Source organism: Psychrobacter sp. PL19 (assembly GCF_017875835.1).
Classification (GTDB): Bacteria; Pseudomonadota; Gammaproteobacteria; order Pseudomonadales; family Moraxellaceae; genus Psychrobacter.
This window is the reverse complement of the sequence record NZ_JAGING010000001.1, coordinates 1326439-1384109: the sequence shown is the minus strand read 5'-3', so window position 1 is coordinate 1384109 and position 57671 is coordinate 1326439. Positions and strand designations below refer to the sequence as shown.

Sequence of the window (57671 nt, the reverse complement as noted above, 5' to 3'; positions counted from 1 at the left end):
TTGCCTGACAGAGTTGACTATAAAATAAGTGTTATTAGTTACTATTAACTGACATAGAGCTTCAACATCCTAATAGATACCCTTAATGCCAATTATAGCTAAGGTTAATAAAACTCATGCTAGCTATAGCAATAGTCTTATTAATATTCTAATATGCTTAACAGATACCTGCTTGAATAATGCACACAATGTTGCTGTAGTACTCGCTTTAACTTCAGAAAAACGTCAAAACATATATAAGGATAATATATGATAACGCCTCATCAGGATATGATTACACTGCCCAAAATGCTTGCTAAAGCGCCAAGCATGATAAAAAAAATACCAAAACTATATCGAGGAATAAAGTTTATTACGGATAATCGCACTGATGTCCATACTGGTCTCGGTTTTACCTTTGCAAAGGCTGTAAAAGCCAACCCCAATGCGACTGCGATTAAGTTCGAGGATATGCAGCTCACCTATAAACAATTCGATGAATGGTCTAACCAGTTTGCCAACTATTTACTAAATAAAGGCCTTAAGAAAGGTAACGTCTTTAGTGTGGCGCTTGAGAATCGGCCAGAATTATTATGTGCGTGCATGGCCGCTGCCAAAACAGGCACGATTGCTGCGCTCATCAACACCTCACAAAGTGGAAAAGTGCTTATTCATAGTATTAATTTGGTAAAACCAAAGCTGGTCATCGTTGGCGCTGAAATGACTGATGCCTTTCAACAAATTAGAGCAGAGATAGATATCCCTGAAGGTAGCTATTTATGGTGGGAAGATAAAGACACTTATCATAACCAGCAAGACACTGATCAAGCACCCCAAGGTCTAAATTCATTAGGACCTTTGATTCATGAGCAGTCAAAAGTGATTCCAGCCACTAGCAAAAATGCCTATGCTAAAGACGGTTTGTTGTATATCTTTACCTCTGGCACGACCGGACTACCTAAAGCAGTGGTCTTCAATCACAGTCGCTGGATGAAGGCCTACGGAGTATTCGGACACACCCTAAACCTCACTGACCAAGATACGATTTATGTTCCTTTACCTTTATATCACGGGACAGGAATTATTGTATGTTGGAGCAGCGCCATAGCGGGTAATAGCGCCATTGCGCTGCGACGTAAATTCTCTGCCACTAACTTTTGGCAAGACATACACAAGTTTAATGCCACCAGCTTTGGTTACGTGGGCGAGCTATGCCGGTATCTGCTCGATACCCCACCAGATCAATTTGAAAAAGACAATCCAGTGACTAAGATGATTGGTAATGGACTGCGCACCAGTATTTGGAAAGAATTCAAAGACCGTTTTGGTATCGAAGAAGTACTTGAAGTCTATGCTGCCAGTGAAGGTAATATTGGCTTCAGTAATATTTTTAACTTTGATAACACTGTTGGATTCTGTCCACTGCCGTATAAGCTAGTCGCTTACGATCAAGAAGCAGACGAACCAGTCCGTAACAAAGACGGTTTTATGCAACAGGTTAAGCTCGGTGAAGTCGGTCTGCTATTAGGCGAAATTACGCCCAAAGCACCGTTTGAGGGCTACACTGATCCAGAAAAAACCAAGTCTAAAATCTTCGATGATGTACTGGTCAAGGGCGATTCATATTTTAATACCGGTGACCTAATGCGCGATATTGGCTTTAGGCATTGCCAATTTGTCGACCGAGTCGGAGATACGTTCCGCTGGCGCGGTGAGAATGTATCTACCACTGAAGTTGAAAACATCATTGCCGAATGTGAGGGTGTCGGTGAAGCCATTGTCTATGGCGTTGAAATCAAAGGAACCAACGGCCGCGCAGGTATGGCAGCTATTACGCTTCATGATGGCATTAACTTCGATGATACCTATCAAAAATCCTTATTAACGGAATTGACCAGACACCTACCTACTTATGCTATTCCGGTATTTATTCGATTACAAGATAGCCTTGAGACCACAGGTACCTTTAAATACTCAAAGAATAAGTTAAAAGAGGTTGGATTTGATTCGTCTAAAACCGATGACAAACTCTGGGTGCTCCTACCAAAAGATGAGCAATTTACACTAGTCGACGACGCCGAGTACCATAGAATCCAAAGTAATGAGTATCGTTTTTAAACTGTAAAATTTATTGATAATTAATGAGAACAACGCCACTCTACAGCTAAAGTGGCGTTGTTCTTTGCTACTAAGTATGTTTTACACTCAACTTATTTGAGATAAAACTTATTATATAGCAGCATATTTTGTTAAATTTTCAGCTCTATACCGATTCACATTCTTCATGTGGCTAGAACCTTAATATAGTCAGTTCAAAATAAAACAGCGTCGTTTATGGCAACGCGCTACTGGGATAACTTTTTGCTTGAGCGTCACGAGCATGTAGTAAGACTTGGGCTTATTCAGTACTTAAATCTAGTGAGTTGGTACCGTAAAATAGAGGATATGAGTCGTAGCTGCATTTTGTCATGTGCGATTCCTTGACACCATAGTCTGCCGAATAATGCAAATCACCAGTTTGTGATAGCGCCGAATCCGTGCTTATGCTCCTGCTACCCGCTCTAAAATAAGTGCTGTAGATCTAGCTCACTTGAATAATTCATGCACACTAATTCCTTATATCAGTTGCTCACGTTATTTATATGAGTCATTATGTATATAAGACACGCATTCTGCAGCACGCCTTACCAGCTAACTCTTTTATTTCGTTAGCTTCTGTTGAGCTTTTTGTTAAAATATTCTCTTTATATGTTATCAGTGACTTACATATATTAACGCTTTGTTGCGCTTCTAATGAATATCTGAGTTCAAGGCTTAGCTATACTAACTGCAAGTTTAATAAAAGTTACAGCAGGTTTCGAGACAACTGTCGCTAAAAAAGTTAAATATAAATGTTAAATACAAATGTTAAGTATGATAATTGACTATAAATGGAGAGATCAATGAAAAAGCTTATGCTTGCAAGTGCCCTATTATGTGGTTCTGCCTTAGCAATAACCGGTTGCCAGAGTACAGAAGGACAGCTAAAAACAGGTAATCCGCTTAACCAGCCTGTGCTGAAATCAACCCTCAATACTACAGATGCAGACCAACGTGAAGTCGGCCAAGTCTATTTACGTCCTGTTGATGGCGGCGTACAGGTCTACGGCAAACTGACGAATATGACGCCCGGTCAAACGGTCGCCTTGCATATTCATGAGACTGGCAGCTGTGATGTAATGGGTAAATCAGCAGGCGGTCATTTCAATCCTGATAACCAGCCACACTCTAATCCCGATGATATGAATGGCCACGCTGGCGACTTGCCAAACTTAACAGCAAATGATAACGGTGTTGCTACTATTAACTATGTGAATAAGAAGATTTCTGCTGCCGAAGCTGGAAAATATAGCGTCAACCGCCTTGCTTTTATCGTTCATGCTGGCGCTGATGACTATACCAGCCAGCCATCAGGCGCTTCAGGTGATCGTATTGCTTGTGGTATCATCGAAAAAAACTAATGGCTTATTCAGTACAAGCTAAAGTTAATATAATCTAAGTGTGGATTTTATTGCTGATATAAAAAAACCTCTTAGCTATTCTAAGAGGTTTTTTTACGCTTGGTTTAAACAGGATATTTATTCCTCTATCCACTCGCCCTTGCGCCAGTAAACACCCCAACGTGAGGCCTTACCGTTTTTTTCAGAGCCGATATACTGCTCTTTTTTCTTCCGTGACCAGCGCAAAATAGTTGGGTTACCATCCGGATCTTCATCTGGACCCTCAAACAGATACTGGAATTTATCTTCCATCTTATCTTTGATAGTCCGCATCTCAGCCAGCTTAGGCGCACGGGTTTCGCGTACCTTGGGAAACTGAGACGCTGCTAAGAACATGCCAGCCGCCCCTTCACGTAAGATAAAGTAATCCTCGTGCTTAACCGACTTTAGCTCCGGCATATGGATGGGATCCATACGTGGCGGTGCAGCCTCACCAGTTTTGAGCACTTTACGAGTATTATCACATTGCTGACAGGCAAAGTAAGGACCAAAGCGTCCAGTCTTTAGCTCCATTTGTCCATCACACTTATTACAATCAATCGTAGGAGAATCAGAACCTGGGACTTCAAACTTACCTTCTTCTAGGATATAGCCCTCACAATCAGGGTTATTACCACAGATGTGGAGCTTAAGACCACCATCTACGATATAGCCGTCCATAGCTGTTGCACACTTCGGACAGCGCTTTTTCTCCATCAAGTCTTTGACTTCAGCCGCTTCATCATCGCCTTCTGCATCATCAAGATTGGCAAAAGCTTCGACCGGCATTAAGTTTTTGGTGCCTTTGCAACGCTCTTTGGGTGGTAGATTATAGCCAGTACAACCTAAGAACACACCGGTTGAACCAGTACGTAACTGCATCGGACGATCACATAAATCGCAGTGTACGTCAGGCACGTCGGTAGGGTCATTAGGACGCATACCATCTTTGTCTTTGGCATGTTCAAGCTTAATCTTGAAGTCACCATAAAAATTATCTAAGACATCTTTCCAATCTTTTTCACCTTCAGCGACACCATCAAGTTTATTCTCTAACGCGGCAGTAAAAGTATAATCCATCAAGTCTGGGAAGCTGGCTGTTAATCTGTCAGTGACGATGTCACCCATTTTTTCAGCAAATAAACGTTTATTCTCCAGCTTTACATAACCACGATCTTGAATAGTTGAAATAATAGAGGCGTAGGTTGATGGACGACCAATACCTTTTTTCTCCATTTCCTTAACCAAACTGGCTTCAGTATAGCGCGGTGCTGGTTTGGTAAAGTGTTGGCTGGGATCTAGGTTGTCTAAGATCAGCTCATCACCTTTTTTGACATCAGGCAGTAAGCTATCGTCGGTTTTTGCTGGCGCTTGTATCCTAGTATAACCATCGAAAGTCATGGTACGACCACGGGCTTTTAGCTCAACGTCGCCCGCCTCTACGAATAAATTTACTGATAAATACTTTGCAGGTGGCATCTGACAAGCGACAAACTGACGCCAAATTAGCTCGTAGAGGCGGATAGCATCGCGCTCCACCCCTTTAAGCTGAGTAGATTTCATATTGACGTTTGATGGACGTATGGCCTCATGTGCCTCTTGCGCGTTTTGTTTATTACCATAAAAGTTGGGTTTTTCTGGCACATATTTAGCGCCAAAACTGTCTTCCAGATAACCACGAACCGCAGCTAGGGCATCACCCGATAAAAAGGTAGAGTCAGTACGCATATAAGTAATATGACCCGCTTCATAGAGACGCTGTGCCAAAATCATGGTCTTTTTCACGGAAAAGCCCAAACGGGTACTGGCTGCCTGCTGCAAGGTCGAGGTGATAAATGGCGCGCTCGGTTTCGACTGAGTTGGTTTCTCTTCGCGCTCTTTGACCAGATAGCTTGCTGGTTTTAGGACGTCGAGTACTTTATCAGTCTGCTCTTTATTAACAAGCTTGAGGGTTTTGCCACCTTGTTTGGTGGCCTCTAGGCGAATACCGACTTGCTCAGCATCCTTCTTACTCTCCACAATATGAGTATCTGCAAAAATTTGCCAATACTCTTCAGGGATAAAGGCGCGAATTTCGTGTTCACGCTCGACCACCAACCGCATGGCTACTGACTGCACCCGACCTGCAGATAAACCGCGGGCGACCTTTTGCCATAGTAGCGGCGACACCATAAAGCCAACCACCCGATCTAAAAATCGGCGCGCTTGCTGAGCATTGACCCGGTCAATATCAAGTTTAGAGGGTTGCTTAAAGGCATTTTGGATGGCGGTTTTGGTAATTTCGTTAAACACCACCCGCTCATACTTGCTATCCGCGCCGCCGATGACTTCTTTGAGATGCCAGGCGATGGCTTCCCCTTCTCTATCCATATCCGTTGCTAGATAAATTTTATCAGCGTCTTTGGCTAAGGCTTTTAACTCTTTAATGACTTTGGTTTTATTAGGCAGCACTTCATAGACTGCCGCCCAGCCGTGCTCTGGATCAACACCCATGCGCCGTACCAGCGCTTGCTGGGTTTTTTCTTCTTTGGTCAGGCTCTCATCTTTTTTGGTAGTGGCTGGTTTTTTAGCACCTTTATTGGCACCCACCGGTAAATCTCGCACATGCCCAATACTGGAGCGTACGATGAAATCATTACCAAGGTATTTATTAATCGTTTTTGCCTTGGCAGGTGATTCGACAATCACCAAAGATTTGCCTTTGGAATTAGTGCTAGTGGTAGAAGATTCCGCAGCAGGAGTTGACGTTTTTTTACTTGGGGTTTTTGCCATGTGTTACGACACCATAATAAATGGATTAAATTCGAATAAAAGATTAGTAGCGTAGCGATTTATGATAACTAAGCGATTTGTTGTAGCGAATCAAGTTGTTAGAAGCCCAGCTATCAATGAAAATGGTCACAATATATACGATAAACACAATATAGACGTAAACTTATAAGGACGTTACACTGCTAAGAGTTGAGCTGTCAACTGTAAAAAATAAGCAATGACGCAAAATGACTTAAACCTCGTGCGTAATTTACCTATTAATATGAGCTAAAAAGATGCCTAGCACCTTTATGCTTAGTCTCGGAATTAAGTCTCGGAATTAAGTCTCTGAATTAGACCTCTGAATTAAATTTCTTGATTTAACATTTTACTGAGAGCGATGCCGCCATTTAAATTAACCGTGCTGCGCGGACTTGCCTGCATTTGTAGCGCCCACTGTTCCATCTGTGCCTTAAGAGCCAATAAATCAGGTTCAATGATACTCGACTTATAATTTGGATTGGTCAATGGACGCACATAATCAATATCTTCCCAATAAATAACAATACTATTGGCTTTAATTAATAATGCTTTTACAAAGGGCTCAATAGATGCCGGCAATGCTAGCGGTACTTTGTCTAAATTAAAGCTAGCAGGCGATTTGGTCATGTTGGCGGTAGCATTCGTATTGGCAGAATCACTATCGGGTCGCCATTGCCCATCAATGACCTGATAACGAGTATGAGGCATCTGTACATTATCTAGCACTAGACCATATTGACCAATCATCCCACGCCCATGTTCATTGTTTTTACCCCTGACCCAATCGGGACAAGCGACTAGCTTTGGGTTCATTTGTAAACAGCGCGCAGTCATACGCAGCTTATCCAAACGCTGATCGACACCGTTAGGTTTGAGTGCCATCATACTTCCTAATACGAATAGTACAATGGCAATGGTAATCCATACACCCATGACAATCTAACCTTGTAGCTGGATTAAAAAATGATAAAGCATACTCATAATGAGCACGAATGATTAAAAATCAAGCTTGGTGGCGCTATGAACGGCAAACTTGCTAGTAGTAGATTGACTATTTATAGTGTTATATCAAAAGCTTAATGCCAGCTAAAATAAAAATGATAACAAGATGTAAAAAATAGCTGATCCTAAAAAATGCTATGATAAACCATAATTTTAAACGCGCGCAGGTTTATTATGACTTATATTACAAAAGCCACCACCATAACCTTTACTTCGGCAGTTAAAACCACTTCTGCTTTATCACTCATGACTGCTGCATTATTTGCCCTATCAGGCTGTGCAACCACTCAAAGTCTGACCCCGCAGCAATGTCAAACCAATAACTGGCAAGAGGTTGGTTATGCAGACGGAATGCTTGGTCGCTCAGGTGACCACTTTGGTCAGTATACCAATAACTGCGCTAGCGTGGTCGGTGCGACCCCCAATCGTATACAGTGGGAACAAGGTCGACAGCAAGGACTCAGAAAATATTGTACCGAGCTCAATGCTTATAAGCTTGGCCGTGAAGGCTATGATTGGCAGACAGTCTGTCCACTGGAAGGCATTGAAAAATTAGAGGAAGCTTACTCTCAAGGGCGTTACTATTACATACGCCAACGTGATCTTAATTACCTAAGCTCACCATACTTCTCACCCTCTCCGTTTGGTTATGGCAGATATGGGCGTTATAGTTACGGCCCATTTGGTTATCTACGCTAATATACCGATATTTACACCCTAAAGAAAACCTCGCAGGGTTGCCTCTGCGAGGTTGGAGATAAGCGTTATTATTTTATTTATTTTTCTTATTATCTTGGCGGTTTTTTTGCTGATATGGCTGCTGGTTTATGTTGGCAGCCTATTGTTATAGATATCGTTAATACCCAATAAAACAATTAAGCTATAAGTAAAATCGTTGTGCTACAAGTAAAATTGTTAAGCGGATAGTCAGATGCGGCTGATAAAAACTTTCTTGCTTGCTGTACAGCGATGCCCCTCCAGAAGCTGTAACAAACTCTCCCAACCATACGGTAGTCGTTTTAAAGTAAATCAACTATCGCTTATATACCACATCATTCATTTACAAAGGCTATCTTACTCAGTCCTGCTTGGCTGGCAGCGGCCAATACTTGCGCGACGGTATCGTACTTACTGTCTTTATCCGCACGCAATTGTACTAAAGGATCTTTGCCAGTAGCGCTCTGTTGTTGCAAGAGTCCTTCTAACTCTTCCATACTAATCGGATTACTGTCCCAAAAAATACCAGCCTCCTTATCAATACTGATTTGAATGACTTCTGGTGGTTGCTCGTTAATAATGGCACTGGTTTTGGGGAGATCTAACGGCACTGTGGGATTCAAGACCGTCGCTGTCAATAAAAAGATAATCATCAATACCAACATCACATCAATAAGCGGAATGAGATTCATCTCATTCATACCTTGGACGTCATCATCACCTAACTGAAATGCCATATTACTCTCAATAGTATGCTTAAATTACTCTTAATCGTATTGTTATTGGTCTATGGAATGATCAATATCAATATCAATATCAATAGGTTAATAGACAGTCGTCGTAACCTATTAACAAACAACTAATTTAGCCTTTTTTTGGCTCTTCTATACTTGATTTATAAACCAGAAGTAGAGGTGCTCTGCTGGTAAATATCTGGTTTGTCAGCACCAGTATTACTATTACTATTACTATTACTATGGGCACTTTTATTGTCATAACTGGTAGCAGTCGTGTGGGTCTGTGCATCTATAGCATGTGGTTCAAATGAATTCTTTGCAGTGATTAAAGCCGCAGATTGCTCTAATAAGTCATGCGCTCTGTCATTAGCATGGTACATAATCTGTCGATTGATACGTACTACAACGTTATAAAAAACCACAGCTGGGATGGCCACTGCAATACCCAGTCCCGTCATGATCAGCGCTTCACCAACGGGTCCTGCCACTTGTCCCAGTCCTGCTTGACCACTGATACCAATATTATGTAGCGCATGAAAGATACCCCACACTGTTCCAAACAATCCAATAAATGGCGAAATTGCCGCAGTGGTGCCTAGGATAGGTAGCCCGCGTTCACTAGCAAAGCGATAGCGGCCAATATGCTTTAATAACGTTTGCTCAGTAATTAAACGACGAGTAGCCGCATCAGAATCAGTCAGCACAGGGTGTTTGACTTGCACTTGCCGACTTAAATCATCCGCAACGCCGGCCGCTAGTTTGCGACTTTGTAGGACGCGAATAATACCCGTCATCCAAGAAACTATAGATAAGGCCAGTAGTATAAAAAACAGGCTTTTAGTCACCATGTCGCTATATTGCCAGTAGCTTATAAAGTCCATTTCAGACTCCTTAATATTTTATGCAATCATATAAACCCGCTGCGACTGGCGCATCTGGTTTATATGAAAAGATTATGGTTAGCGGTTCTTTCATAGCAGATTGATTTTTAAGGTACGGCATAACTGATTGGCAAGGTGACATTGCCCACCACTGGCACATCATTTTTCATAAATGGTCTGAATTTACCAGAACGTACTTGCCGCTGTGCCTCTCTGTCTAGAGTCGCATTACCAGAAGATTGCGCCAAACGCACACTATCAATGCTACCTTGCTTGTTGACTTGTAACATCAAGACCAGGTTAAAGGTATCTCCTGATTTGGTACCGCGCTTGGCACGATCAGGAAAATTAAAGTTGGGTTTAGCTGTCCAATTGGCATTGCTGGCATTAAAGCTGACGGGCGTATTACTTGCAGCTGCAGCCGCTTTGGCAGTAGCGGCGGCTTTGGCATCACTAGCAGTTTTTGCGCGCGCAGCGGCTTGCGATGCTTCTTTTGCAGCGTTAACTTGTTGCACAGCTTTAGCATCGGCTATCTGTTGGGCATCATCACGAAGCACTTTAGCATTCGCTGCTGCCTGAGCGTCTCGCATGATTTTGGCATGGGCTTCTTGGGCGGATTTTTCAGCCTGTGCTGCCAACATTTTACCTTCATTAATAGCGGTTAAACTGTCTGCTTGAGCGGTTGTCATTGAGTTTTGTTGTATGTATTGGCTAAAAGGCTCATTTTTTGCAACGTTAGAGGTATTGGCCTGGGTCTCCAGCTTAGGCGTTATATTTTTTTGCTCTGATTTGACTGATGCTTTGACCACTGGTTTAGTAGCCGTCACAGGCTTGGAGGTTTTGGCTGTTTTAGGAATCGATTTTGCTTTAGATTTTAAGACAGCAGCAGGTTTTGACAGTGGCTTAAGCGCTTTTGTAGGCTTAACAGCATCGGTCGTAATTTCTGACCCTTCAGTCTCAACAGCAAGGGTAACCAATTGTATTTCTATAGCTGGTTCAGCTTTAGCTGGCTGTATGACAGGCGTCAACGGTCTGATGAACACTAATGCCATCGCTGTGAGCACATGTAATGCAACCACGGTGCCAACGACAATTAGTATCAATTTAAGTGACGGCGCGTTAAAACTCGTTGAACCCATAACACCCTAACAATTGGCTGGAATCGAAGTGGCCTAATAATAATACAAACGATAACGATTATCAATAATAAATAAAGACTTATTGTTTCCAACAGTTATTATGCCTTTTACTTAGGGCGTGCTTATTTATGAATGTTCAACACGCCCTAGCCTATTATAAAATAAATTCGACAGTATGATACCGCTATAAAAGCTACTGGCTAGTAGTAATAATTAAGGTGTAAAGTCAGTTTTTTTATCTCATTTTGGTCATTGAATAATCCTTATTGCTTAACTTATTTTTCTTATCATACCTATTATTTTGCGCCTATTAGTTATTGACTGATTGAGTAGACAGTCATATTGACTTTGATATGCCTCATTGATTCAGATTATGTGAATGTAGGTAACCTTTAATTTTTTACGCTTCTGTACTGTTAAGTAATTTTATTTCGCTAATCAAAGCAAAATAACCTCAAAAAAATGTTGCAATAGTTGCCACTTTCACTATACCCTAGGGAATAGCTGACTAAGTAGTCAAGTTTTAATCTGCGATGATTGATAAAAAGAATTAATATTAATCGATTGTTTTTAGTGATCAGCACAAGGACAAGTGCGTATCTGTATTGGATGGATAGATAATACGGCAGGCTAAATATTAAAACGGAACTTAATATTTACCTGCCTATTCACCTCGTTATCTACGATTCCTAGCACAGATAAGACTTAGAAATTACTCTAGGAGGAAGTCATCATGAGTGAAAACACTCAAGGAAACCCTGATTTATTATATGGACTGAACGACCGTCCTGCCCCTGCAAAAGCATTCTTAGGGGCAATTCAGCACGTACTCGCCGCTTTTGTCGGCATCATTACCCCCTCATTAATCATTGGCGGTGCTTTAGGCTTAGGGGAACATATTCCCTACCTCATCAGCATGTCTTTGATGGTATCTGGGGTAGCGACCTTCATTCAAACCCGTAAAGTTGGTCCAGTGGGATCCGGCCTTATGGCACTCCAAGGAACCAGCTTTGGGTTCTTAGCTGCCGTACTTGCCGCAGGTTTTGTGGTAAAAAATAAAGGTGGTAGCCCAGAAGAAATTCTCTCTGTCATCTTTGGGGTCTCGTTTCTCGGGGCATTCATTGAGATATTCTTAAGTCAGTTCATTACTAAGCTCAAATCCTTGATGAGCCCTATCGTTACTGGTTGCGTCATTGTCACCATCGGTCTGTCATTGACCAAAACCGGTCTGACCGATTTGGCAGGCGGCGTTGGTGCTGAGAACTTCGGTAGTATGGAAAACCTATTACTAGGTGGTGGAGTGCTGGTGAGTGTGGTGCTGATCAGTATCATCAATAACAAGGTAATTCGCTCTAGTGCCATCTTTATTGGTCTGATGCTGGGTTTAATTGCCGCCATGTTTATGGGACGTGTTGACTTCTCATTAGTCTCTGAAGCCCCTGTATTTACAGTGCCAATCCCTTTTAAATTTGGCTTTGGTTTTGATTGGCAAGCTTTTATTCCTATCGCCTTTATGTATGTTATTACCAGTATTGAGACTTCAGGTGACTTAACTGCGACTTCAATGATCTCAGGAGAACCGATCAAAGGGCCTGTATACGAAAAACGCATTAAAGGCGGTGTCTTAGGGGATGGTGTCAACTCATTGATTGCCAGTATCTTTAACACCTTCCCAGTAACCACCTTTAGCCAGAACAACGGCGTGATCCAAATGACCGGTATCGCCAGTCGCTATGTCGGCCTTTATGTGGCTGCTATCATATTCACCATGGGTCTGTTCCCTATCCTTGGGGCTATCTTTACTCAGTTACCTAAACCGGTTGTTGGCGGTGTGACGCTATTGATGTTTGCAACGGTAGCGACCGCTGGTATCCGTATTCTATCCACGGTGAACTTTACCCATCGTAATATTTTGATTATTGCGACCACGCTAGGTCTGTCAATGGGTATTGCCTTTGTCCCTGATGTACTAGCACAAACGCCGCAGCTGTTCCGTAATATCTTTGGCTCAGCCGTAACCATGGCAGGTGTGGTCGCTATTACGCTTGATATGATTTTGCCGAAGAATTATGGTGCTGAATATGATACGCCAGAGCAAAATGCGGAAGAAGGCGTAGTACTGATCAAAAAAGCGTCTTAAGCTGATTTGAGAAGGGTAAATCAAAAAAAAGCCCGTTCAGGCTTATTAGGTTTCGTTATGGCCAATATCGTAAGCTCAATATAATAAGTATATTGAGCTTAACGGGCGGTCTTAGTGGTTCAGACTATTATTACTCGAGTCCACAACCCCGTAAAATAAAGGGTACTAAGAAGTCAGCAGCACGGGCTTCATCATGCTCATCATAAGCGTCTTTTTCCATGAGTCCGATAATTTCAGTCTCAAACTCCGCATAACGCTGGGTCGTCGCCCAAATCAAAATTAGCAACTGTAATGGATCAGCGATTCCTATCTTACCTTGCTCATGCCAGGTCTTCATAACATGGGCCTTATCGATCGCCCAGTCTTTCATCGTTGTTGACATAAAGTCATGTAAGTGAGGCGCACCGCCAATGATCTCGACTGCAAATAGTTTATGGCGATTAGGATGAGCAAAAGCTTGATGTAGCTTAGTACGGACGAATTTTTCAATAACTGTCTTGGGATCGCTGTCCACGGTCATGGTGATTAAACCTTCGTTCCACTCTTGAATAATAGAACGCAGCACTACCTTATATAGATTCTTTTTGTTTTTAAAGTAGTAATGCACGTTAGCTTTGGGCAGTCCGGCGCGATCAGCAATACCCTGCATAGTAGCGCCGCGATAGCTTTGCAGCACAAACTCTTCTTCAGCAGCCGCTAAAATAAGCGCCTGATTATGGGCTCGAATATCGGGTTGAGTGCGATGAATTATTAATTCATCACTGGACAAATCAATTTTTTTCTTATTTTGAATTATAGCAGTCATAATTTAAGCCATTGGCAAGTTTAATAAAAATACGCTAATTTCCAGCTATAGTCTGCTCATTATAAAACCATTACATTTTTATCGACGCAAACTTATGCATGGTATGGCTTGCGCTCGAATTTACTGTATAAGCATTAGGTTGATCTGACTATAAAAATTGTAATAAATAATTCTTTTTATGGAACATAGCACGACAAATGAAAATATTTTGTATAAAATAGTTGACCATATGGTCAGGTTTTAGCACAATAGACAATATAAACCAAATACAATTTAATTAACATCACTTTAACACATCATTTGTTCAGCCAACAACTGGCAGACTAAACCACACGGATATTGTTAGAAGGTCATTGCCTGATAGGCTAATTAGGCTTTCATACCAAAAGAAAAGGATGTCATCATGAGCTTAACGTTACCGCAATTTAACGAACTTTCCGCAGCGGATGCAGCCTCACAATTATTAACCTGTTGCACCAGTAGCAATTGGGCACATAAGCTGGCTAACACACGCCCCATCAAAGATCTTGATGGCTTATTAGCCAAAAGCGATGGCATCTGGGAACAAGTGCAAACCAACGATATCGATTTGTTGGAAGCATTTGACGGTCATCCACAAATTGGTAATGTGGATTCTCTAAAAGAGAAGTACCGCAATACTCAAGACAACGCTGCCCATGAGCAATCAGGTGCGAATGATGCCGAAGACCAAGTGTTAGAAGCGCTAGCACAAGGCAATCAAGATTATCTCGATAAATTTGGCTTTATCTTCATTGTCTTTGCCACCGGTAAAAGCGCACAGCAAATGCTGGATTTATTACTTGCACGTTTGCCCAATAATCGTGCAACTGAGTTTGCCAATGCAGCAACTGAGCAAAATAAAATTACTCGTTTACGTTTGAATAAACTGTTCGGTAACGCCTAGCTGTTTGGCAACAATTAGATACTGTAGTTGAGGTAGAGTCAATAAGATTACCACAGTGACTTTATCCTACCGTTCCTACATTGCAAGAGAATTACCATTTATTATTAATTTTAGCCACTTTATATCATACAAAGGAAGCCTTATGTCCGCCACCTTATCGTCACATATTCTAGATACTCACCTTGGCAAGCCTGCCGCTAATATCGCTGTCACCCTACATCGTGTTCAAAGCGGCGGTGAAGCAACCTTATTAGCCAATGGTGCCACCAACAATGATGGCCGCGTCACACCTGATAGCTGGCAGTTCGATGCCGCTGTCGCTGATTCTGAATGTAATTTAAGCGTCGGTCGCTATACTTTAACCTTTGATACTCAGTCTTATTTTGACGCTCAGCAACTGACCGCTTTTTATCCGCAAGTTGTGATTGACTTTGTGGTGGGCGATACCAGTCATTATCATGTGCCGCTATTATTAAGCGCCCATGGCTATGGCACCTATCGTGGATCATGATTTCACAGTTCCCGTTTCATAGCTCCATATCAAACTAAAAAAGTGTTTTAAATCCTAAGTAGCAGACCGTTAAACCCGCTATTTAAGACCGAAAATATAACGCTGGTATCACTATCTTGTACCTCCATTTTATACGACAGTCTTGTATAACAACGAAGGTGAGCAAAAGTCGTTACGAGTTAACAAGTCATAGTAATATAAAAGGACATTAACAGCATGGGTGCATATCTTCTCGATTGGTTAGGTTTATTCTTCCGCTGGTTTCACGTCATCGCTGGGGTGGCATGGATTGGCGCCTCATTTTACTTCGTATGGTTAGACATGAGCCTACAGAAGCCGCCAAAATGGAAAGCTGATAAAGGTATTTCAGGCGATCTTTGGGCAGTACATGGTGGTGGTTTCTACGAGATTGCTAAATACAAGCTCGAACCAGAAGAGATGCCAAAAACGCTACATTGGTTCAAATGGGAAGCTTATACTACATGGCTGACCGGTATGGCGATGATGTCCATTGTCTATTACGCCAATGCCACTGCCTACCTGATGGATCCAAGCAAAATTGACTTTGGCAGTAATATCGGTGCCATTTCGACCAGCTTATTGTTCTTATTTGGTAGCTATTTTATTTATGAAGTCATTGTACGCAGCCGTATCGGCAAAAATAAAATGGTTTTTAGTATCACTATCTTTATACTAATAATTATTGCGACATGGGGCTCTTATCAGTTATTTAGCGATCGTGCGTCCTTTATCCACGTCGGTGCCATTTTAGGTACTATCATGGCGGGTAACGTATTCTTTGGTATTATGCCTGCTCAGCGTGCACTAGTAGATTGCGTACGCCGCGGTGTCAAACCGGGTAAAGAAGTGTCAGATTTGGCGCTAATGGCCAGAAACCGCTCAGTGATGAATAATTACTTTACCCTACCACTAATCTTTACCATGATTAGTAATCACTATCCAATGATGTATTCATTTGGAGATGGTCAGGGTTGGTTGGTACTAGTATTCGTGGGTATCATCACCGCAACTGCTCGTCATTACTTTAACCAAAAGCACTTGGGTCATCATCAGCCAAAATACTTAGTGATTCCTGCACTAGCTACGGTACTATTGATTGTCTGGATGCGCCCTGCACCCATTGAGCCGTTGCAAATTTCTCCAGTAGCCGCTGCTGTGCCAGCAAGTCCGACTACCGATGCAACACCACCAGCTGCTGCCGCCGGTAGCACCGCTGCTGCTGCCGTACCCGTTACCGCCTCAGCTGACGACGCTATCATGGGAATTGTACAAGCAAAATGTAGCGTTTGCCATATGGCACAACCAACACAAGCAGGCTTTAATGCGCCGCCAGCAGGCATTATCATACAAACACCTGAAGACATGAAAACTTACAAAGCTAAAATTATTACTGCAGTACAGACTGGCTATATGCCACTAGGTAACATCACTCAGTTAACGGATGAAGAACGTCAGCAACTGGTTGCTTATACCGCAGGCTTATAGTCTTGTAGAACTTATAGTCTTGTAGAACTAAAGCTTTCATCTTTCAGTATTTTTTGTAGCGCCAAGCCGATTATTAATTTAAATTTAATAATAGGCTTGACCAGGTAGTCATATAACGATTAAAGTAAAAGCGTTTCAAAATATGACTATCATCTGCTACAAGGAAGAACGGATGTCTAATAATGCCGAGCGTACACCTAGCCAAACTGTGTACGATCACAGCAAAATCAACCCTGACATCAAGCACTCAAGATTGTACAACGAAGATTTAGCACCACTCAGTCCAGAAGATCGTACTTGGGGCTGGTTTGCTATATTTAACGTTTGGTCCAACGACATTCAAAGTTTATTCGGCTATACCCTCGCCGCCTCGTTATTCTTAAGCTATGGCCTGAGTGGCTGGTGGGTCATGGCAGCCATTATTTGTTCCGGCTTCATTGTAATGGTTATGGTTAACCTGACTGGCAAGCCCAGTGTTAAATACGGTATCCCCTTTCCCGTACTGATACGTGCCAGTCTAGGCATTAATGGCGCCAACCTACCGGCGATCCTACGCGCTATTATTGGAATTTTTTGGTACGGGGTACAGACTTACTTCGCCTCGACCGCAGTCGCTATTTTATTGACTATTATCATGGGCAGCTCGGATGCGACTTTCTTAGGTCTCAACAGTACTGCTTGGATCGCCTTTATTATCGTTTGGCTGTTTCAAATCATGCTGTTTTGGGCGGGTATTGAAACTATTAAGCACTTTTTAAATTGGGCAGGTCCATTAGTATATGTGGTCATGATTATTCTCATGGCGGTGATATGGTATCAATCCGGTGCTGAATTACTACCAGCAATTAACTCTATTTTTAGCAGCAACAATAGTTATGATGGCAATCAAATACAAGCATTTACCGCTATTGTAGGGACCATGGTCGCCTACTTTGCTGCGGTAGTCATCAACTTTGGGGACTTTTCGCGCTTTTTACGGAGTGAACGAGACATGCGCTTGGGCAACCTACTGGGTCTACCTATTAACATGTTATTTTTCTCTTTTATTGCGCTAGTCATCACAGCGGGTACGTTAGTTATATTTGGCGAAGCATTAACCAATCCCTCAGATATCGTTGAGCGAGTGGATTCGCTACCATTAACTATCATTGCTGCGCTGACCTTCTTTGCTGCTACCGTTGGTATTAATATGGTCGCAAACTTTATACCACCCGCTTATGATTTGGCTAACTTATTCCCTAAGCATATTAACTTTCGTATGGGTGGTTTGATTACTGCCGTTATTGCATTTTTTGTGGGCGCATTGTGGTTATCCTTCATCAGTCAGATTGGTATTGTCGGTTTTGTTAATGCAGTTGGTGCCGTAATTGCGCCGTTCTTTGGTATTTTAGTGATTGATTATTATCTTATCAAACGGCAACATATTAGTATGGATGACTTATTCTCTGATCAGCCCGATGGTGCTTACTACTATTATAAAGGTTGGAACATTCGTGGTCTGATTGCCTTTGCGATAGGGTCTATATTCTCTATATCTACGATCTTAGTGCCCGTGCTAACGACACTTGAAGGTTATGGCTTTTTATTAGGAGCCGCATTGGGTGGTATCGTTTATTGGCTGTTGATGCGCCAATTTGCCGTAAAGCCAAATGAAATTTTAGAGTAAAAAAGATCAGTAAAGTACATGGCTTTATCAAAGTCGGCAACCTTAAATTGAGCCTCTTAATCGATCTTTGGTACTCGTTAAAAATCGTGAACACTTAGACCAGTCAGTATGAATTTATCATGCTGACTGGCACTATTCTGACTGACGCTGTTCTGATTGGCGCTATTCTTATTAGCGCTATAGCGACATCTTTATACCCTCGGTTAAGAACGTCAGCAGTACCCATCTAAAAAATTTATTCAATAAGTCTTGAGCATTACTATTGCTCGATTTTCATAAAGGAATGTGTACAATGACCCAAAAAATCACTAGCGACTTTGACCAGGCCGCCTACCCTCGCGACCTAAAAGGCTATGGCGATAACCCACCCAAAGCAAACTGGCCAGGCGGTGCAAAAATCGCCGTCCAGTTCGTACTGAACATTGAAGAAGGCGCAGAAAATAGTGTGCTGCATGGTGATGGCCAATCGGAGCGCTTTTTATCTGACGTGCTAGGTACGCCTGAATTTAACAATCGCCATCAGTCTATCGAGTCTGCCTTTGAATACGGTAGCCGTGTCGGTGTTTGGCGGGTCCTCGATGTCTTTAAAGAATATGGGTTACCAATCACCACCTTTACTTGTGCAGCCGCGGCTGAAAAGACACCGCATATCGTTGAGCGTATTTTAGAAGATGGCCATGAAATAGCGAGCCACGGACTGCGCTGGATTACTTATCAAGATATGTATCGTGAGACTGAACGCGAACATGTCCGTGCTGCCACTAAAATATTTGAGCGGATGCTTGGCGGACAGCCATTAGGTTGGTATACTGGCCGTGACAGTCCTAATACTCGTGAGTTAGTCGCTGAGCAAGGCGGTTATATTTATGACTCCGACTCCTACGCTGATGAGCTCCCCTACTGGCTCGATGTCAAAGTACAAGACGGCAGCAGTATTACTCGCACGCCGCATCTGGTTATACCTTATACCCTTGAAACTAACGACATGCGTTTTGCTTCAAGCCCTGGATTTACCCACGCAGAACCCTTTTATCAATATCTAAAAGACAGCTTTGATACCCTATATGAAGAAGGCGAACATACGCCAAAAATGCTAACTATAGGGCTACACTGCCGAATGATTGGCCGTGCAGGTCGTATCAAAGCGCTCAAGCAATTTTTACAATATATCACCAACAAGCCCGACGTTTGGGTATGCCGCCGCGATGAAATCGCTAAGCATTGGTATGAAAACCATCCAGCCACTGCAGACAACACCTCAGACTGGATGTAATCCTAGACAGTTCACTGCCTCAGTGATCCAATTGCTCAAAAACCACATCTTGTGTCCCTACTTGTTTGGCTCAAATAGGCAAGTATGGGCGACACTTGGTCTGATCGTTTAATAATATCTGCAGTAAACTGCCTAACTGTAACGATCGTGAAGCGCTAGAAAAAGCTCACGAATAAAAAAAAGCAAGACAGTTATTGACCACTGACGGTCTATCACTTAATAAGTTGCTAAAACAACTGAATAAATGACCTTGCTAACTAACCTAAAGGGGAACTTATGACCACCACAATCATTGCCAAGCCTCTAACTAAAGCTGCGTTTGCTCCTTATGGCTCAGTGATTGAGCCTTATGATGATCAAGAAAAATGTCCTGAAAACAGTTGGGATATCAATCGCGGCTACGCCTGTCGTCATAATGCCATCTCAAAAGTTGGTCTAGACGGTGGCGAAGTTGGTTTTAGTATTTTTCGTACTAAAAGACGTGATTGCCCAATTACGCTATCGGTTATGGAATATCATCCGTTTGGCACGCAAGCCTTCTTTTCTATGAATTCCACAGACTATCTAGTCGTTGTGGCCAAAGCTGGCGATGCGCCTAAATCAGCTGACGATTTAGAAGTGTTTTATGCTCATTCGCATCAAGGCGTGCAGTATGACGCTAACGTTTGGCATCATCCGCTACTCGCACTAAACGCTGATTGTGACTTTTTAGTGGTCGATCGCATCAATGGTGAAGGCAATAATTGCCATGAATTCGAGATTGATGATTGGGAAGTTTGCATCGATGTATCTGCTGAGCAGGCTAAAGCTCAGGCTTAGTTGCTATAGTCAGATGATTAATAATTTTGGTAGTGTTCTAAAAAGTATGCTGGCAGCAATTGTCGATACACAAAATAAAAACCATCCAAACCATCCAAACCATCCAAACTACCGGGCTATGTCTAACGTCTCACGATTTTGACAATAGCTTAGCCTTTCAAGCTGCGTTTGATTTAGTGTTTAAAGGGAAATCCCAGCCAAGCGCTTTAAGATAATTACCGAACCTTTGCTCCACGATTCAAACTCAAAGGTTCAGACACAAATTTATCGCGGCACAAAACCACTAAGGAGCATTAACAATGTCTACAAAAAGTACTTATTACGCACCAACTGGCGGCTTGCCTCCGCAAACACAGTTACTCTCCGATCGCGCTATCTTCACCGAAGGTTATGCGATTATTCCCAAACGTGTACTAACCGACATTGTTATTAGCTATTTACCTTTTTGGGAAGGAATGCGGATGTGGGTGCTTGCACGTCCACTTTCAGGTTTCTCTGAAACCTTCTCACAGTATATCGTTGAAGTTGAGCCTAATGGTGGCTCAGAAAAGCCTGAGTTAGATGCAAATGCCGAAGGTGTTATATTCATCGTTGAAGGTGAAATGGACATGACTATTGAAGGTGAGTCGCATCATCTTGAATCGGGTGGTTATGCATTTTTACCACCTGGCTGCAAATGGACACTGAAAAACAATAGCGAAAAGCATGTTAAATTTCATTGGATCCGCAAAGCTTATCAATTTGTAGACGGTATTGATGCGCCCGAAGCCTTTGTTACAAGCGATCACGATGTTGAAGCTATTGAGATGCCGAACACAGGGGGCGTATGGACAACCACTCGATTTACAGAGCAGTCTGATATGCGTCACGACATGCATGTGAATATCGTCACTTTCCAGCCAGGTGGCGTGATTCCATTTGATGAAACTCATGTTATGGAACATGGTTTGTATGTACTAGAAGGCAAAGCCGTCTATCACTTAAACGGTGAATGGGTAGAAGTTGAAGCGGGCGACTTTATGTGGCTGCGTGCATTCTGCCCGCAATCTTGTTACGCTGGCGGACCTGGTCCGTTTAGATACTTACTATATAAAGACGTGAATAGACATATGCCGTTTATTCGCCCAGTACGATAATTAATCTAGAATAATGACCAAAACAATAATAAATAGTATAGAGGCATAATCGTTAATTCGAATAGGTCATTCATTACTTGTAATAAAAAAGCCAGCTAATTGCGATTAGCTGGCTTTTTTAGCAACTACTACGAGAATGCATGGTTCAACTACTACTTTTCAGTTATTGCTGTTAAGTTACTGCTCAATACGCTGTAAGAACGCCTGTGTACGCGGATGGGTTGATAACTCAAACATCTGCTCAGCGCTGCCTTCCTCAACTATGTGCCCATCCTCAATCAGTACCACATGGTCAGCCACATCACGAGCAAAGTTAATCTCATGAGTAACCACCACCATCGTCCAGCCTTCAGATGCCAGCTGCTTCATAGTCGCTAAGACATATTGCACCAACTCGGGATCAAGAGCGGAAGTGGGTTCATCAAACAATAGTAAAGAAGGTTCAATAGCGAGCGCACGGGCAATGCCAATTCGCTGCTGCTGACCGCCAGATAACTGAAAAGGATATAAATCAGCTTTGTCCAACAGGCCCACTTTTTCGAGTAGTGCCAATGCTTGTTTGCGACCTTCTGCTTTACTTCTACCTTGTACCACTACCGGCCCTAAAGTTAAATTCTCAAGAGCGGTCTTATGCGGAAATAAATTATAAGACTGAAATACCATACCTGACTTACGTTGTAACGCTAATAAGGTTTTCTTCTTAGGCTTAGTGACGAAGTCTACTGTTAAGCTGCCATCATCAAAGGCAATGACCCCTTGATCAGGAATTTCGAGCGCATTTAGACAACGTAGAAATGTCGTTTTGCCTGAACCCGATGGCCCAAGTATCACCACCACCTTACCTTTGTGAATGGTCAAATCAATGCCTTTAAGCACTTGGTTGCTGCCAAAGGCTTTGTGAATATTATTGACTTGAATCATAAAAATTCCTGTTACGCATCTCTTAATTGTTGTGCTGGTTTTAACTATAGCGAAGGTATTAATAGCCATACGGTGGGACTGGTAAACAGTTTATTTGGCGACATAGCGATCAAGTCTGGTCTCGAGCCTACCTTGGATAAAGGTTAGGAACAAACAAATACCCCAATATATAACCGCCGCTTCAGTATAAACCAACATAAACTCATAATTACGCGCGGTGATAATTTGCGCCTGCTTAAACAGCTCGGTGACTAGCACTAAGGACGCTAAAGACGTGTCTTTTACCAGACTAATGAAAGTATTGGATAACGGCGGTACCGACACTCTAAGCGCTTGTGGCAAAATCACATGTCTAAAAGTTTGTAGATAAGTCAGCCCAACTGTCGAACCAGCCTCCCACTGTCCTTTTGGAATGGACAAAATGGACGCGCGCACGGTCTCTGACGCATAAGCACCAATATTGAGCGAAAAGGCAATAATTGCTGATGGAAATGGATCGAGCTTAAGTCCTATGCTAGGCAGACCATAAAAGATAATAAACAGCTGCACTAACATCGGTGTGCCGCGAATAGCAGAGACGTAAATGCGCGCAATGCGATAAATAATCTCATGCCACCAGCTAGCGCGTGGCACGATACGAATCAGCGCCACGCTCAAGGCAATACACATACCTATCGCAAATGAAATCAATGCCAACGGTATCGAGTAATAAATACCACCTTTGAGCATCGGCCAAAACGAAGTGATGACAATATGCGCCCGATCAGGGCTCATAAATGGCAATAATGCCAATAGTTCAGCTAACCATGCCATTATTTTTGTTGACTTATATCATCACCAAAGAAGGTATCACTAAGCTTGGCAAGCGTGCCATCAGCTTGCAGCGCAGCCATGGCCTCATCTAATTTTGCTACCACGGCATCATCGCCTTTAAGCAGTACTAAGCCTGAACCACGCTGCTCACTTGGCGGCGCTACCAGTTTAATCTCAAGGCTACTGTCTGGGAACTTTTTAAGATAATCCAACACCGCAAGATTATCGTTCATGGTGAAGTCAGCGCGATCCTGTTTGACCAATTGTATCGCCTGCGCCATCCCATCAACAGGAACGATTTCTGCACCGTAGCGTTCTGCCAACTCACCATAATTGCTACTGAGCGACTGGGCTGAACGCAGACCTTTTAATGCCTCCCATGAGCTATAACGGTTGTCATCGGTTGGTGCAAGCGCGACCGCCCCTGACCAGCTATAGGCGGTCGCTTTATCGTACTTCGCCAAGCGCTCAGGCGTGGTCAAGCTGACTTGGTTGGCTACCATATCAAAGCGCTTCGAATCCAGACCCGCCAGCATGGCATCCCACTGAGTTTCTTTGAAATCAACCGTTACGCCTAATTTATCAGCAACGGCACGCGTCACCTCGACGTCATAACCGGTAAGCTCACCGGACACATCATGATAGGTAAACGGCGGATAAGTGCCTTCGGTACCGACGTTAATAGTACCGCCATTATTGATACGCTGAAGCAAATCTGAGCCACCAGCGGTATTATCAGCATTAGTATTGGCATCGTCAGTATTAGACTGACTACAAGCCGTAAGCAAAAGAGCGCTAACAGCTAGGGTTAACAGGGCGCGACGTTTCATAAGATGTCCTTATTCGAGTGTATCCAGATGAATAATATAAGTCGTTAGCTATAATAAATAGATAACAATAATGTGTAGATATGGCAGCAAAATATGAGCTGCCCAGCTTATTTTATGGCAATTTATTATATATGCTTATAACTCGCCGATTTGAGGATGCAGCACCTATTTTTCAATACATATTCAACATTATTAATACGCTTGTTAGGACTATAGGTTGAGATAGCTTTAGGTTGAGATAGCTTTTTTTAAAATTGATAATGATGGTCTACTTCTATACTAGCGCAACTGGGTTAGAAGAAACGTACAAAAATAGTGAGCATGGGTAAGACTACTACAGCTCACCTGCAAACTGGTAGCGATCACCCGCATGCCACATTTTGACAAAGGTTAATACTTGACCTGATGAATAAGTCTGCCGGCTGAGCACTAAGGTGGGTGACTGCTCCTCAACCTGCAACGCGTGAGCCACCTCTTTTGGTGCCGCTAGCGCTCGGATAGTATAGCTGCCTCGCTCGAGTGGACTCTTAGCAATCAAATAATCACTGGTATTAACGATACTAAAGTCTTGTTCAATAAATCTCGGAACTTTTATCGCATCTACCCAACGTTCTTCAAACTGAATAGGCTGTCCATCAGCGAAGTGAATAATCTTTACTTCGTATAACACAGCCACCTCATCGTCATTTAAGTCGTTTTTGACCACTTGCTGAGTAAGCAACACTTGCGGTGCCTCAATATCGAACTTACGGCGCAAATACTCATTGAGCATACCAGCTGTGATGCTGCGTTTACTCACCACCTGCGCTTGATAATCGCGATTAGCCGACTTTAAGTCTTGCGCAATGTTACGTACTTCAACGAAGGTATGATTAAACTGTTGCTGTGCTACGAAAGTTCCTGATCCTTGTCGACGCTCTAATACTCGTTCTTCGCTTAACTCTTTTAAGGCTCGATTCACGGTCATTCTCGAGACTCCAAACTGCTCAGCTAACGCCATTTCTGTAGAGATGGCCTCGCCTGCTTGCCACTTGCCGCGATGAATATTATCTAATATTGCATTTTTAATGCGTTGATACGCAGGAACTGTCTTTTTTGTGCTCAGTTTGGTCATGCCCATCGTCACCTTTGTCATTTTTACTTTTGTTGTGCCCACTATCGATTATCAATTCTAACTATCAGATTTAGCCTTCAACTTTAACCAGCAATATCAATCACACTAATGCCGCCATAATATCATGGCATCGTCAAAATCATGGTGCTATTCATCGTTCTATAAAAACCACATTGCAAATAATTAAACTCTTGGCTAAAAAAAACTTGCAAGATAAAACAGTCTCTGATAATTTGTATATACAAATTATAAATAATCTTAATATACTAATGCTGTTATTAATCATGCTTCATCAACACCCCCTAAGCAGGTTATTTTAAATAATTCATATTAATAGCCTTTTTGGGCACGAATAGACGACCCCAAGGAACGACGATGATTACTAGTAATAGAACTAATAATGGAACTAATAATGAAACGACCAACAATAATGAATTTACCCGCCGCGATGAGACTCGTAATATTGCCGCCCCTACTGGTAGCACCTTGCATTGCAAAAGCTGGCTGACCGAAGCACCTTATCGCATGCTACAAAACAATCTGCATCCTGATGTGGCTGAAAATCCTAAAAGCTTGGTGGTTTACGGTGGTATTGGTCGCGCGGCGCGGAATTGGGAAAGCTATGATCAGATTCTAGAGTCTTTAAAAGTCTTAGAAGATGACGAGACGCTACTAGTCCAATCAGGTAAACCAGTGGGTGTCTTTCAGACTCACGAAAATGCACCGCGTGTATTGATTGCCAATTCCAATCTGGTACCGCGCTGGGCGACATGGGAGCATTTCAACGAGCTCGATCGCAAGGACTTGATGATGTATGGCCAGATGACCGCTGGTAGCTGGATATATATTGGTACCCAAGGTATCATTCAAGGCACCTATGAGACCTTTGTCGAAGCAGGCCGCCAACATTATGATGGCAGTTGGGCAGGACGCTGGATCTTAACCGCAGGTCTTGGTGGTATGGGCGGCGCGCAGCCATTAGCCGCGACTTTTTCTGGTGCGACTTCGCTAAATATTGAATGCCAACAGTCCAGTATCGATTTTCGTCTGCGCACCGGCTATGTCAATAAGCAAGCTAATGATTTAGATCACGCTTACGAACTAATCAAACAGCATACAGATGCTGGTGAAGCAGTTTCTATTGCCCTACTTGGTAACGCCGCCGACATATTATCCGAAATGGTAAAACGTGCGAATGCAGGTGGTATGAAACCAGACTTAGTAACAGACCAAACTTCAGCTCATGACTTAATCAACGGCTATCTCCCTAGTGGTTGGAGTGTGGAAGAGTGGAAAGCGGCGCAAGAAGATCATAATCAACATGCAGAACTAACCAAAGCAGCGGCTGCGTCTTGCGCTGTACACGTACAAGCTATTTTAGACTTGCAGGCTATGAATATCCCAGCGACCGACTATGGTAATAATATTCGCCAAGTGGCGTTTGATGAAGGGGTTAAAGATGCCTTTAACTTTCCAGGCTTTGTGCCCGCTTATATTCGTCCGCTATTTTGCCAAGGTAAAGGCCCGTTTCGCTGGGTCGCGCTATCTGGCGATCCGGAAGATATCTACAAAACCGATCAAAAAATCAAAGAGCTTTTCCCTGAAAATACTCACATCCATCGCTGGCTTGATATGGCTAAAGAGCATATTCAGTTTCAAGGATTGCCTGCACGTATTTGCTGGTTAGGTTTAGGTGAGCGTGATAAGGCAGGACTTGCCTTTAATGAAATGGTCAAAAGTGGCGAGCTAAAAGGCCCTATCGTCATCGGCCGTGATCATCTAGATACCGGTTCAGTTGCCAGTCCTAACCGCGAGACGGAAAGTATGAAAGATGGCTCAGATGCGGTATCTGATTGGGCATTATTAAATGGTCTACTAAATGTCGCAGGCGGCGCAACTTGGGTGTCACTGCATCATGGCGGCGGCGTTGGCATGGGCTACTCACAGCATTCGGGTATGGTTATCGTCGCTGACGGTACGGATGCCGCCGCCAAACGCTTAGCTCGAGTGTTGGTCAATGATTGTGGTTCAGGCGTGATGCGTCATGCGGATGCTGGCTATGAGCTGGCGATTAAAACGGCTAAGGAATATGGTCTAAATTTACCGATGATTAAGTAGCGGCTTTTGAACATTTAACCACGTACTTTGGTTGGACTACTTAACTGTCTTGAAACAGGTGTTTGAAACATATTTTCAATTCGTTAAGTATGTCCAATAATATAACCCATATAAACAGGAGCACTGTTATGACCATTATACAGAACCTAATTCTAAACCCACGCCAATTAAGTTTTGAGATGTTACGCGGTATTTATGATCAACCCGTTACCTTCTCGCTACCCGATAGCGCCTACGACGCAATAGACGCTTCACACGAAGATGTACGAACCATCATTGCTCATGATAAAAGTGCCTATGGTATTAATACTGGTTTTGGCTTATTGGCCAAGACTCGAATTAACGATGATCAGCTTGAGTTGCTACAGCGCAATCTTATCGTATCGCACTCTGTTGGTACTGGTGAACCCTTACCAGACGGCGTGGTTCGGCTGATAATGGTCATGAAGGTTGCAAGCCTAGCACAAGGTGTTTCTGGGGTACGCCGAGTAGTAGTCGATGGTTTATTGGCATTAATCAACCATCAAATTACCCCGCATATTCCGGTTAAAGGGTCAGTCGGTGCGTCTGGCGATTTAGCGCCTTTGTCCCATATGACCCTAGCGCTAATGGGTGAAGGAGAGGTCTATGTCGATGGTCAATGCGTGCCAGCCGCTGACGCTCTAGCACAGCATGGCCTTGAGCCCATTACCCTTGCCGCCAAAGAAGGCCTAGCCTTAATTAATGGTACCCAAGTCTCAACCGCTCTAGCGCTACGGGGCTATTTCTTAGCACGTGACTTATTAGAATCGGCAACTATCGTCGGCTCAATGTCTATCGATGCCGCAAAAGGCTCAGATGCGCCATTCGATGCACGTATTCATGAGGTTCGTGGTCATCATGGGCAAATCGAAATTGCCAAAGCGCTTAGAGGCTTGATTAAAGGTAGTGACATTCGCGCCTCACACCAAGGGGAACAAGACGACAGAGTACAAGATCCCTACTGCTTACGTTGTCAGCCACAAGTCATGGGTGCATGCCTCGATATTATCAATCAAGCGGGTCAGACCTTATTAATTGAAGCCAATGCGGTAACCGATAATCCGCTGATTTTTAGCAACGACGATGGTCCGATTGCGATCTCAGGTGGTAACTTTCACGCGGAGCCGGTTGCATTTGCTGCTGATATCTTAGCCTTGGCTATTGCTGAAATTGGTGCCATGTCCGAGCGCCGTGTAGCATTACTGATTGATGCAACTTTATCAGGTCTACCGCCATTCTTAGTTGACAATGCTGGCTTGAACTCCGGCTTTATGATTGCGCATGTGACCGCAGCAGCATTAGCCTCTGAGAATAAGTCCATCGCCCATCCTGGCAGTGTCGATAGCATTCCGACTTCTGCCAATCAAGAAGACCATGTCTCGATGGCAACTTACTGTGCACGGCGTTTATATGAGATGGCGCAAAATACCGCGACCATTATCGGTATTGAGCTATTAGCAGCGGGCCAAGGCATTGATTTTCACCACGGGCTTGATACCTCAAAGCCATTGACGACAGCTCATCAACTCTTACGTGAGCAAGTTACTTTTTATGATAAAGACCGTTACTTAGCGCCAGATATTGAAGCGGCCAAGCAATTGATACTCAGTCGTTCTTTAACGGAGTATTGGCAGGAAATGCGCAATGACTGGTACCTTTCTAAATAAGGTTCTTTCTAAATCAACAGATATCTTCAAATCAATTTTAAAGGAGATCAGCGATGACTATAACAGCCGTTAGCCAAACCACTGCTGATATGGCGCTATGGACAGGACGTGCGGAGCCATTTGAAAGCGCGCGCGCCTGCTATTGGTATCAGCTGGCCCAGCCTTATGCGTTTGATAATATAGGACAGCGTATCGGGCTGGTTGGCTTTGCCTGCGATCAGGGCGTTAGACGCAATCAAGGCCGCGTTGGGGCAAAAGCCGCGCCGCCACTGATTCGTAGCGCGTTTGCTAAGCTACCAGTTATCGCTGAACTACAGCAACATTTTGATGATGAGTTGCCGACATTATTAGGCGATGCCGGCGATATTCACTGTGATGATAACGATGGTTTTGCCGAGCAGCTGCTTGAGCAAGCCCAGCAGCAATATGCCAGTGTTGTCAGTAACGTTATTCAACAAGGCAGTCTACCTATTGGTCTTGGCGGTGGTCATGCGATGGCCTATGGTAGCTTTTTAGGATTATGGCAGGCGCTTCAGCAGGCTGCTAATGGTAACACCAGTGAAAACAATACGGCCGACATACCGACTACCCCCGTTATTGGCATCGTTAATTTTGATGCCCATCTTGATATTCGTCAATCTGATGTGGCGACTTCAGGTACCCCTTTTCGCCAAATCGCAGAACACCTTACTGAACTTCAGCAGCCTTTTCACTATTGCTGTATTGGGGTTAGCCGCTTTTCCAACACCGCCGCGCTATTTGATCGTGCCGACAGTTTGGGTGTCCGCGTTATCAGTGACGAGGACTGTTATTATCAAGCATGGGAAACACTTGCCGCTCAGATTGAAGCGTTTATTAATCAGGTTGATGTGGTTTATTTGACCATTGATATGGACTGCTTTCCGTCTAGCGTAGTCCCTGGAGTCAGCGCACCCGCTGCCTATGGTATCGAGCTGGGCTTCGTTGAGCGGGCTGTCAAAACTATTATGGCATCCGGCAAAGTAAAGATAGCCGATATCGCTGAAATTAACCCAACCTATGATAGTGACCAACGCAGCTGTAAAGTTGCTGCTCGCCTATTGGCTCTTATTATAGAACGCCACTTATTCACCTTATAGCTAGTATATAAACAGCTAGCACCTAGCACCTAGCAGGAGTATATTATGACTAACGCTACCAACCAGACGACGACTGATGCCGCAACCATGGCATCGTTTGATCGTGTTATTATCAATGCCAATCTCGCCACTTTTTCAGCGCATTATGGCTTTGATGTGCCTACCAACCGTAAAGAAAACGGTAAATCAACAGCAGCAAATCGCGCACCTTACGGTCAGCTACAAAACGCTGCTATCGGTATAAAAGAAGGCAAGATTGCGTGGATTGGGTCAAATGAACAGATGACCCCACATCTTGCTGATTATCAAGCAGAACAAATCAGAGATGTTAATGGCGGCTGGATAACGCCAGGTTTAATCGACTGTCACACCCATTTGGTCTACGCCGGTAATCGCAGCAATGAATTTGAGGCGCGTCTACACGGCGCCAGTTATCAAGATATTGCAGCGCAAGGCGGCGGGATTGTCGCGACCGTCAGTGCGACTCGCGCAGCCAGTATTGAGGAGATATTTGCCCAAAGTGAAAAACGTCTGCTAGCGCTCATAAAAGAAGGCGTGACCAGTGTCGAAATCAAATCTGGCTATGGTCTGGACTTAGATACTGAGCGCAAAATGCTCACCGTCGCGCGTCAACTGGGTGAAAAATACGATATCCATGTCAGTACCACCTATTTAGCTGCTCATGCTTTGCCGCCCGAGTATAAATACCGTGCGGACGACTACATTGAGCAAGTCTGCGAGTGGCTACCAATTTTACATAGCGAGGGTCTAGTCGATGCAGTCGATGGATTTTGTGAAAACATTGCTTTTAGTTCAGAGCAAATCAGACGCGTCTTTGAAATGGCCCGCTCATTAGATTTGCCTGTCAAACTCCATTCAGAGCAGCTGTCTGATATAGGTGGTAGTGCCTTAGTTGCTGAGTACCAAGGACTATCTAGCGATCATTTAGAGCATTTATCAGAGGCAGATATTAAGAAAATGGCCGCCAGTAATACGGTTGCAGTGCTATTACCCGGTGCTTTTTATACCTTGCGTGATACCAAGCTACCACCGATAGCAGCACTGCGTAAACATCAAGTTGCTGTCGCTATTTCAACCGACTGTAATCCGGGCACGTCACCGCTGACCTCGCTATTACTGGCGATGAATATGGGCTGTACGCTGTTTTATTTAACCCCTGAAGAAGTACTAGCAGGAGCCACTCTTAACGCCGCACAAGCATTAGGGTTATCACATAAAGGTAAAATAGAAATCGGTTATGATGCCGATCTAGCGCTTTGGGATATCACTCGCCCTGCGGACTTATGCTATCAAATTGGTCTTAATCCTATTACCGATATTATGCGTCAAGGCCAGTGGCGTAAAAGCTAATATCGAAATATCTGAACCCACTTCGCAACGAATAAAATGTAGTTGGGAAAAATTTTGAAGGCTCGAAAAGTGACGCGGTCATACAGCAAGCGAGGAAATTTTTACCAGCCACATGAACCCATAGCTCTATTTTATTTGATACTGAATGTACAAGTCTCATATTTGGTTCACTATACAAGAAAAGCCCCAATCAATTGATGATTGAGGCTTTTTTGGTTTATAAGCATAAAAAACTTATAACGCTAAAAGCTTAGGCCGCGTATTTTTTACGCACGATTTCTGTCATCTCGACCATGTTACGCAGCTGTTGACGTACTTCTTCCCAGTTGCGAGTCTTTAGACCACAGTCTGGGTTGATCCATAAGCGCTCGATTGGGATATATTTTTGCGCTTCATCAATAACAATCTGCATGTTATCGCTATCAGGGGCACGTGGGCTATGAATATCATAGACCCCAGGGCCAATAGCGTTTTGGTAACCCTGTTGATAATTGTCTTCAGTATTGGTAGAACCATCGGCCCCATCAATGTTGCTGTCCACTTTAAAGGCATCTAACAGCTGCAATCCTGAGCGTGCAGTCTCGATGGTAATGACGTCAGCATCCATGGCGGAGATATGATGTAGACAATCATGAAAGCTTGAATAACACATGTGGGTATGAATCTGAGTTTCAGGCTGGGCACAGCTGGCAGAATGCTTAAAGCTATCAACCGCTTGCTGCCAGTAATGGGCCTGTTCAGCTTGCTTTAATGGTAAGCCTTCACGGAATGCGGGCTCATCAATCTGAATAATACCAATACCCGCGTCTTGTAAATCACTCACTTCTTGATTGATGGCTTCAGCAATTTGCAAGCGCAAGATATCACGGGTCTCAGCATCACTAGGCGCAAACGACCAGTTTAGAATAGTCACTGGCCCGGTCAACATGCCTTTCATTGGCTTGTTGGTCAAACTCTGCGCGTAGGTGATCCAATCAACGGTCATGGCGTTCGGACGGCTGATGTCGCCAACGACGATTGGTGGACGAACACAGCGCGTACCATAGCTTTGTACCCAGCCATTCTTAGCCAACCAAAAACCATCCAAGTACTGAGCAAAGTATTCCACCATGTCAGTACGCTCGGCTTCGCCATGAACCAAAACGTCTAGACCTAATTCTTCTTGGTCAACCACACACTGACGAATCTCAGCTTTCATCGCGTCTTGATAATCGCTATCGCTGAGCTCACCATTATTCCACTGACAACGGGCTTTACGAATCTCAGCCGTTTGCGGGAATGACCCAATAGTGGTGGTTGGTAATAGCGGTAGATTTAACTTTGCTTGTTGCTTGGCATAACGGTCTTTAAAGATACCATCACGCGATTGCGCTGCAGACTGTGTTGGGGTCAAGCTGATATCAGTAGCCGCACTATCAGGCTGTAAATCACCAGTAGCCAGTTTGGCACAAACAACCACTTCGCTGAGTTTTTGCTTAGCAAAAGCCAGCTTGCCCTTCAAATTTTCAGGAACATCTTCTGAGGTTAAATCAACTGGTAAATGTAGCAAAGATGAGCCGGTACCAACCCATAAGCGCTCATTAATACTGCCATCAGCCGCTTTTGGCTGGTTACCATTAGTATAAGAATGAGGAGTGTTCAAGCGCTCATTGGCCTCTAGCAAGATCTCTTGAGCACGGGCTTGGTCAGTGGTCCACACGCTACGGCCATCCACCACACCGATTGATAGTAGTTTATGACTGGGTAGGTGATCAATCACTTGGGTGACATATTGCTTCGGCTGGCTTGAGCGAGTGATATCGATATGAATACCGCTAACGGGTAAGTTACAAGCGATATTGCAGTTATTACCTAACGAGTCAAAGTAGTTAGCAACGATGATTTGTGGCGGCGTTTGTTGTAGACCGTTATAAGCACGCTCAAACGCTTGCTGCCAGCGACCCTCTAAGTCCAACGATAAAATTGGCTCATCCATTTGTACCCAATCAACGCCTTGCTCACCTAGTTGATTGAGCAGATCAGCATAAACCGGCAGCAGCTTATCGAGGTGATCTAGCTTGTCCTCAAGCTTTGAGGAAGCTAAATATAAGAAACTTACCGGACCAACCAATACTACTTTTAAGGCTTTATCGGTTTTACCGCTGTTTTTAATAATAGCTTTGGCGTCGCTTACTTGTTTGAACACCTGAGTAAAGTCGGTATTGCTAAAGTCTTCATCGGCTTCTAATTCAGGCACTAGATAATGATAGTTGGTATCGAACCATTTAGTCATTTGCCATGCGGCAGTGTCTTCATATTGACTCGTATGGTCGCGACCACGGGCAAAGTAGAACTGACGATCAAAAGTATCTAAGGTTTGCGCGCCAGCAAAACGGAGTGGCTGCACACCGAAGGCAACAGCCTGGCTTAGCACTAGGTCATAATGGGCAAAATCGCCCGTAGTGATAACATCAAGGCCCGCATCGATTTGGTCTTGGATATTGGTAGTAAAGACTTCTGCTAGCGCAGCTTGGGTAGTCGCCTTGTCTTTTTTACCTTTCCAGTAATGTTCTAAAGCAAATTTAGTTTGACGTTTGTCACCGATACGTGGATAGCCTAAAATATGGCTAGGTACTTTAGATTGCTGGTTTCCAGTAGTCATGTGCTGCTCCATTAATTATATTCAATATTTAAGAATCAGGGTTTAAAGATTGGTATAAATGCATTCGATGGAGTAATCATAACTGACTATTGAGATGAATAAAAATCAATTTACTTATTATAAGATGAATTATATTAATGTTAACAACTTTGACTTGGTTTAAGATGTTTATACTATGTCAGCTATTATGAGTAAGCACTTACTTCATTATCAATAAAAAAGTACCTGCCGGTGACTACTAACAAGTGCTTTTGCGTTTAAAACAGTCACTACTCTACAATGTTTATTTTTTGACCTTACTATTGAATATCTCGCCCGTATTGGCATTAACCTTTAACTCAATAATCTGGTTGCTTTTAAGCAGTTCGACTTCGTAGTAGGAGGTATAATTGGCGTAATCGCGGTCATTCTTAAACTCAATTTTCAGGGCGCGCCCGCCTATTTTTTTCTCAAGACTACATATATCAGTCACTTAAAAACTTATTTAGTAATTTTTAACGAGCCTAGATTAATATTTTTTAGATAAAAAATTACCGCGCCTATCATCAATGCATAGACGCGGTAGTTGTTGCTTATAAGTGTTCAAATTAAACAGTAACTATCAAATATAAACGATATTGGCTCAATATAGACCATCAATACGATAAACTAAGGGTCTTAGTTAAGAATACCGTAAGCAACTAAGGCATCAGCAACCCGCTTAAAGCCAACCATGTTTGCTCCAGCCATATAGTCAATATAGCCGTTGTCTGTCTGACCATACTGTTCTGAAGCTTCAGCGGCGCTATCGTGGATGTCTTTCATAATACTTTTTAGGCGCTCATCAACTTGCTCAAAAGTTTGATACTGACGCACAGAATTCTGTGACATCTCAAGCGCAGATACGGCCACACCGCCAGCATTGGCCGCTTTACCTGGCGCATAATGCACCTTATGTAGGCGAATATGATCAATGGCTTCGGCGGTAAGTGGCATATTAGCCCCTTCAACGACATATTTTACGCCGTTGTTGACCAATGACTTGGCATCGTCTTCGTCAACTTCATTCTGAGTGGCTGATGGGATAATGATATCAGCTTTGATGTGCCATGGCTTTTGCTTGGCAAGCCATTCACCACCAAAAACAGCGACATAGTCCGCTAAAGGCTTGCTTTGTTCTTTTTGCGCTTTAAGCCAGTCAATTTTTTCTTGATTGAGACCTTGCTCATCATGCAAAGTACCTTGTGAATCAGAAACAGTCAGTACCATACCACCTAACATACAGACTTTTTCGGCGGCATGTAGTGAGACATTACCAGTACCCGATATCAATACTTTTTTGCCTTTAATGTCTTGTTTTTGGACAGCGAGCATATTTTCTAGGAAATACACAGCTCCGTAACCAGTGGCCTCAGTCCGCATTAAGCTACCACCAAAACCAACACCTTTACCAGTGATAACGCCGGTCGATTCGCGGGTTAGATTCTTATACATCGCATACATATAGCTGACTTCACGACCGCCAACACCGATATCGCCAGCTGGTACGTCAATGTCTTTACTCACATAGTGATGTAGCTCACGCATAAAGGCGTAGCAAAAACGGCGAATTTCAGTTTCTGTTTTGCCTTTAGGGTCAAAATCAGAGCCACCTTTACCACCACCGATTGGCAGACCGGTTAGAGCATTTTTGAAGATTTGTTCAAAGCCTAAAAATTTTAAAACAGATTGGCTCACGGTCGGATGAAATCTGAGACCCCCTTTATAAGGGCCCAGAGAATTATTAAACTGGACACGCCAGCCACGGTTGACTTGGATTTCTCCGTGATCATTTTCCCAATTAACACGAAAGGCAATAACACGATCAGGCTCTACCAAGCGTTCAAATATTTTTAAGGTCTCATATTCAGGATGTGCGTCATATAACGGCTTAATGGTGAGGGCGACTTCTTTTACCGCTTGGACAAATTCAGGCTGATGCGCATAGCGTGCTTCAACTTTTTCGATGGCTTGACTGATACTCATAGGTCTTCCTTAAAATAAAAATTGTGATCGTACTTGATTATATCCGCGTAGTATCGTATTACAGAAAGCTATAATACTGCAAACACTGATGTAGAGTCGGAGTCGTCCTCATACGTTGTCACGTATAAAAACGGCTGGGATTGCGAGTCCACTGACAGTGTGTCTAAGAGACGAAAGAGACTTTTATATCGTCTCTATATGTCATATTGACAGCATTGAAAACTGTCGAATGTCGATAGTCTTCAATGCTATGACAGATAGTATCGCAGGTATAAAATGACTCCTAACATGCGTTTGATGATCGGATACTTTATTTTGCCTATTTAATTTACCTTGCTGCTTAAAAAAGTCAATCCTATATCGCAGTATTAGTGTTATCAATCATGGTTAATACCTATTTCTGACAATACTGATTTTGGCAGCACTCGTTCTAACAACGCTTACAATTTATTATAAGCAGATTTTTGTAGGCTAAGAAACCAAAAAACCAGGAAAAATATTAACACTAAGTACTGAAAATTTCTTGTATTTAATTTTTTTAATTTTAAAAAAAAGAGTATGAAGTCAATACTGAAAGTAAGAACTTATGATGCCTAGTCTTAAAGTACCATTATTCTCAATAAGCCTCGCTGTTTTTAGTGGCGTAGCACAAGGTATTATGATTGTTTCATTACCACCTTCGCATATTAAGTCGGGCTGGATATTATTGGACATCAAGCACACCTCATAAATCCTAGCAAAATTTATTTGACTAGTAATGCGCTATAGTCGATTCAATTTAAACAAGATCCAGTGCTACTGGGATGCTACTGTAACAAACGTTTTGCAGGCTCGAAGCACGCTTGCAAACAGCACGCCAAAAAAATTTATACCAGTAGCACATTGCTACACACGACTCTCTTTTATTGTGAACTGACTATAAGCTGCTGTTGAGTTAATTTGCTAGTCATGTGCGCAGCTTAAATGAAAAACCATCAGCTGTCTTATAAAGATTAGTTGAGGTATTACATACTGGATGATTCCAATGAGCCGAGACAAACTGGTGATTGTCAATAACTTTGCCAGTCACCATATGGCAAAATTAAGCTTCATAAGTAGATGACTTCCTTAATTGATCGCTTTAACTCATTAAATTATATAACCTTTACTGATAAATATACCTCGCCCGCTCCTAGGCGTATGCTTTATTAATTGTCAACCTTCATCCACAAGCTATTAACAGTAATCAGTGTACCCGCCCTGCTAAGTAACAGTAACTCACTGAATAATCGGGCATACTGTGGTTAAAATACCTTAAAAACGCTAGGGTACTGCTGGTATAAGGTTTTTGCAGCCTCTGTCTGCGTAGGTGCAGCAAGCAAGAAAAACTTATGCCAGCAGCATCTTATGTATCGATATTACTTTTCATTGACTATTCATTGACTATTCATTGACTATATTGTCATCTTAATTATGTCTTCTCTTCTCTTCGCTACTTAACTTTTTATCCAGCCTTTTATCCACCCTTTTATCCAACCCCTGATAGTGGCAACCTCTGCCAGATTTTGCACTCTTGCTCTTTTTATAGGATGGTTTATGACTTCGCTTACTTCTGTGCGCGTGCGTTATCAAACGATTGAAATTGGCAATACCGATATTCATGTCTGTACCCTACGCGACAATCAACAGTTTAGCGACCCTGATGACGAGGCGCTTAATTTAGGGATTTGCTCGGCATCTTGGCCATTATTCGGTGTGATATGGCCTTCAAGTTTGGTGCTAGCCAACCACATGCTCGATTATGATATCGCCGGCAAGCGGATCTTAGAAGTCGGCTGCGGCATGGCATTGTCTAGCCTACTGCTTAATAATCGGCACGCAGATATTACAGCGACTGATTATCATCCGACAGTTGAGTACTTCCTTGATAAAAATACCGTACTTAATAATAATAAAGAAATTACTTTTGAGCGCCTAGATTGGGCACAAGAGAACAGTGAGCTTGGTCGTTTTGATATGATTATCGGGAGCGACTTACTCTATGAAGACCAGCATGTTGGTATATTAGCGGCGTTCATCGAACGTCACGCCAATCCAAAATGCGAAGTGATCGTCGTTGATCCTGGTCGTGGCCGCAAAAACAAATTGACCAACAAGATGGTCGAGTTTGGCTTTAGCAGTCATCACATTAGGCCAGAAGATACCAGTTATTTAGATATGCCTTTTAAGGGTCATATTTTGACTTTTTCAAGGGCGTAAAGCTTTCCAGAAAAGATCAATTGGTCCTAGCTTCCTGCCACTGCTGCTGAGTGATTTTATACAGCACATGCTCAGCAAGTGGATGGCTGGGTGACAGCGCGGGATGATAAAAATTGTCCTGCGTATTGCTCATGCCGATACGCTCCATAAGCAATTGAGAGCGCTTATTGATAACAGCGGTGAATGCGACCACCTCATCCAGTACTAGCGCGTCAAAAGCGAACTTTAAAGCAGCATGCGCGGCTTCAGTAGCATAGCCTTGTCCCCAATAATCCTTGCGCAGTCGCCAAGCAATCTCGACACAAGGGGCGCAAGGTAGATCAGCATGGGTTTCATTTAAGCCCACAAACCCGATAAAAGTATCACTGTTTTTAGAACCGTCTTTTAGACTGACCGCCCAAAACCCCCAACCGTTATCTTTAATGAGCTGCTGACATTTATTGGCAATGCTATCACTCACTGCTGCTGATAATCGCTTAGGGTAATATCGCATGACTTCTGGATCGGTGTTCATGTCAGCAAATAGCGCAAAATCGCTTGGTTGCCATTGACGCAGATAAAGACGCTCGGTTGCTATTTTAGTCATTGTATAAAACCTTTGTTTTACTTCTTTATATCGTTGGTATCAGCAATTGCATAAAACTGATGTTTAGGTGTCCTTATGCCTTAGTAGTAAATACGCTATTAATGCGATTATGAGACTTTCTGACTGACTGATTTGTCCTTATTAGCTTTGTCACTCGCCGTTTTAATTTTCACTAAGATGTCTTTAATACCTGCCCCATTCATATAGACTGGAACGGCATAGGTATCACTGACTTCTTTAGCAGCGGCTTTTGCCATGTTATCAAAATCGCTGGCTTGCATGTCATTAATGGTAGGATCGATGCCCACGGTTTCCAGCAAGGTTTTTACTTGGGTAATAAGCTGATCTGCAACATCGCCATCGCTGGCTTGGCTGTTCTTCACAACCCCAATTTTTCTTGCCAGCGCTGCCAGTCGTTTTTCGCTGGCTTTACGGTTGAGCTCAAGTATATAAGGTAATACGATGGCATTGGCGCGCCCGTGCGGCGTGCCATGATACGCGCCCAGCTGGTGAGCGATAGCATGTACATAGCCAAGCGCTGCTTTGTTTAAGGCGATACCGCCATAGTGAGCGGCCATGCCCATCTCTTCTCGAGCTTTGAGGTTGTCACCATCTTTATAGGCTATCGGTAGATACTTCATCACCGCTTTGACAGCAGAGGCGGCATAGTAATCAGTCTCCGCAGTAGCATTCACACTCATCCATGCCTCTAAAGCATGAGTGAGGACATCAATACCGGTATCGGCGGTAATATGTGGGGGCATACCCTTCATGATTGTAGGATCGATAGCGGCTGCCCGAGGCACCATTTTTGGGTCAATAGCGATGGCCTTTTGATGGGTTTGGTCGTCTGATGCTACCGCACCGATAGTCGCTTCTGAGCCTGTGCCTGCGGTAGTGGGAATACAATATAATGGCAAGCACGGTTTTCTAGCTTTAAAAAGACCGATGAGGCGTTTGGGTTTGCAATTATTGCTTTGGCTCATAGCAATCATTTTGGCAGCATCAATCACTGAGCCACCGCCAATGCCAATTACCGAATCGCACCCAGCATCAATAGAAAGCGCTAACCCCTCTTCCATCACTTTATAAGTCGGATCGGGGGTAATGCCATCATAAACTTGATAGCGAATATTTTTTGTGTCCAGATAATCAGTGACTTTCGATGGCACGCCCAACTTATTTAACACAGCGTCAGTGACGATAAGCACTTTAGTGTTACCCTCATTGATGAGCATGTCACACAACTCATCACACGCCTGCTCGCCTACGAATAGTAGCGGTCTTGGCATGGGAATGAGGCGACTAACAGCAGCCAGAACTTTGGCTCGAGTCTTGGCGACAGTTAAATACCCTAGATGATTGAGCGTATCGTTATGCAACAACTGAGTGAGATTTGAGCATTTTTTTATGAGCATAATAGTGTCCTTTTGGTCCTAATTACGTTTACCTTCCATGTGGTTTACGGCGTAGGATTTTGCCCACGGCAGGTTTTACTAACTCTTTTACCCATTTAATTACTTGCGTAGGACGCTTAAAATCACGCTTTAAGCACCCTGTCACCCAGCATCATTATTTACATAAAGCGCGATGCCAATTCCTTCATAATCTCGTTAGTACCACCATATATTTTTTGTACCCGGGCATCTGCATACAAGCGAGCAATCGGATATTCTGTCATATAACCATAACCGCCAAATAACTGTAGACACTCATCCATTACAACACACTGTTTTTCAGACACCCAATACTTGATTAATGCGGCATGGTGTCCGGTAAGCTCTTTATCTAAAAGCGCTTCAATGGCCGCATCACATAGCGCGCTTGAAGCGATATAATGCGTGTTGCATTCTGCTAGCTTAAAACGGGTATTTTGAAAGCCCCATACTGGCTTACCAAAGGCAGTACGCTGTTTGGTATAATCAATAGTCAAGTCCAGCGCTAACTTCATCGCGCCAATGCCTAACAAAGCAATAATTAAACGCTCCTGAGGTAACTCTTGCATCAGTTGGGTAAAGCCCGTCCCTTCAATGGTTCCCAACAGATTTGCTTGTGGTACTCGCATGTTGTCAAAGAATAACTCCGAAGTATCCTGCGACGCTAATCCAAGTTTTTTTAACTTTTTACCACGTCCAAATCCAGGTGCATTATCAGTTTCGACCACAATCAGTGATACTCCTTTAGCACCTAATTCTCTGTCAGTCTTGCAGACTACGACAATCAAGTTGGCCAATTGACCATTGGTAATAAAGGTTTTTGAGCCATTAATGAGGTAATCGTCACCGTCTTTGGTGGCATAGGTCTTAATGTTTTGCAGGTCAGAGCCAGTGCTCGGCTCGGTCATGGCAATCGCACCAATCAACTCACCAGAAGCCATTTTGGGTAGCCACTTTTGTTTTTGCTCTTCTGTACCATGGTGCAGAATATAAGGCGCAACAATGCCTGAATGTAAAAACCCACCAAAGCCTACTTGATTGGCTTCTGACTGGGCATAAATGAGGGCTGCTTCATGACGAAAATCGCCCCCAGCGCCACCGTATTCTTCCGGCATAGCAGCACATAAAAACCCCATCTCACCGGCTTCCAACCAAGCTTCGCGATCAAGCATACCGTTTTCACGCCATTTTTCGTCACGCACATCCCAACCTTTGAAAAATTTGAGCGCACTCTCGTGCAACATTTCAATTTCTTCATCCATCCATTTGGGCTTGAAAGCGGCGATAGTCATAGATTCTTCCTTGATACCAGGTTTATATTGAATTGATAATAAGTTGATTGTTGATTGCCTTGCTATTACGTCTTTAATGAACTGTTCATATGTCTCTATAATAAATTACTCATGGTGCTTAAACAGCTGCTAGCGACTGGTCACTTAAAGACCATAAGGCTAATTACCTTTGAGTATAAATAATGAACACTTTTTGTGCTTCACTAATACAAGGATATTGGCAAAAAATCGATACTTAAGCAATAAATACCTTAGTAATGGTAATTATTATTACTACTGATATTGACCCCTATAATCGATTCAATATGAAAGAAAATCATTGGTAGTAACCTTCCATTGGTATTAACAAGTTCGCTTCATTTACCACAAGGCTTGAACGCATGCCCCGCTCTTTACAAGATACTGATGTCGATGGTGAAATATTATTGATGATAATAAGCAGCAGGTGGTCACGGAAGGACTGCGACGCTTATTTGATTACTTCCTATCGACTATGGGCGAGGATTATATTAGTCGGCTGCCAGAGGCAGCGATTAAACAAAACTTCCAGAAACTGGCTAATTTTGGCAAGCTTACCCAGCGTACCGAAGAGATGAAAGCGAAAGGTACTAGCAAAAAAGCATTGTTTGTCATGCGTTATGAATTGGTTGGCGAGGCAGCGGCTTCTCGTTTGACTCAGGTAGATACAGAAGGTGCTAATTTTGATGCCAGGTTTAATCTGTATTAAACACAGCGATAAACATTAATTAATAGTGCGGGTGACGAAACCAAAGCTGAAGCACAAATAAATCAACTTGATCGTATGAACTATTTAGACAGTATCAATCAGTTGTCAGGACTGGTGTCATTTTTTGAGAACAATCCGCTAACTGTTTATCGTCAGCAAATGAACCGTGTGAAGAGAGCTGGCTACTAAGCAACTGAACTGACTCATACCGAAATATATGATGATCAAAGAATGATTCCTCAGCAGTTTAGTTAATGACTATATTGCTGCAGCACCCAATAAATACTGATGGCCCCACTGTTAAGAAGCCAGCGGGGTTATTTTTTACTAAAACTCATCAGTATTTTTCGTTAATCTCACACTATTCCAGTGTTAAATAAGTTCCCAATCATAGCGGTAGCTAGCATGGCCAATATGCCCCAAATCACAATACGACCAATGGCAGGTAAGACGGGCGCTCCGCCTAGGCGTGCCGATACAAATCCCAATAAAACTAGACCTAAGAGAGCCAACAGGGATAATGACCAAACCAGCGTGTGCTTAGGTAGCAGTAAAATACCAATTATAGGTAAGATTGCGCCAACAATAAACGCCAAAGCTGAAGCCAAAGCAGCCTGTAAAGGGTTGGCTTTAGCAGTATCGGTCAAGCCAATTTCATCACGAGCATGGGCTGCTAACGCATCGTGATCGGTCAAGGCAACCGCCACTTGATGCGCAAGCAGTTGGTCTAGCCCGCGCGTTTCATAAATACGAGTCAGCTCAACCAGTTCCCGTTCAGGGTTGTGAATTAACTCATAACGCTCTTGTTCTAAATCTGCTTTTTCAGTATCCGCTTGCGCTGATACCGAAATGTATTCCCCTGCTGCCATGGACAGCGCGCCAGCAGTCAAAGCAGCCAGCCCTGTTAACATGAGCACTTGACTACTAGGGTTTGCTGCGGCTACACCCACTAATAAACTGGCAGTCGAAATCAATCCATCATTTGCACCTAATATCGCTGCTCGTAGCCAGTTGTTACGATAACTTAAATGTGGCTCATGATGAACGGTATAGCTCATGATTGTCTCCATACCTATGATAAACTGAGGTTATAAGCTTGAGTTATAGACTGAGCTGTTGTGTATATGACATGACCTTCGCCGTATAAAAGTGCTACGGCATCCACCACCTCACTCACCATACTAATGTATTATGTGTGTTTAGTCTTCTGATATAAAGACTGTTTATTAATACCGTCGTGGATTAGCTGGATACTAACAACAAAATAAGGACATACACGTTGCAGCATTCACAACGACATAACGAAACAATTTACCAGACGTTGGTACGTTTCGTTAGTACGTTTCTTTGGTATGGATATAACTACGGAATCACTAGTAGGCGTCTTATTAGCTGTTGTATTTATAGCTGATTAGTTGAGTTTATAACTAAGACTCAATTTGGTAACTGAACGCTTTTATATTCTTTAGCTAAAGCATGCTTCACAGGTTATCCAAATTTATTATAAAATGACACGACCTTTATCGCATGAGAAGTAAGCTTAAGGGATAGGATAAACCTTATCGTAGACCCAATTATAAATAAAGGCATAAATCACATAAAAAGTGGCCATTGCGATATCTAGTATGAAGGCTTCCCACAGAGTGATGCCCAAGTACCAGGCAATCATCGGCATGAACAATAACAGCAGACCACCCTCAAATAGCAAGGCATGAAACACTCGTATTAGCACTGTCTTATGCACGTCTCCGCGCAGTTTCAACATGGCGTGATCAAATAATAGATTATAAAAATAGTTCCATATAGTGGCGATAATAGAACCTACTAAGGCTATGACACCCATTAATTGTAGGTCGAAACCAAATACCCAACTTGCCAGTGGGGCAAAGATGAGCAAGCCTATTAGTTCAAAGGCTATAGCATGGCGAATACGATCTTTAGTGGTACGCATTAAGCTTCCTAATTGATTCGGTTCTTTATTGATTGGCGCTGTCTGTTAAGCGTACACATCACAGTTGGAATGCCTGAATCTCGTAGATACATAGATTGTTTTTGAGATCATTAGCGGTATTGGTGGCCCCCTATGGCAGGATAGTTGTCACCGCCGATACTGGCTCTATAGTTGCAGTCATTCGCAGTCCAAGCAAAAACTAAACGGTAATGAATGCTGCCTAGAAGTTATTTTAGACAGCAGCCTGTTTGTGATTGGTGATTGGTGATTGGTGATTGGTGATTACTCTACCCTAGACATAGCTCGACTACTCGCAAGAGTGTGAGTGATACTCAAAAAATATTGGCAGTTGATAGTAACTACTGGTAATAACGGAGAAGAAAAATGACCGCCACAGTTAGATGCTGATGGCTAGTAAGTAACAATTCAATGGCTGATCTTAATTCGAGGTAGTGTAATCTGAGTTGGGTATTCATGCTCGACTACATAATGGCCAATGCCAGATTTAAATCAGTAAAGATTGCTGTCGAAAACTGGACATATTGCACCATTATGAATAGGCATTCGATGGGGCAATTCGCTATAAAATAAGTAGGTACTAGAACGCCGCAATGTAGAAAGGGCCCTAATTCATGAATGAAGGCGCTCAATAACTTATTTACAACCTCCACTGAGGTGATAAGCTATCTAGATGACACTCTAGCTGACCGTACGTTTCATCACATAAATAACTTGACTGTCCATCTATTCTATTGTGCCTCTAATTGTACCTCTAAAGGATAAAACCAGTGCCTCCCTTAAAATACATCGCTCATTACTCCGAGCAAATTCAAGCGCAAGCAGGAATACTGATCAGCAATGGCCAGTTGGGAGGCTATCTTGACAAGAAATATAATGATAAGCATCAAATACAAAGCGATAAAGCGCTGTATCACTATATAAATGAGCTAAAAAACCAGTATATGCGTAAAAGTAGCTCTCTCACTCAAGTCAGTTACAACAGTAAACTGGCCGTGTTGCAACAGGCACTAGGCATTCACACTTATCAATCTCGAGTGCAAGGCAATAAGTTGAAATCACACAATAGCATCACGGTGGCCAGCTTGTTTAAAGAAGCACCACCTGAGTTTTTGCGGATGATCGTGGTACATGAGTTAGCACATTTCAAGGAAAAAGAGCATAACAAAGCGTTCTACCAATTATGCTGTCATATGGAACCTGATTATCATCAATTCGAGCTAGATACCCGCTTGTGGTTGCTGTGGCGCGACCTATAATTTTCCTTAGTGATTATCAGTATGTGGTATGTATTGAACGGTAGTTTTCCAACTAATAAATACAAGTGCTCTAACAAGGTCTTTCACAATATTTAGTGGCAACAATCACTTTGATAGCTTGTTATCGACCGTTTATTGTGGCGGTGAATTTTAGGTAGTCCACACATACAATTAAGAGCTATAAATAGCCAGTTACCTTTAAGCATAACAATCACCTTAACTTTCCTCTCTAAAGACCAGAGATATTGCGAGTAGCAGCCTATTTGATAATGGTTTATGATAAGTCATAAATATTGATTCTTTTAAATATAAGCGAGCCATGATTTTTATAACTAATACCATCAGCCTCAATGATCACGAGATAGAAACTAATGCTATACGCGCTCAAGGTGCAGGTGGGCAAAACGTCAATAAAGTATCCTCTGCCATTCACTTACGCTTTGATATCAAAGCCTCCAGTCTCAGCGACGCTCACAAACAGCGCTTATTAGAAAGCAAAGACAGCCGTATTAACAAAGAAGGTGTGCTGATTATTAAAGCACAGCAATTTCGCACCCAAGAAAGAAATAAGGTTGATGCCCTTAAGCGTCTGCGGCAATTTATAGTAAAAACCACTTACGTTAGTAAAACTCGAAGACCTACTAAACCGAGCAGAAATGCTCAGCGTAAACGCGTGGACAAAAAAACACAGCGAGGTAGAACAAAGTCGTTGCGCGGGAAGGTTGATTTTTAAGTCAGCTAAAAACTGGAAATCATTTGATTGTTTGACAGTCATAAATTGGAGAAAGCACTTAACAATTAAGACAGCTATAAAGCAATTTTAACTATTGAGTGCTTATTCATAAGACAGTCATTAAAGCGTATTATCAACATTAAATATTAACTTATTGCTTAACCTGCTCTGCCTTACTCTCATCTAGCTTAGTAATAGTAAACCCAGTAAAGCCAAATAATATCGTCAGCAGTAGCGACAGATAACAGAAGAAGGCATAAGGCAGATACTCAAGCACTGGCACGCCTAATGCTTGACTGATAAAAACACCACACACACTCCAAGGGACCAGTGGATTAATCACCGTGCCAGCATCTTCAATGGTGCGTGATAAGTTTTTAGGATGTAGGTTTAAGCGCTCAAAGGTAGGACGGAAAGCGGTACCTGATAATAGGATACTTAAATACTGCTCACCGATTAGGACGTTGATACTTAAGGCTGCCATAGCAGCAGCAAAGATAGCGCGACCTGAACTGGTCAGCATATCTCTGATACCTAACAGCAGCGCAGGCAAGATACCCAATGCGCGTAACAGACCACCTAAACTTAACGCCAAGATAACAATAGTCTGTGTAAAGAACATACTCTGCATACCACCGCGTGAGATCATGCCGCCTACTTCGCCTAGCTCTAAGTTTTCGGCAGGCGCATAGCCGCCAAACATGTAGTTACCTAACTGTCCGATACTGGGGGTACTGTGTAAATAGGTAATGATTAAAGCGGTAGCAATCGTGTAAATGATGGTATAGATCGCATTCACTCGGCAAACCGCCAAGACAACTAGCACAATAAACGGTAGTACTGAATAACCATTCACCAAGCCGCTATCGACCAGCTGCGACTGCAATAGGGTAACTTGATCTAAATTGCCGGTACCAGCCTGCCCAGAGAAGAACCAAAACAGCCCTGCAGTGATGAGCCAAGCTGGCACAGTGGTATACATCATATTACGAATATGCTCAAACAAATCAATGCCCACGACCGAAGAAGCAAGCGTACAAGTATCTGATAGTGGGGACATTTTGTCGGCAAAGAATGCGCCTGAGACTATGGCACCTGCAGCGATAGCGACGTTGGCATCAAAAGCATTACTCATGCCAATAAAAGCCACGCCTATCGTCGCTACCGTGGTCAAACTACTGCCCAGCGCTACCCCGATAATTGAGGTCAAGACAAAGGCAGAGATATAATAATACTGCGGAGATATCAGCTCAAAACCATAATACATAATGGTGGGAATAGCGCCCGACATCATGAGAGCGGCGACTAGCAATCCAATAAAGAACAATAAATAGATAGCACCAATACCACTGGCGACGCCGGAGGACATTTGTTCCTGCATTTTCTCAAAGCTTAAGCCCTTAAACATACCTAGGGCCAGCAAAACAGCAATAGCAAGCATCAATGATAGGTGCGGAACCCAACCAAAGCCAATCATGGTGACACCCATAATCGCGATGACCACGCTAGCAATGATAAAAGCTACCTTAGGAGATAGCTCAGTAAGTACTTGTGGAGGCATAACACATCCTTATGTTACCAATTTGGTTTGGATTCTTAGAATTTTATTTAGTTGTTATAATTCAGGAGCTATATTTTACGGACTATATTTTACGGACCATATTTTACAGGCTCTAATTGATTTAGAGCCTGTAAAGTATAATTTAGAGACTAGGATTATTTATCGAGCAATTTATCAGTTTTTGCTGCCATGATAAAATCGTTGCTATGCAGGCCTTTAATACTATGCGACCACCACGTAACCGTCACTTTGCCCCACTCTACTAACATGCCAGGGTGATGACCTTCCTCTTCAGCAATATCTCCTAGTTGATTGGCAAATGCCATAGCCTTAACAAAGTTTTTAAACTTATATTTACGCTGCAATTGGTTGACGCCATCAACATTAATCAATGACCAATCAGGAATCTGTTTTAACAGCTCGCTTGCCTCTGCATCGCTGACTGTTGGGGCACCGATACGGCAGACTTCACAGCTGGCTTGTGATAATTCGGTCATGCTACTCTCCAATTATTGTTTTGAGTTGTGCTAGGTTTTTTTAATTTAATCTGATCTGATTTATTGAATGGTTTGATTTAGCCAATAAGTTATTTAGGCATTCTTTGCTGGGTAGGTGGGCTCAAACAGACCTAATGACAGCGCTTTTTTGACCACACTCATAATGTCACTATCAACGATATCAAATAGCGTGTCTAAATGATCAATGGCATAGTAGATAGGCTGGATTTGATCTATACGATAAGGGGTGCGTAAAACATCCAACAAATCAAATTCCCGGCACTCTGGTTGATGTTGGGGGTCGTCGCTTAAGGCATATACGGTCTCAGAGGGAGAGCTTAATATACCGCCGCCATAAATTCTACGAGATTCCTTACCTTGGTCACTGCTTTGTCCAACCAAACCAAACTCGATGGTAAACCAGTATAACCGGGCCAGACACATCCGCTCTTCTTTACTGGCATTTAATCCCAGCTTGCCATAAGTCTCGTTAAAGGCAGCAAAAGCAGGGTGAGTAAGCAGCGGACAATGCCCGACAATTTCATGAAAAATATCAGGCTCTTCGATATAGTTCATATCCTCAGAACGACGGATAAAGGTAGCTACCGGGAAGCGTTTATTGGCTAAGAGTTTAAAGAACTTACCAAAGCTAATCAATGCAGGCACAGCGGCAGTCTGCCAGCCAGTGGTGTCTTGTAGTACCGTGTCAATATCATAAAGTTGTGGGATTTTGGTGGTAGGTAGGTTCAGCTTATCCAGTCCTATTAGATACTCTGAGCAAGCACGATTGGGTATTTGCTGGGCTTGACTGTTAAGCAATGCTTGCCATATAGCGTTCTCTTGGTCGCTATAGTCAATGTGGCCATTAACATCAATTTGATGCGACACATAGGGTTGCTTTTCATTGCTAGTCTGGCTGCTATTAGCATTGGGAGTTTGAGTAGTAGAAGCTGTGCTTTCCATGCCTGCTGTCCTTCTGAAGTCAGTTCACTATAGTTGTACTACCATGCCATTCTTTCTAGCTGTATAGTCAGTTCACAATAAAAAAGGGTCGTGTATAGCAATAGTAATGTGCCACTGGTATAAATCTTTCTTGCTTGCTGCTCGCAAGCGTGACAGAGGCTGCAAAAAATTCATCCCAGTAGCACTGTACCTTTTTTAAATTGAATCGACTATATAGGTGTTACCGTCTTCGCTTGGTTTTTTGGTGGTAGTTTTATATTGAACTCATTATTATTTTGTTCTGAATTTGGGGGTGTTTATTAGCGATGCTTTATTCGTAATATTTTGATAGCGATACCTTAGTAGTGGCAGGACAAATTTCTTTCTATCCTGCCCGTTACTGTTACTGACTGAACTATTTACTGTGCTTCAGTTTCAGTTTGACCAATAACGCCGCGGTTGATTTGATCACGTTCTATCGATTCAAATAGCGCTTTAAAGTTACCTTCACCAAAGCCATCTTCATAATCGCCTTTACGCTGGATAAATTCGAAGAATACTGGGCTACCAAGGATGGTTTCAGAGAAAATCTGTAGTAGCAGACGCGGCGTACCACCCTCTGTTGTGCCATCTAGCAAGATGCCGCGCATCTGTAGGTCAGAGATATTCTCACCATGACCCGGTAAACGCTCATCAAGCATTTTATAATAAGTATCCGTTGGCGCAGTCATCAACGGAATACCGGCGTCTCTAAGCTTATCAATACTAGCAAATAAGTCATCACTTGCTAAGGCAATATGCTGAATACCTTCGCCATTAAAGTGCATCAAATACTCTTCGATTTGTCCGCCGCCTTGCTTGGACTCTTCGTTCAGTGGAATACGAATTTTGCCATCAGGCGCGGTCATCGCTTTACTGGTCAGTCCGGTGTGTTCGCCTTTTATATCAAAAAAGCGGATTTCGCGGAAGTTAAATATGCGTTCGTAAAAGGTGGCCCAATAAGCCATGCGACCACGGTAAACGTTATGCGTAAGATGATCGATGACTTTAAAACCATGGCCAATCGGACGTCTATCAACTTCTGGAAGAAACTCAAAATCGACATCATAAATAGATTCACCATCTTTGAAACGATCTATCAGATAAATCAGTGAGCCACCGATACCTTTGATAGCGGGTAGTCTAAGCTCCATAACACCAGTCGGTACGTCTACTGGCTGGGCACCGTTTTCAACAGCTAACTCGTAGGCTTTTTTGGCATCTTTAACTCGAAAGCCCATGCTGCAAGCCCCAGCGCCATGTTCTTCAACAAAATAGCTGCCTTGGCTTTTAGGTTCACGGTTTAGAATGAGGTTGATGTCCCCTTGACGGTATAAAGCGACATCTTTAGATCTATGGTTGGCAACATGGGTAAAACCCAGCTGCTCAAAAAGTGCAGATACTGCTTCAGGTTCAGGTGAGGCGAATTCGACAAAGTCAAACCCGTTTAGACCCATTGGGTTTTCAAATAAATCTGCCATTGCAATCATCCTTAATGTCAATTGGTGGTGTAAAAACCATAAAAATATAATGCTAAAAAATAGCTTGAATCAATAATTCTTATTGACGATGCGTTTATATTAGATTAGCTTGATTTATAAGACTAATTGTATTTAATGATTTATTTATCAGGTTTTCTTATGAATGTAAGTATTCGCCAGCTAGATGCTTTTATCAAAGTCGCTGACAACGGCAGCTTTACTCGTGCCAGTGAGCAGATGCATTTGACCCAGTCTGCTGTTAGCGGATTGATCAAAGAATTAGAGACCAACCTTGAAATAGTGTTGTTTGATCGCACTACCCGCCAGCTGTCGTTGTCTACAGTGGGACGAAATCTGCTACCGCAAGCTCGTAGAGTGCTTAATGAGATGCACTTGTTTGTCAATGAAGCAAGCAGTTTGACTAGCCTTGCACAAGGACAAGTACGCTTGGCAGTATCGCAATTTGCCGCTTCATCCATGCCTGCGGTGGTGGCACAATTTACTAAAGAGTATCCCGATATTAGCGTGTCGTTGTTAGATTGCTCAGCAGAAAACGTGCTTGAGCACATTCAAAACATTGAGGTAGATTTGGGGGTGGGAGTAGAGCTTAGCTTTATGGAGGTAGACGATGACGTCAGTGCCGATTTGTTATATCAGTTGCCGTTTTGCGTGGTGATGCCTGATAATCATGAGCTGGCTCAACAAAGCGAGATAAGTTGGCAACAGCTGCTAGGAACCCCGCTCATTACCCTAAACGGTCCTATTAACGAGCAAGTATCCGCTGAACTGGATGAAGCCGTTGCTACCCATATACAGCAGGCACGCTACAAAGTGAACTTTATGTCCACGGCGCTGGAGATGACCCGTCAAGGCTTTGGTATCACCTTATGTCTACCCTATATGCCTGAGGTGATTGACTGGGTAAGTGCCAATGGGCTACAAATGCGCACGCTGTCACAACCTGTCAAAATGCGACGGTTTTTTATCTATCAGCGCTCCTCTCGAGGGTTATCGCCTGCTAGTATTATTTTTAAACAGTTTTTAAAAACCTATTTTGACAGCCATTTCAAAGACTTACAGAGTTTTTAAGAAGGGTTTAAAACATATTTTAATAGCTAAAAGAACGAATTAATGGGTTGCGGGTAAATCTAACGTTGAGTTAATAATCAATCTGGTCTATGCTTTTTAGCAGCTCAATTTATATTTTGTTGTATAAAAAATAAGGGAAATAACATGTTTGAACGTATCGATTATTACGCTGGTGACCCAATTTTAGGGCTAATGGAAAAATTTTTGGCGGATAGTAATCCTAAAAAAGTAAATTTAGGCATTGGGATTTATTACGATGAAGCCGGTGAATTACCGGTACTCGACTGTGTAAAAACAGCCGAACAGCGCATTGCCGATCCTATTTCCCCTAGACCTTATCTGCCAATGGCAGGACTGCCTGGACATCGTAAAGGCTGTCAGGAGCTATTATTTGGTAAAGACGCTCTAGTCTTGCAAGAAAATCGGGTCGCGACCATCGCGACCATTGGCGGCTCTGGCGCATTAAAAGTGGGCGCTGAGTTTATCCATCAGTGGTTCCCACAGTCTAAATGCTATGTCAGTGATCCTACTTGGGGCAATCACATTGCCATCTTTGAGGGCGCTGATGTCGAAGTGGGCACCTACCCTTACTATGACAAAGCCACCAGTAATGTCAGATTCGATGACATGGTCAGCTTTATTGAAAAGCTAAATAAAAATGATGTGGTGTTATTGCACCCTTGCTGTCATAACCCAACCGGCTTGGATTTGACCCAAGCGCAATGGGATACGGTGCTAGAGGTCATTCAACAGCGTGAACTGATCCCATTTATGGACATCGCTTATCAAGGTTTTGGCGCAGATATGGACAGCGATGCTTATGCCATTCGCAAAGCCGTCGATATGGGTTTGCCAGTATTTGTCAGTAATTCATTTTCTAAAAACCTATCGCTATATGGCGAGCGTGTCGGTGGACTCTCAGTCGTTTGTCCTACTGCAAATGAAGCCGAGCGAGTCTTTGGTCAGCTCAACTTTTTGGTCCGTTGTATCTACTCCAGCCCTCCATCACATGGCGGACGTGTGGTTGATATCGTTATGAATGACGAGCAATTACACCAGCAGTGGGTGGGCGAAGTTTATGACATGCGTGACCGTATCAAAGCCATGCGTATTAAGCTCAAATCAGTGCTAGAAGCCAATCTCCCTGAACACGATTTTGACTATATTACCCGTCAAAACGGCATGTTTAGCTTTACCGGATTGACACCTGAACAAGTCGAACGCCTACAAAGCGAGTTTGGCATCTACATGATATCCAACTCCCGTATGTGTGTGGCGGGCCTCAATATCAGTAACATTGACTATGTTGCCAATGCGATGGTAGCAATCTTAAAAGCTTAAAAGACTGATGCTCAATTTATATTAAATAAAAATCTGATTTCAAAAAAGCTGGGCGATTGCTCAGCTTTTTTATTTAACGAGACTTTTATGCCGCAACACCTTATTCCAGAATAAATCATTCTAAAGCAACCTATAGTTAATCCAATTTAAAAACGGCACAGTGCTACTGGAATGAATTTTTTGCAGCCTCTGTCACGCTTGCGAACAGCACGCAAGAAAAACCTATACCAGTAGCACCTTGATACAAGCGTATTCCTTTTATTTTGAATCGACTATATTATGAAATAAGCTAACGAACAAAGACTAGTTTATACGAGCCAGATAGCAAACTAAGCAGCAAACCAAATAGCAAACGAGTTACTAAAACTCCTTGCAATATGACTGGTTATAAATTACATTATTCGTAAGCAGTTAACTATATCGTAATTTATTGCACTGATTCTTATTATACTATAGTCAATGAAAAGTAATATCGATACATAACCTACTGCTGGTATACGTTTTTCTTGCTTGCTGTGCCTACGCAGACAGAGGCTGCAAAAAGCTTATACCAACAGTACCATAGCGTTTTTAAGGTATTTTAACTATACCTAAGAAATTACTACATTATTTAAGCCACTTATACTCATTTAGCAAGGAGCATTCCATGTCAACGATTGACAAAAACCTCACTTCATTTATCAATATCGCTAGCGATTCTGACTTCTCAATTCATAACTTACCTTATGGCATCTTCAGTGAGACTGAAGACACTACTGGCAATAACAAACGCCGTGCCGGTGTCGCCATTGGCGAGCATGTCTTAGATTTATCGGTACTTGAAACCGAAGGTCTGCTGACGCTAGAAGGTGGCCCCTATTTTGATCAGCCCACGCTAAACCCTTTTATCGAATCCGGTCGCGACAACTGGACAAAAGCGCGCAAAACTATCCAAACCCTACTCTCTGCCAACAGCAAAACTTTAGGTGACAACCAAGAGTTGCAGCAAAAAGCGCTGTTTAAGCAAGCAGACGTCACCATGCATTTGCCAGTACGCGTTCCCGGCTACACTGACTTTTATTCTTCTAAAGAACACGCCACCAACGTCGGCACCATGTTCCGCGATCCTGACAATGCCTTATTGCCTAACTGGAAAGAGATGCCGGTGGCTTATAACGGTCGCGCCAGCACCGTCATCGTCAGTGGTACTGATATCGTCCGTCCTTCAGGCCAGCTAAAACCCAGCCCTGATGAGCGTCCTATTTTCTCACCTTGTAAGCGCCTCGATTTCGAGCTTGAGACCGCCTTTATCGTCGGTCAACCTAACAAAATTGGTCAACCTATCGCGATCGAAAACGCCTGGGATCATATCTTTGGCATGGTGTTATTTAACGACTGGTCAGCGCGTGACATTCAAAAATGGGAATATGTGCCATTAGGTCCATTTAATGCCAAAACCTTTGCTTCTGAGATTTCACCTTGGATTATCACTTTAGACGCCCTGCAACCTTTTAGAACCTCCACCCCTACTCAAGATCCGCAGCCGCTGGCTTACTTGCGTGATAAAACGACTGATAACAGCTTTGATATTAATTTGTCCGTAGAGCTGCTACCGGCAAATGCTGCCAGTACTGATAGTGCAACGGTTCTGTGTGAAAGTAACTTTAAATATCTGTACTGGTCGATGACCCAGCAGCTTACCCACCATACTATCTCTGGTTGTAAAGTAGAGGTCGGTGACATGATGGGTTCAGGTACGATTTCAGGACCAACGCCAGATACTTTTGGCTCAATGCTAGAGCTGGCTTGGAACGCAACCAAACCTATTACACTAAATAATGGTGAAACGCGCAGCTTCATTGAAGATGGCGATACTGTAATTATGAAAGGCTATGCTAAAAAAGACGGCGTTCGTGTGGGCTTTGGTGAGGTACGCGGTACGGTATTACCCGCTTTAGACTTTAATTTTTCTGACTAACAGTCCTTTAGCTAACAGTCGTCTAAATAAAAGCTCTAGATAACAGCTAAAGCACCGTATGAATCGTCATCCAGTTCAGTTTAGCTTAGTTCAGCTCAGTCACAGTAAAGCAGCCACTTTGTTTTTATGATGATTAAACCTCTTTTACTGTGACTGCCCTCTTTTAATTATTTGTCAGAAGGATATTGATAATGACCTTTAAAATAGAACAAATCCATCACGTCGCTTATCGCTGCAAAGACGCGAAAGAGACCGTCGAATGGTATCAAAAACACCTTAACATGGACTTCATCTTAGCGTTCGCTGAAGATCATGTGCCGTCTACCCACGCCTTTGATCCTTATATGCACATCTTCTTAGATGCCGGTAATGGCAATGTATTGGCGTTCTTTGAGGTGCCCAATCAACCTGAGATGGGCTTTGACCCCAACACCCCAGACTGGGTACAGCATCTAGCGATGAAAGTAAAAGACCGAGATACCTTAATGGCGGCTAAAAAGCATTTAGAAGAAGGCGGTATTGATGTTATCGGGGTTACCAATCATGGTATTTTTCATTCTATTTATTTCTTCGATCCTAATGGTCATCGCATGGAACTGACCTACGATGATATTACTTCAGAAGAAAAAGTCTCGATGATTACTGAAGAAATCAAGAAAGATATGCTTGAGGAATGGACGCGTACCAAACGTGCCCCAGGCCATACTCACTTTTTGCATGCTGAAGAGCTTGCCGAAGCCAAAGAGCAGGTTCCGGTTGGGGAATAGTTGAATACAAAAGGGCTCGATATAAAAATATTTTAGATAACCATAACCGCTAAGCAACTTGATAACGTTGGGCTATCGCGCGTATTTTGTCAGCTACTTCATGCTGTTTACTCATAGGTAATTGCTCTGAAGTACCGATAACTGTGATGGCATACTCTAAGAGGCTCTCTTTAGCAAACGTCTCTTTAAGAATGACACTTTTAGTGACCTCTGTAGCATGGGTAAGTTTTGGCAACAGTATTGGGATAGTAATAGCGTTGATTCCCATTAACATATCACCGGTGACCGTCGCATAACCCTGCGCGCGGATATCAGCTTGTAGCTGGGTAAAGTACTGCCATTTGTCCGATGCCTCAGCGCTGCTTAGTGGCTTAGCGCTATCAGATTTACTCTGCCATTCTGCAATTACTAGTGGTTTGATGACCGCATCTGGTTGATAGCTAGCAAACAACTGCCCTGTCGCTGAAGTAGTAAGCGGCATGCGTGAGCCTATACGTGTGATGATACTGATCGGGCTATCTGGCTCAACAGACTGAATAATAATAGGTCCTTCGCTAAACCACTTGGCGATTTGCACGCCGCAGTTTAGAGTATCTTTGATAGCGTTGGCAGCAGTAGTGAGTCGCTCCAAGATATTATTTTGATTCAGTCCAGTATGCCCCAGTGCTGCTAAGGTCTTCACTCTTTCGCCCAAACTATAGCGTCCATCACTGAGCTGGCTGGCATAGCCTTTACGAATCAGGCTAACCAAGTAACGATGAGATTTTGCTGGGTGCATTTGCATCGCTTGAGCAATGTCTTTTAGCATCATGGGTTCATTATGCCCTATGAGTACATCTAATATCGACAATCCAATCTCAAGTGACTGCACGCCACTCTGGTTCTTGTTCGATGTTAACGCGTTATCTGATGGCATTATTTGCTCAGTTAAATATTATTTGCTCAGTTGAATACAGCTAGGACTTGATGCTGGTATTTGATTATTTAGAATAGGTTGCTACAGAGTTTTCGGTGTAAAGCGTCTAGCCTATAGCTACCTATAACCCTTCTTCAAATTTAACTGATCTTTTATGATGACTGATTATATAGGTAATAACGAGCGTTTGATACACGCCCAAAAAGGAGAACAATAATGATGCAGCTTTATAATTACTTTCGCAGTACTACCTCTTACCGTACTCGTATTGCCCTGAATCTTAAAGGTTTAGATTACGATTATATCTCGGTTAATTTGGCCCAAGACGAACAATTAAAGTCAGCATTTAAATCTATCAATCCGCAAGGACTAGTGCCAGTTCTACAGACCGATGACTTACTGCTGTATCAAAGCCCCGCTATTTTAGAATGGTTGGAAGAAACTTATGCACAAAATCCTCTATTGCCTAAAGATGCGGCAGGTCGTATGCAAGTACGTGCACTAAGCGCCATGATTGGTTGTGATATCCATCCTCTTAATAATCGGCGTATTTTACAGTATCTACGTAATGAGTTGACGGTTGGCGAAGATGAGGTTATGACCTGGTGCCGGCATTGGATGATTGAGGGCTTTGCTGCTTTAGAAGAGCTATTGGCCGCAGATAAATCACGTGGAA

The 57671-nt window shown here is 42.9% G+C and carries 47 protein-coding genes (1 of these 47 running past the window's edge); 24 read left to right on the top strand and 23 right to left on the bottom strand.

The window, feature by feature from the left end:
• The first annotated feature begins 249 nt into the window (after positions 1-249).
• The gene (locus H4W00_RS05650; protein ID WP_209956624.1) at positions 250-2097 is read left to right on the top strand and encodes a long-chain-acyl-CoA synthetase; all 1848 of its coding nucleotides are present in this window, start codon (positions 250-252) and stop codon (positions 2095-2097) included.
• Positions 2098-2921: 824 nt separating this feature from the next.
• Complete coding sequence (locus tag H4W00_RS05645; protein WP_209956623.1) at positions 2922-3479, top strand: superoxide dismutase family protein; 558 nt, start codon at positions 2922-2924, stop codon at positions 3477-3479.
• A 117-nt stretch (positions 3480-3596) separates the two neighbouring features.
• Here the strand turns inward: H4W00_RS05645 and topA are convergent, their stop codons facing one another.
• Positions 3597-6269 (bottom strand): type I DNA topoisomerase, encoded by a 2673-nt coding sequence (gene topA, locus H4W00_RS05640; protein WP_209956622.1) that lies wholly within the window; start codon positions 6267-6269, stop codon positions 3597-3599.
• A gap of 345 nt (positions 6270-6614) precedes the next feature.
• Positions 6615-7223, bottom strand: coding sequence for a hypothetical protein (locus tag H4W00_RS05635; protein ID WP_209956621.1), 609 nt, complete (start codon positions 7221-7223; stop codon positions 6615-6617).
• 243 nt (positions 7224-7466) lie between these two features.
• On the opposite strand from H4W00_RS05635, the gene H4W00_RS05630 reads away from it, so the two are divergent.
• On the top strand, positions 7467-7991 hold the full coding sequence (locus tag H4W00_RS05630) for a DUF2799 domain-containing protein (RefSeq protein WP_209956620.1): 525 nt from the start codon (positions 7467-7469) through the stop codon (positions 7989-7991).
• 353 nt (positions 7992-8344) lie between these two features.
• On the opposite strand, the gene H4W00_RS05625 is transcribed toward H4W00_RS05630, so the two are convergent.
• The 3 genes from H4W00_RS05625 to H4W00_RS05615 form a co-directional block, all read right to left on the bottom strand.
• Positions 8345-8746 (bottom strand): ExbD/TolR family protein, encoded by a 402-nt coding sequence (locus H4W00_RS05625; RefSeq protein WP_209956619.1) that lies wholly within the window; start codon positions 8744-8746, stop codon positions 8345-8347.
• A 158-nt stretch (positions 8747-8904) separates the two neighbouring features.
• Positions 8905-9627 (bottom strand): MotA/TolQ/ExbB proton channel family protein, encoded by a 723-nt coding sequence (locus H4W00_RS05620; protein WP_209956618.1) that lies wholly within the window; start codon positions 9625-9627, stop codon positions 8905-8907.
• Between the two features lie 107 nt (positions 9628-9734).
• Positions 9735-10766: an energy transducer TonB gene (locus H4W00_RS05615; protein WP_209956617.1), complete on the bottom strand. Its 1032-nt coding sequence runs from the start codon at positions 10764-10766 to the stop codon at positions 9735-9737.
• A 733-nt stretch (positions 10767-11499) separates the two neighbouring features.
• Here H4W00_RS05615 and H4W00_RS05610 point away from each other — a divergent pair.
• Complete coding sequence (locus H4W00_RS05610; protein ID WP_209956616.1) at positions 11500-12906, top strand: uracil-xanthine permease family protein; 1407 nt, start codon at positions 11500-11502, stop codon at positions 12904-12906.
• A gap of 130 nt (positions 12907-13036) precedes the next feature.
• Here the strand turns inward: H4W00_RS05610 and H4W00_RS05605 are convergent, their stop codons facing one another.
• Entirely contained in the window at positions 13037-13711 is a 675-nt protein-coding gene (locus H4W00_RS05605; RefSeq protein ID WP_209956615.1) for a TetR/AcrR family transcriptional regulator, read from the bottom strand.
• A 403-nt stretch (positions 13712-14114) separates the two neighbouring features.
• On the opposite strand from H4W00_RS05605, the gene uraD reads away from it, so the two are divergent.
• From uraD to H4W00_RS05570, 7 genes are all read left to right on the top strand, one after another.
• Positions 14115-14636: a 2-oxo-4-hydroxy-4-carboxy-5-ureidoimidazoline decarboxylase gene (uraD, locus tag H4W00_RS05600; RefSeq protein WP_209956614.1), complete on the top strand. Its 522-nt coding sequence runs from the start codon at positions 14115-14117 to the stop codon at positions 14634-14636.
• Positions 14637-14778: 142 nt separating this feature from the next.
• Entirely contained in the window at positions 14779-15147 is a 369-nt protein-coding gene (gene uraH / locus H4W00_RS05595) for a hydroxyisourate hydrolase (RefSeq protein ID WP_209956613.1), read from the top strand.
• Between the two features lie 216 nt (positions 15148-15363).
• On the top strand, positions 15364-16653 hold the full coding sequence (locus tag H4W00_RS05590) for a urate hydroxylase PuuD (protein WP_209956612.1): 1290 nt from the start codon (positions 15364-15366) through the stop codon (positions 16651-16653).
• A 172-nt stretch (positions 16654-16825) separates the two neighbouring features.
• Positions 16826-18319 (top strand): NCS1 family nucleobase:cation symporter-1, encoded by a 1494-nt coding sequence (locus H4W00_RS05585; RefSeq protein ID WP_334684884.1) that lies wholly within the window; start codon positions 16826-16828, stop codon positions 18317-18319.
• A 292-nt stretch (positions 18320-18611) separates the two neighbouring features.
• Entirely contained in the window at positions 18612-19592 is a 981-nt protein-coding gene (gene puuE, locus H4W00_RS05580) for an allantoinase PuuE (protein WP_209956610.1), read from the top strand.
• Between the two features lie 276 nt (positions 19593-19868).
• Positions 19869-20411, top strand: a complete 543-nt coding sequence (locus H4W00_RS05575; protein ID WP_209956609.1) for an ureidoglycolate lyase — start codon at positions 19869-19871, stop codon at positions 20409-20411.
• 299 nt (positions 20412-20710) lie between these two features.
• A complete protein-coding gene (locus tag H4W00_RS05570) occupies positions 20711-21547 on the top strand; it encodes a bifunctional allantoicase/(S)-ureidoglycine aminohydrolase (RefSeq protein ID WP_209956608.1) in 837 nt (278 codons plus the stop codon).
• Between the two features lie 177 nt (positions 21548-21724).
• Here H4W00_RS05570 and H4W00_RS05565 read toward each other — a convergent pair whose 3' ends face one another.
• From H4W00_RS05565 to H4W00_RS05550, 4 genes are all read right to left on the bottom strand, one after another.
• A complete protein-coding gene (locus H4W00_RS05565; protein ID WP_209956607.1) occupies positions 21725-22468 on the bottom strand; it encodes an amino acid ABC transporter ATP-binding protein in 744 nt (247 codons plus the stop codon).
• A gap of 90 nt (positions 22469-22558) precedes the next feature.
• Positions 22559-23281 carry an amino acid ABC transporter permease gene (locus H4W00_RS05560; protein WP_442966434.1) on the bottom strand — a complete coding sequence of 241 codons (723 nt, stop codon included), beginning with the start codon at positions 23279-23281 and terminating at the stop codon, positions 22559-22561.
• Positions 23281-24111 (bottom strand): amino acid ABC transporter substrate-binding protein, encoded by an 831-nt coding sequence (locus H4W00_RS05555; protein WP_209956606.1) that lies wholly within the window; start codon positions 24109-24111, stop codon positions 23281-23283. Before H4W00_RS05555 ends, H4W00_RS05560 begins: the two co-directional genes overlap by 1 nt.
• A 334-nt stretch (positions 24112-24445) precedes the next feature.
• The gene (locus H4W00_RS05550) at positions 24446-25225 is read right to left on the bottom strand and encodes a UTRA domain-containing protein (RefSeq protein WP_209956605.1); all 780 of its coding nucleotides are present in this window, start codon (positions 25223-25225) and stop codon (positions 24446-24448) included.
• A gap of 375 nt (positions 25226-25600) precedes the next feature.
• Here H4W00_RS05550 and hutU point away from each other — a divergent pair, with 375 nt between their 5' ends.
• From hutU to hutI, 4 genes are all read left to right on the top strand, one after another.
• Positions 25601-27343 carry a urocanate hydratase gene (hutU, locus tag H4W00_RS05545; protein WP_209956604.1) on the top strand — a complete coding sequence of 581 codons (1743 nt, stop codon included), beginning with the start codon at positions 25601-25603 and terminating at the stop codon, positions 27341-27343.
• Positions 27344-27471: 128 nt separating this feature from the next.
• Complete coding sequence (gene hutH / locus H4W00_RS05540) at positions 27472-29031, top strand: histidine ammonia-lyase (protein WP_209956603.1); 1560 nt, start codon at positions 27472-27474, stop codon at positions 29029-29031.
• Positions 29032-29084: 53 nt separating this feature from the next.
• The gene (gene hutG / locus H4W00_RS05535; protein ID WP_209956602.1) at positions 29085-30149 is read left to right on the top strand and encodes a formimidoylglutamase; all 1065 of its coding nucleotides are present in this window, start codon (positions 29085-29087) and stop codon (positions 30147-30149) included.
• 45 nt (positions 30150-30194) lie between these two features.
• The gene (gene hutI, locus H4W00_RS05530; RefSeq protein WP_209956601.1) at positions 30195-31520 is read left to right on the top strand and encodes an imidazolonepropionase; all 1326 of its coding nucleotides are present in this window, start codon (positions 30195-30197) and stop codon (positions 31518-31520) included.
• Between the two features lie 250 nt (positions 31521-31770).
• Here hutI and metE read toward each other — a convergent pair whose 3' ends face one another.
• The 3 genes from metE to gdhA form a co-directional block, all read right to left on the bottom strand.
• Entirely contained in the window at positions 31771-34161 is a 2391-nt protein-coding gene (gene metE / locus H4W00_RS05525; protein WP_209956600.1) for a 5-methyltetrahydropteroyltriglutamate--homocysteine S-methyltransferase, read from the bottom strand.
• 283 nt (positions 34162-34444) lie between these two features.
• Positions 34445-34633, bottom strand: coding sequence for a PepSY domain-containing protein (locus H4W00_RS05520; protein WP_209956599.1), 189 nt, complete (start codon positions 34631-34633; stop codon positions 34445-34447).
• Between the two features lie 185 nt (positions 34634-34818).
• Positions 34819-36165, bottom strand: coding sequence for an NADP-specific glutamate dehydrogenase (gene gdhA / locus H4W00_RS05515; protein ID WP_209956598.1), 1347 nt, complete (start codon positions 36163-36165; stop codon positions 34819-34821).
• A gap of 1575 nt (positions 36166-37740) precedes the next feature.
• Between gdhA and H4W00_RS05510 the strand changes: the two genes are divergently transcribed.
• Positions 37741-38403 (top strand): class I SAM-dependent methyltransferase, encoded by a 663-nt coding sequence (locus tag H4W00_RS05510; RefSeq protein WP_209956597.1) that lies wholly within the window; start codon positions 37741-37743, stop codon positions 38401-38403.
• A 16-nt stretch (positions 38404-38419) separates the two neighbouring features.
• Here the strand turns inward: H4W00_RS05510 and H4W00_RS05505 are convergent, their stop codons facing one another.
• From H4W00_RS05505 to H4W00_RS05495, 3 genes are all read right to left on the bottom strand, one after another.
• Positions 38420-38989: a GNAT family N-acetyltransferase gene (locus H4W00_RS05505; RefSeq protein ID WP_209956596.1), complete on the bottom strand. Its 570-nt coding sequence runs from the start codon at positions 38987-38989 to the stop codon at positions 38420-38422.
• Positions 38990-39096: 107 nt separating this feature from the next.
• Positions 39097-40407 (bottom strand): iron-containing alcohol dehydrogenase, encoded by a 1311-nt coding sequence (locus H4W00_RS05500; RefSeq protein WP_334684883.1) that lies wholly within the window; start codon positions 40405-40407, stop codon positions 39097-39099.
• A gap of 158 nt (positions 40408-40565) precedes the next feature.
• Complete coding sequence (locus H4W00_RS05495; RefSeq protein WP_209956595.1) at positions 40566-41717, bottom strand: acyl-CoA dehydrogenase family protein; 1152 nt, start codon at positions 41715-41717, stop codon at positions 40566-40568.
• A 445-nt stretch (positions 41718-42162) separates the two neighbouring features.
• Between H4W00_RS05495 and H4W00_RS05490 the strand changes: the two genes are divergently transcribed.
• Positions 42163-42444, top strand: a complete 282-nt coding sequence (locus tag H4W00_RS05490) for a lipase secretion chaperone (RefSeq protein ID WP_209956594.1) — start codon at positions 42163-42165, stop codon at positions 42442-42444.
• Positions 42445-42800: 356 nt separating this feature from the next.
• Here the strand turns inward: H4W00_RS05490 and H4W00_RS05485 are convergent, their stop codons facing one another.
• The gene (locus tag H4W00_RS05485) at positions 42801-43502 is read right to left on the bottom strand and encodes a VIT1/CCC1 transporter family protein (RefSeq protein WP_209956593.1); all 702 of its coding nucleotides are present in this window, start codon (positions 43500-43502) and stop codon (positions 42801-42803) included.
• 482 nt (positions 43503-43984) lie between these two features.
• The gene (locus H4W00_RS05480; protein ID WP_209956592.1) at positions 43985-44395 is read right to left on the bottom strand and encodes a PACE efflux transporter; all 411 of its coding nucleotides are present in this window, start codon (positions 44393-44395) and stop codon (positions 43985-43987) included.
• A gap of 788 nt (positions 44396-45183) precedes the next feature.
• On the opposite strand from H4W00_RS05480, the gene H4W00_RS05475 reads away from it, so the two are divergent.
• Together H4W00_RS05475 and arfB are read left to right on the top strand one after the other, a co-directional pair.
• Positions 45184-45672: a M48 metallopeptidase family protein gene (locus H4W00_RS05475; protein ID WP_209956591.1), complete on the top strand. Its 489-nt coding sequence runs from the start codon at positions 45184-45186 to the stop codon at positions 45670-45672.
• Positions 45673-45991: 319 nt separating this feature from the next.
• The gene (gene arfB, locus H4W00_RS05470) at positions 45992-46405 is read left to right on the top strand and encodes an alternative ribosome rescue aminoacyl-tRNA hydrolase ArfB (RefSeq protein ID WP_209956590.1); all 414 of its coding nucleotides are present in this window, start codon (positions 45992-45994) and stop codon (positions 46403-46405) included.
• A 151-nt stretch (positions 46406-46556) separates the two neighbouring features.
• Here arfB and nhaC read toward each other — a convergent pair whose 3' ends face one another.
• From nhaC to hppD, 4 genes are all read right to left on the bottom strand, one after another.
• On the bottom strand, positions 46557-47966 hold the full coding sequence (gene nhaC, locus H4W00_RS05465) for a Na+/H+ antiporter NhaC (RefSeq protein WP_209956589.1): 1410 nt from the start codon (positions 47964-47966) through the stop codon (positions 46557-46559).
• A 155-nt stretch (positions 47967-48121) separates the two neighbouring features.
• Positions 48122-48463, bottom strand: a complete 342-nt coding sequence (locus tag H4W00_RS05460; protein WP_209956588.1) for a 4a-hydroxytetrahydrobiopterin dehydratase — start codon at positions 48461-48463, stop codon at positions 48122-48124.
• Positions 48464-48556: 93 nt separating this feature from the next.
• Positions 48557-49426 carry a phenylalanine 4-monooxygenase gene (phhA, locus tag H4W00_RS05455; protein ID WP_209956587.1) on the bottom strand — a complete coding sequence of 290 codons (870 nt, stop codon included), beginning with the start codon at positions 49424-49426 and terminating at the stop codon, positions 48557-48559.
• Between the two features lie 398 nt (positions 49427-49824).
• A complete protein-coding gene (hppD, locus tag H4W00_RS05450) occupies positions 49825-50925 on the bottom strand; it encodes a 4-hydroxyphenylpyruvate dioxygenase (protein WP_209956586.1) in 1101 nt (366 codons plus the stop codon).
• A 159-nt stretch (positions 50926-51084) separates the two neighbouring features.
• Here hppD and H4W00_RS05445 point away from each other — a divergent pair, with 159 nt between their 5' ends.
• The 4 genes from H4W00_RS05445 (at position 51085) to H4W00_RS05430 (ending at position 56079) form a co-directional block, all read left to right on the top strand.
• The gene (locus tag H4W00_RS05445; protein WP_209956585.1) at positions 51085-52014 is read left to right on the top strand and encodes a LysR family transcriptional regulator; all 930 of its coding nucleotides are present in this window, start codon (positions 51085-51087) and stop codon (positions 52012-52014) included.
• A 144-nt stretch (positions 52015-52158) separates the two neighbouring features.
• Entirely contained in the window at positions 52159-53355 is a 1197-nt protein-coding gene (locus H4W00_RS05440) for an amino acid aminotransferase (protein WP_209956584.1), read from the top strand.
• A 646-nt stretch (positions 53356-54001) separates the two neighbouring features.
• Positions 54002-55312 carry a fumarylacetoacetase gene (fahA, locus tag H4W00_RS05435; RefSeq protein WP_442966433.1) on the top strand — a complete coding sequence of 437 codons (1311 nt, stop codon included), beginning with the start codon at positions 54002-54004 and terminating at the stop codon, positions 55310-55312.
• A gap of 191 nt (positions 55313-55503) precedes the next feature.
• A complete protein-coding gene (locus H4W00_RS05430; protein ID WP_209956583.1) occupies positions 55504-56079 on the top strand; it encodes a VOC family protein in 576 nt (191 codons plus the stop codon).
• Between the two features lie 49 nt (positions 56080-56128).
• Here the strand turns inward: H4W00_RS05430 and H4W00_RS05425 are convergent, their stop codons facing one another.
• Positions 56129-56995, bottom strand: coding sequence for an IclR family transcriptional regulator (locus H4W00_RS05425; RefSeq protein WP_209956582.1), 867 nt, complete (start codon positions 56993-56995; stop codon positions 56129-56131).
• A gap of 219 nt (positions 56996-57214) precedes the next feature.
• Here H4W00_RS05425 and maiA point away from each other — a divergent pair, with 219 nt between their 5' ends.
• Positions 57215-57671, top strand: partial view of a maleylacetoacetate isomerase gene (gene maiA / locus H4W00_RS05420; RefSeq protein WP_209958969.1) — the 5' portion only. It continues 188 nt past the right edge of the window; the window shows 457 of its 645 coding nt (coding positions 1-457); it begins with the start codon at positions 57215-57217; its stop codon lies beyond the right edge, outside the window.

Coding starts and splice junctions, on each gene's coding strand:
- H4W00_RS05645 (WP_209956623.1), top strand. CDS start 2,922: ATGAAAAAGCTTATGCTTGCAAGTGCCCTATTATGTGGTTCTGCCTTA.
- puuE (WP_209956610.1), top strand. CDS start 18,612: ATGACCCAAAAAATCACTAGCGACTTTGACCAGGCCGCCTACCCTCGC.
- H4W00_RS05565 (WP_209956607.1), bottom strand. CDS start 22,468: ATGATTCAAGTCAATAATATTCACAAAGCCTTTGGCAGCAACCAAGTG.
- phhA (WP_209956587.1), bottom strand. CDS start 49,426: ATGGAAAGCACAGCTTCTACTACTCAAACTCCCAATGCTAATAGCAGC.
- H4W00_RS05570 (WP_209956608.1), top strand. CDS start 20,711: ATGTCTACAAAAAGTACTTATTACGCACCAACTGGCGGCTTGCCTCCG.
- H4W00_RS05445 (WP_209956585.1), top strand. CDS start 51,085: ATGAATGTAAGTATTCGCCAGCTAGATGCTTTTATCAAAGTCGCTGAC.
- H4W00_RS05500 (WP_334684883.1), bottom strand. CDS start 40,407: ATGCTCATAAAAAAATGCTCAAATCTCACTCAGTTGTTGCATAACGAT.
- hutU (WP_209956604.1), top strand. CDS start 25,601: ATGATTACTAGTAATAGAACTAATAATGGAACTAATAATGAAACGACC.
- H4W00_RS05495 (WP_209956595.1), bottom strand. CDS start 41,717: ATGACTATCGCCGCTTTCAAGCCCAAATGGATGGATGAAGAAATTGAA.
- H4W00_RS05510 (WP_209956597.1), top strand. CDS start 37,741: ATGACTTCGCTTACTTCTGTGCGCGTGCGTTATCAAACGATTGAAATT.
- hutH (WP_209956603.1), top strand. CDS start 27,472: ATGACCATTATACAGAACCTAATTCTAAACCCACGCCAATTAAGTTTT.
- H4W00_RS05630 (WP_209956620.1), top strand. CDS start 7,467: ATGACTTATATTACAAAAGCCACCACCATAACCTTTACTTCGGCAGTT.
- H4W00_RS05505 (WP_209956596.1), bottom strand. CDS start 38,989: ATGACTAAAATAGCAACCGAGCGTCTTTATCTGCGTCAATGGCAACCA.
- nhaC (WP_209956589.1), bottom strand. CDS start 47,966: ATGCCTCCACAAGTACTTACTGAGCTATCTCCTAAGGTAGCTTTTATC.
- uraD (WP_209956614.1), top strand. CDS start 14,115: ATGAGCTTAACGTTACCGCAATTTAACGAACTTTCCGCAGCGGATGCA.
- H4W00_RS05590 (WP_209956612.1), top strand. CDS start 15,364: ATGGGTGCATATCTTCTCGATTGGTTAGGTTTATTCTTCCGCTGGTTT.
- H4W00_RS05635 (WP_209956621.1), bottom strand. CDS start 7,223: ATGGGTGTATGGATTACCATTGCCATTGTACTATTCGTATTAGGAAGT.
- hppD (WP_209956586.1), bottom strand. CDS start 50,925: ATGGCAGATTTATTTGAAAACCCAATGGGTCTAAACGGGTTTGACTTT.
- H4W00_RS05460 (WP_209956588.1), bottom strand. CDS start 48,463: ATGACCGAATTATCACAAGCCAGCTGTGAAGTCTGCCGTATCGGTGCC.
- H4W00_RS05480 (WP_209956592.1), bottom strand. CDS start 44,395: ATGCGTACCACTAAAGATCGTATTCGCCATGCTATAGCCTTTGAACTA.
- H4W00_RS05605 (WP_209956615.1), bottom strand. CDS start 13,711: ATGACTGCTATAATTCAAAATAAGAAAAAAATTGATTTGTCCAGTGAT.
- H4W00_RS05425 (WP_209956582.1), bottom strand. CDS start 56,995: ATGCCATCAGATAACGCGTTAACATCGAACAAGAACCAGAGTGGCGTG.
- H4W00_RS05555 (WP_209956606.1), bottom strand. CDS start 24,111: ATGAAACGTCGCGCCCTGTTAACCCTAGCTGTTAGCGCTCTTTTGCTT.
- H4W00_RS05575 (WP_209956609.1), top strand. CDS start 19,869: ATGACCACCACAATCATTGCCAAGCCTCTAACTAAAGCTGCGTTTGCT.
- fahA (WP_442966433.1), top strand. CDS start 54,002: ATGTCAACGATTGACAAAAACCTCACTTCATTTATCAATATCGCTAGC.
- H4W00_RS05615 (WP_209956617.1), bottom strand. CDS start 10,766: ATGGGTTCAACGAGTTTTAACGCGCCGTCACTTAAATTGATACTAATT.
- gdhA (WP_209956598.1), bottom strand. CDS start 36,165: ATGAGTATCAGTCAAGCCATCGAAAAAGTTGAAGCACGCTATGCGCAT.
- H4W00_RS05625 (WP_209956619.1), bottom strand. CDS start 8,746: ATGGCATTTCAGTTAGGTGATGATGACGTCCAAGGTATGAATGAGATG.
- H4W00_RS05620 (WP_209956618.1), bottom strand. CDS start 9,627: ATGGACTTTATAAGCTACTGGCAATATAGCGACATGGTGACTAAAAGC.
- H4W00_RS05610 (WP_209956616.1), top strand. CDS start 11,500: ATGAGTGAAAACACTCAAGGAAACCCTGATTTATTATATGGACTGAAC.
- arfB (WP_209956590.1), top strand. CDS start 45,992: ATGATTTTTATAACTAATACCATCAGCCTCAATGATCACGAGATAGAA.
- H4W00_RS05485 (WP_209956593.1), bottom strand. CDS start 43,502: ATGAGCTATACCGTTCATCATGAGCCACATTTAAGTTATCGTAACAAC.
- H4W00_RS05550 (WP_209956605.1), bottom strand. CDS start 25,225: ATGACCAAACTGAGCACAAAAAAGACAGTTCCTGCGTATCAACGCATT.
- H4W00_RS05440 (WP_209956584.1), top strand. CDS start 52,159: ATGTTTGAACGTATCGATTATTACGCTGGTGACCCAATTTTAGGGCTA.
- H4W00_RS05650 (WP_209956624.1), top strand. CDS start 250: ATGATAACGCCTCATCAGGATATGATTACACTGCCCAAAATGCTTGCT.
- H4W00_RS05585 (WP_334684884.1), top strand. CDS start 16,826: ATGTCTAATAATGCCGAGCGTACACCTAGCCAAACTGTGTACGATCAC.
- H4W00_RS05560 (WP_442966434.1), bottom strand. CDS start 23,281: ATGGCATGGTTAGCTGAACTATTGGCATTATTGCCATTTATGAGCCCT.
- metE (WP_209956600.1), bottom strand. CDS start 34,161: ATGACTACTGGAAACCAGCAATCTAAAGTACCTAGCCATATTTTAGGC.
- uraH (WP_209956613.1), top strand. CDS start 14,779: ATGTCCGCCACCTTATCGTCACATATTCTAGATACTCACCTTGGCAAG.
- hutI (WP_209956601.1), top strand. CDS start 30,195: ATGACTAACGCTACCAACCAGACGACGACTGATGCCGCAACCATGGCA.
- topA (WP_209956622.1), bottom strand. CDS start 6,269: ATGGCAAAAACCCCAAGTAAAAAAACGTCAACTCCTGCTGCGGAATCT.
- H4W00_RS05430 (WP_209956583.1), top strand. CDS start 55,504: ATGACCTTTAAAATAGAACAAATCCATCACGTCGCTTATCGCTGCAAA.
- hutG (WP_209956602.1), top strand. CDS start 29,085: ATGACTATAACAGCCGTTAGCCAAACCACTGCTGATATGGCGCTATGG.